The following is a 50869-nucleotide window of genomic DNA, read 5'->3' on the forward strand; positions in this document are numbered from 1 at the left end:
ATCTCTTAGGTGCCGATGGTCACGCTTTCGGCTACGAAGTTGACGGTCTCGACTATGTGATCCGCGGAGGATTGCCAGAACCGGAGGAGGGCAGCGGCGCGCCTGACGGCTTGCAGATTCTTGCGCTCGGCATGTCGTCTCTCAAGGAAGAGAGCGCGGATATTCCCGCTGACGATCAGTTCCTCTCCGATGCTGATGCCAAATTCGTGGCCAACACGCTGATTGGCGACAATGACGAGGCGGCCGTGGAACGGATAAAGCGCGGCTGCGGCATGATCGTCAATTTCCCGCGCGGCAAGGGCGAGGTTTTTCACGCCGGAAGCTGCGAATGGGTTGCGGCTCTAAAACGCGGCGATCGCATGATCGAGCGTGTAACCGCCAATGTTCTAAACCGATATCTCAAGCGCTGACAGAGTAAAGCAATGCTCAACACAAAAGCACAAAACGAACGTCCGGCATCGCATCTTTTCTACCAGTCGCGCCTGCGCAGGCCCCTGGTGGATCGAGCCGATGGCATCTACATCTGGGATCAGGACGGACGTCGTGTCATCGACGGGTCAAGCGGTGCGATGGTGGTCAATATCGGCCACGGCAATCGCAATGTACTCGATGCCATGAAAGCACAGATGGATCGCGTTACCTTCGCTTATCGCCTCCACTTCGAAAACGAACCGGCCGAAGATCTGGCGCGCATGGCGGCAGAGCGAATGCCGGAGGGGTTGGACAAGATTTTCTTCGTTTCTGGTGGATCGGAAGCGGTGGAATCGTGCATCAAACTCGCCCGCCAATGGGCGGTTGCGACCGGACAGTCCAAGCGCTGGAAAGTGATCTCGCGTTTTCCCTCCTATCATGGCGGTACACTTGGTGCGTTGGCTGTCACCGGCTATGCAGCTTTGAGCGAGCCTTTCGCCCCCATCATGCGCGAGATGCCGAAAGTTCCGGCGCCGACCGCTTATCTCGACCGCGACAATCTCTCGATGGAACAGCGTGGCCAGAAATATGCTGACATGCTGGAGGAGAAAATTCAGCAAGAGGGTGCTGAAAGCGTGCTGGCTTTCATCATGGAGCCGATCGGTGGTGCGTCAACGGGCGCACTGGTCGCGCCCGACAGTTATTATCCGCGTATACGTGAAATCTGTGATCGCTATGGCATCTTGCTCATCCATGATGAGGTAATGAGCGGTGCCGGACGCACCGGTAAGTTTCTGGGCGGTGATCACTGGAACTGCAAACCCGACCTCATCGCGCTTTCAAAGGGCTTTGCCTCCGGCTATTGCCCGCTTGGCGCGATGGCGGCGCCCGGGCGCATCGTGCAGCCTGTTCTGGATGCCGGTGGCTTCCTGCACGGCTTCACCTATGCCGGTAATCCTCTGGCTTGTTCTGCGGGCAAGGCGGTACTTGAAGAAATTGATCGTCTTGATCTGGTCGGCAATGCCGCCCGCATGGGCGAAGCTCTAAAAGGTGAGCTGGAAGGGCTTAAAAAGCGCTTTCCTTTCATCGGCGACGTGCGCGGCAAGGGGTTGCTGCTTGCCGCCGAATTCGTGTCTGACCCCGATACCATGCGGCCGCTGCCGAAGGATCTGAATGCCCATCAGCGCATGGTCGATCTCGCCTATGAACGAGGCTTGATTGTATATTCTCGCCGCACGCGGGGTGGCGTCGAGGGTGATCATTTCCTCGTCTGTCCGCCGATGGTCGTAAGTCGAGAACAGGTCGGAGAAATAACGGCCATTCTCGGCGATACGCTGGAGGCTTTGGCGCGGGAACTCAAGCTTCCCGTGAACGCATAAGGAAACCTGACCATGACAGATAAAAAGAAAACACAGCGCAAGGTGATCATCACCTGCGCAGTGACAGGCTCCGTGCACACTCCAACCATGTCGCCGCACCTACCGGTCACGCCAGAGGAGATCGCCAGCGAAGCCATTGCGGCGGCAGAAGCCGGCGCATCTATCCTGCATCTTCATGCCCGCGATCCTCTTGACGGCAGGCCGTCCGCCAATCCGGATCTGTTCATGCAGTTCCTACCGCGCATCAAGCAATCGACGGCGGCGGTGGTGAATATTTCCACAGGCGGTTCATCATTGATGACGCTGGATGATCGGTTAGCTGCGCCGCTTAAGGCCCAACCGGAAATGTGTTCACTTAATATGGGCTCAATGAATTTCGCGCTGTTTCCAGCCCTCGATAAGCCACGCGAGTGGAAGTACGCGTGGGAACCGGAACTGCTGGAGGCTACCCGAAACTCGATCTTCAAGAACACCTTCGCGGATATGGAAGGTATTCTGACAAGTCTCGGTCAGGGCTGTGGCACGCGTTTTGAGTTTGAATGTTACGATGTCGGACATCTTTACTCATTGGCGCATTTTCGCGACCGTGGATTGGTTACCGGTCACTTGTTCATCCAGTTCGTGTTCGGAATTCTGGGCGGCATCGGTGCAGACCCGGATAACCTTATGCATATGAAGCGGATCGCCGACAAACTTTTCGGTGACGATTATTCATTTTCAGTTCTGGCGGCAGGTCGGCACCAAATACCGATGATTACAATGGCGGCAGCCATGGGCGGCAATGTTCGTGTAGGTCTGGAAGACAGCCTCTATGACGGACGGGGCAAGCTAGCCAGGAGCAATGCCGATCAGGTGCGGCGTATCCGCAGCATTCTTGATGGGTTGTCGCTGGAGGTTGCCACGCCCGATGAGGCGCGCGATTATCTGGGCTTGAAAGGTGGAGACAGGGTGGCCTTCTGATGCCAAAAACTGCGTTGGACAAAAAGACAGGGTTTGTCATCAGGCTGGCGGAGCCTGCAGATGCCGAACAGATCCACAAGACGATCCGGGTCATGGCTGAGGAGCTTGGTGCTGCAAGCAAAGTCTCCAGTACGGTAGAAGACTTTCGTCGCCACGGCTTTGGTCCCAATGCGGCTTTTACGAGCCTGATCGCCGAGGCGGACGAGGTATTTGCGGGGCTGGCGCTGTTCTTCCCAATTTTCTCGACATGGCTCGGAAAGCCCGGTGTCTTTGTGCAGGACCTCTATGTCGATGAAGAGTTTCGTGGTCGGGGGGTAGGTGAAGTTTTGCTTCGCCACGTTGCCTCCTGGTCGACGGCACGCGGCGGCGTGTATCTTCGGCTGGCGGTGGATCGGGAGAATGTCGACGCGCAACGCTTTTACCAACGGCTGGGAATCGCCTGGATCGAAGCCGACCTCGATCATGGCGCTTATGGCGAGGATTTTGCCCGTCTGGCGGGTAACGATGCATAATAGGGAGCAATTATGAAAGCCTTTTACGCTGTTGAGCAAAAGCGGCACGACCCCAAAGCCTTTCTTTCGAGCGGCGCATCAAAGCCAAATCCCGAGCAGCCGGAGCGCGTTGAACGCCTGCTCGCCGGCGCAAAAGCTGCCGCGTGTGAGATTATGCGTCCGCAAAATCACGGTCTTGGCCCGATTGCTGCCGTGCATACGCCCGAATATCTGGAGTTTCTGCAGCATATCTATCCGCGCTGGCGACGCATTGAGGAGGCTTCGGAAGAGGTCATCCCGAACATTCATCCGCTAGCACGTGACGGCCGTTATCCCGCTTCTGCCGTGGGGCAGGTTGGCTATCATATGGCCGACACAGCCTGCCCGATAGCTGAACACACATGGGAAAGCGTGTGCTGGAGTGCATGGAGCGCGGTCGACGCCGCCGACGCTGTGCTTGCAGGCGAGGTTGCGGCCTATGCACTCTGCCGCCCACCGGGACATCATGCCTTTGTCGATGTTGCAGGTGGTTTTTGTTTCGTCAATAATTCGGCCGTCGCAGCCCAGCGCCTGCGCTCGAAGGCTCAGCGCGTAGCGGTCCTTGATGTCGATCTGCATCACGGCAACGGAACACAAGGCATTTTCTATGCTCGTTCTGATGTACTGACCGTCTCCATCCACGCCGATCCACTGCGCTTCTATCCATTTTTCTGGGGGCATGCTGATGAACGCGGTGAAGGTGCAGGCCTCGGCTGTAACCTCAATCTGCCTTTGCCACGCAAGTCCGGCGATGTCGAGTTCCTTGCGTCACTTGATACGGCTCTCCGCCGCATCGAAGCTTTCGCGCCAGATGCGCTGGTGGTGGCGCTCGGGCTTGATCCATTCGAAGGTGATCCGTTCGGTGGATTGTCTGTTACCACCGGCGGTTTTGAGCGCATTGCGGAAGTAATCGCGAAACTTCATTTGCCAACCGTTATCGTGCAGGAAGGCGGTTATCTATGCGATGCGCTGGGTGATAACCTCACCGCTTTCTTACGCGGCTATCAATCGGTGGCACGATGAGCGGTCTTGTGACTTTTATTGGCGTGGTACATCCGTGGATGTGTGACGTCATGGGACACATGAATGTCCGCCATTACGCTGGCATGTTTGATGACGCGAGCTTTCAGCTCTTGGGCCAAATAGCTGAGAAAATCCCGGATGAGAGTTTCGGATGGGCGGATGTGCGCTCGACAACCGATTATAAAAGGGAGGTGCCAGCTGGGGACCTGCTAACGATCCGCTCACAGGTGTTGAAAATTGGGCGCTCATCAATCACGTTTCGCCAAATCATGGCTGGTTCTCTCGATGGAGAACTGCGCGCTATCAATGAGACAACGTCTGTGTGTTTCGACAAGAATGCGCGTATTTCACTCGAACTTGAGCACGCAATGCGGATAAGAGCAGAAAAATTCTCCTAGAACCCATGGGGTGGCAGCTGCCTCGTGATAGTGCGCCTTCATACTGGTTATCGGGGCAGTGTTGAAACCCAGAAGCGAAAGTCCGGTGAGAATTCGGTAGATCTGCCTAAAAAAGGGGAGATCCAAAGTCATCATTTAAAAGCTACCTGCGAAAGCCTGCTAGCAACTGCATGATGGGCTTGCTCATCTCTTGAGCAAGTCAATCATCTCGCGGTCGCGTGAGAGGGCAATAGAAAACGATCTCGGGATCATCATGATCGAGATTGTCGATCTGCCCGCTCTGCGTGAATCCCATTTTTGCAAACAAAGTTTGCATCGGGATATTCGACTTATTGGTGGAGCTGAAAATTTTCGAGCCTGAGGCAACGGATCGGAGGTGCTCGGTGATCGCGGCGCCTAGTCCTTGCAGACGAAACTTTTGGCTAACCATCACCATCTCAATAAACGAATACCCAAAAAAATGGTTCGTGAGCACACCGTAGGCTGCGACCTGGCCATCTATTTGCGCAACATAGCAGCGTGCAGATTCCAACCAGATACCAATTTGAGCTCTGCGTTCAAAGCTCGCCTCGGCAACTGAATCAATGGCACAAAGAGCCAGATAATCATTGGCAGTCGCTGGCCGTATCTTCATTTCTCTTCCTGTTTGCAATGAGCGCGCTTTGGAGCGCCCATATGATAGATATTTGTTTCGTTCCGATGTCCACAGTGGGTGGAGTGGCCGTCCCCACCTCCTCTGAGACGACTGAACGTTAGTGCTCAAATCTGGGCGCGTAGCGGTTAGTCAACTTCTGGCTCAAAGGTTCATTATTTTACCAGTGGCGAAGAATAGCCTCAATGACATCGTCCACAGACATGCTTGATGTATCGAGCCACAACCCCTGACGAGGCGTTTCTGATCGCAGGGCGTTTGCGAGCACACTTGGGGGGAAGTGCTCGCTGTACCCTGTCTTATGCCGCGCAGCATCTCGCTCTGCCAAGGTGGACACAGTCGGGTCAAGCACAACAATTCGAGGCTGAAGATCACCAAGAGCGCTTGTGACGCGAAGAAAGTCTTCGCCTATCAGAATGTCTTGGTAAACCGTTGCAAAGCCAGCTGCGACGAACCGACGAACAGCGTCTATAGCTATATCCTGCCTCAGATGAAGCTGGGCCAGTGCTTCGGGGTCGAGCACCGGGCCCATCACGGCGCCACCCTTAGCAATCATCCTTAGAAACGCGTCTCCGCTAACATGAGCCGATTTTTCAAAGTGCTGTACAAGGGACTTCGCTACGGTGGATTTGCCAGCGGCCATAGCACCAGTGATGATGTAAAGGGTAGATTTCATAGTTGGTAATTATCCCTTTGATCTGGCTTTGGTCAGGGTCGATAGGTGCCAAGAGAAAACCGTGCGCTGTGTTGCTAGGCGGGCCTCTTGAGTCAACGATCGTTGAGGGAGAAAGCAAGAGCAAAACTTACTTCCTCAATGTCAAGCGCGCAAGGGAAGGGACTAGCCACGCGAAAGCGAACAAGATGCTCGATTTTTTGCGAGCCGCACGCATTTCGCGCGCCATCTTTAAACGCTGCGCCAGGTGGGTGTGGTTCTGTGTGAGGTCCCGGAGCTTAGATCCAGCAAGGCAACTCATCCCCTCGCACGGCCCGACACCGGTAGGGTATTGGCCGTTATTGACCGCCTGAGACGATCAACCGCCGGTGCATTTGGACGGCATGGCTCGGCCAACGGCCCACGATAGGCGCCCCTGCACGATTGTCAGCGTTTGTCGGCCATTAGAATAGGTCGTTCCATCTGGCCCCAGTGAGGGCAAGACCAACGCGGTCGCGCCGTTGACGGATACCGAAGCGCCATCACCCAGAAGGCGTACTACCAGATGCGTTCCGTCCTCGCACGTGTACATGCTGGCCGGATAGGGGTTGCCAGCACCTACTGACGCACCAGACGCAGAATTCGCGAACCCTGCAAACATCAGGACACTAATTGCATAGGCCGACAGATTTCCCAAAGTAATAGGCCTCCAAACTTGCACACTTTAGGCAGAGTACCCGGCACTTTATCCAGGCCCTTGGATCCAGGCCCGTGAAACAGCGCTCGCGCAGATAGCTTACTCAGGATAGGTTTCCACACCTGTGACAGGCATCGGATTTTTGAATAGGATGATGGCCAGCATGTTTCCGGGTTCCGACATCACATCGCTGCGCTGAGCCATTACCTCTCCGGCTACCCCACTTGAATATTCTGCGACCACTTCGCCAAAGCTGTTGCGCTGAATGGCCACGCTTTGTCCGGCTTCAACTTTATCGTTGAGCTTAACCAGATGCTCGACGATTCCACCCGCAGTGGCTAGCACCGGAAACCCACCATTACCGACGAAGACGGTTACGTCTTTGCCAGTACGTCCCATCGCTCCCGTAAGGATGCCGTGGTGTTTGAGAACGTTCATCGTGCCTTCGACGAACAGCGCGATCATCTCGGGGTCCAGCACGCGCGCAGCACCGATCTCCGGACAAAATGCAGGGATTCCAACGTCCAGGAATGCGTTATGCAAGACGGTGGGGTAGGCCTGTTTCGGCATGTCGAGGATCTGAGTGACGGGATAGAGATCCAGCAACTCCTTGACCTCGGGCCTTGCCGTATCGCCGATGTTGAATGCGGCGACCTCTAGCCCAGTCGTCCCGGTATGGAAATCAATCGCGAGGTCTGCATTCGGCCGCAGCAGCCGGTTGAACAGCATCCCGGCATGGCGGGTCGGTGCTGTCAGACCGTTCTCGTTCCCAGGCCATTCCCGGTTCATGTCGATCAGATCTATACCTCGACCTTGGTTTGGCCAGCGGCGTTGCATGCCTTCCAAGGCCGGGCGGGATATATCTGTCACTGCCATCACCGTGCCGGACATCTGCGCGGGATCGAGCTGGTTCATCACGGTCTGGACCGTGTGTATGGAACTCATCTCATCGCCATGCACCCCGCTTGTCAGGACGACGCGCTTGCCCGCCTTAGCCCCTTTCGCGACGATCACCGACACATACCAGTGCTGCCCGGTGGGCGTCTCGACGCCCTGAAAATACAAAAGGTGCTTCTGGCCCGCCGCCAGATCGTTCACGTTGAGTGCGCTGACGACTTTCTTTCCTTGGATTTGATCGCCGGTGTAGATTGTTCCGCCCGGCAGTTCGGTCGTAGCGGTTTGTGCGACTGCTTGATCGGAAGAAAGACCTACGGATGCCGCAGCGCCACCGATAGTCGCGAGGGTGGTTGCGATCAGGAAATCGCGACGATCGAGGCTTGGCTTATCGGTCATGACAGGGTTCTTTCCGATTAGACATATCCAGCTTGGCCAGTGTAGCGCAGTTCTGTGACAACCGAAAGGATGCTTCGTTCAAAGGCCCTTTGTCGGCCAGTCGGCCAATAATGACTTTCGCATTTTTCGACATTGCACAAGCCCACTGACCCATATGGGCGGCGCAATTTAAAGGAGCATCGAATATGCTAAGTCGATCAACGCGTTCATGGCGGCTCATGCTGCGGGACGCGGTAGCCAACGATTGAATGCTTTGCCTGCGCACCCTAAAGTGTCAGACCGCTGGTCGACCCAATTGCGCCCTTAACGGAACGAGACTGAGGTGACGGCGGATCCGAGCCGGATCACAATGAGAAGAGGAGGCTGGAGTGTCTTGGCGCTTCAAGGTTCGGGTCCTTCATAATTTGCTACCAGGGCTCAGTTTCATGACGCCATCACGGGGTCATCGCCAACCACGGCGATGAGGAAATCGAGCACGGCCCTGACGCGCTGCGGGATATTGCGACGAGATGGATAAACGACGCTTATGGGGAGGCGCGTCGGCGGAAAATCCGGCATGAGTTTCGTCAGACGGCCTGCCGTCACGTCAGCTTCAATCATTATATGGGAGAGCACAGCCAGCCCTCCGCCGGCCAGCACCGCGCGATGAACAGCCAAGGCGCTGTTGGCGATCATGCGCGGGGCGATGTGAACCAAAACCTCGTCAGCGCCATTTGAAAACGACCAGGATCTCCCGTTGCCCGCACGTTTATAGAATAGACAGTTGTGATCGGCTACTTGCTCGGGAGTTTGGGGTGGCTCGTGAGCCGCAAGGTAAGATGGGGCTGCGACAAGAGCCGCGGTGGTCCAACCAATGCGCCGGCCCATCAGACTGCTGTCGCCAACGAGGCCAATGCGAACTTCAAGATCGATTGCCTCACCAATCAGATCAGAAGGCTCCTCGCAAAAGATCAACTCGATTGTCAGGCCCGGGTGATTTTGAAGGAGCGTGTGGAGCCGGTCACACACGAAGAGACCAAGCGCTGCCGGCAAGCTTAACCTGACTTTTCCGGACGCCTGACCACCCTCGACTGAACCCGTCGCGCCAATGACATCCACAGCCTCCAGGACTTGCAAAGCCCGTGGGATCAACTGCTCACCTTCAACAGTAAGGGCAAGAGCGTTCGTCGTGCGATGAAGAAGCCGCGTGTTCAAATGTGCTTCAAGCGCGGAGACCTGTCGTGACACCGCCGGCTGGGTCAAGCCAAGGTCGATAGCAGCTGCTGAAAACGAGCCCGTCTCGGCGACGCGCAGGAACGTTTTTAGTGCCGATACGATGTCCATTCCGTATCCCCATACTTTTCGACATAAGTCTTATGTCTTGAGGATATGCTGGAAACGCTTGCCTGTCCAGAAATTAAGGATATTTGTAGTCCATAAGGATACCAGATATCCTTAATAACGGAGGCAGCAATGACACAGCGTTTGAACTACGCACAGCAATCACCCGAACTCTTCAAGAAGTTGATGGATCTCTCCACTGCATTGAACGGTGGTGTGATCGAACAGGCAATTCATGACCTTGTCCATATCAGGGCGTCGCAGATCAATGGCTGCGCCTTTTGTCTGGACATGCATGTGAAGGAAGCCAAGATACATGGTGAGAGTGAACTGCGCCTATACCACGTCGCAATTTGGCGCGAATCTAACCTGTTCATTCCCCGCGAGCGCGCGGCTCTTGCCTGGACAGAGGCCGTCACAAGACTGCCTGAAGGCGGTGTTCCTGACGAACTCTACGAGCGGGTCCGCGGCCAGCTTTCGGAGAAGGAGATTTCCGAATTGACCTTCTCAATCATGACGATCAACGCATGGAACCGTGCCAGCATTGCTTTTAAAGCAGTGCCGGGTTCGGCCGACAAAGCCTACGGCCTCGACAAGGCCGGCTTGAACTAAGTTCTCACTTGGACGGATCAACCAGACAGCGCGGCGTTGCGGCGTCCGCGAATAGAGAAGTCATATGAAAATTGTCATTATTGGCGGGACCGGCCTCATTGGTTCAAAAACAGTTGAGCGTCTGCGGAGCCGCGGTCACGAAGTGATTGCCGCGTCTCCCAACACGGGTATCAACACGATCACCGGAGAGGGGCTTGCGGAAGCGCTCGTTGGTGCCGAGGTGGTTATCGACCTCGCAAATTCGCCATCCTTCGAGGACAAGGCAGTCCTGGATTTCTTCGAGAGATCTGGCAATAATCTCCTGGCTGCAGAGAAGAGGGCGGGGGTAAAACACCACATCGCGCTGTCGGTTGTCGGGACGGAAAAACTGCAAGAAAGCGGGTACTTCCGCGCCAAACTTGTTCAGGAAACCCTGATCAAGGCATCGGGCATGCCCTATACGATCGTGCATTCAACGCAGTTCATGGAGTTCCTCAGCGGTATCGCGCAGTCTGGCACTGTTGGCGACACGGTCCGCCTTTCGCCGGCATATGTCCAGCCGATCGCCTCCGACGATGTAGCCGATGTCATGACCGACATCGCCCTTTCTTTACCCGCGAACGGCACAATCGAGATCGCCGGGCCGGAGCGGTCGAAATTGACCGACCTTGTTGCACGGTACCTCGTTGCCATTGGGGACGCGCGCATAGTCGTGCCGGACACAGAGGCTCGCTACTTCGGCGCGCGGCTCGACGATGGCTCGCTCGTTTCAGACAACAATCCCCGTCTGGGTCGGATCACGTTTGAGCAGTGGTTCCCAACCTCGGCGCGCAAGTAAATCGCATCCCTTGTGTCGCATTTGGCGACACATGTGTCCTTTACAAACAGGATTCTTCGACATGTTCAGATCATTTTTTGCAGCAACCGCCATCTTGGCCATGATGATTGCATCAGTGGCGGCACACGACAGCTCCGGCGGCAAGGCCGCCAAGGTAACCGTGGTATACGAGCATGAACTTCCGAACGTTCCAGGCAAGAGCATCAAGGGAGTTCTGGTCGAATACGACCCTGGCGGGTTTTCCGATGCCCACACCCATCCCGACAGTGCTTTCATTTACGCCACGGTACTGGAAGGCTCAATCCAGAGCCAGGTGAACGACGGCCCGGTGAAGGTCTACAAAGCGGGAGAGAATTTCTCCGAAATGCCGGGCGACCGTCATGCTCTCAGTGCGAATGCCAGCATGAGTGAAAAGGCGAAACTTCTTGCGGTCTTTGTCGTCGACACCGATCAAAAAGAGCTGACCTTCCCGATCAAGAATTAAGCCATCCAGACCGGGCGTATTGAAGAGCGCTCTGTTCTTTCCCTTCCTTGCCCCGGAGAATTGGTCATGCTTGACGATCCCGCTTTTTTGCCGCTGCTTTCGATCAATCTACTCGGCATTGCCGGGATCGTCGTATGGCACCTCCAAGGTCGGAATCGACCCAAAGCAAGGCTGATTTTCCAGATACTCTTCTTCTTGGCCATGACGGCGGTGCTGCGTTTTGGCGGAGTGCTGCCTTATCGAGTGGCGGAGACATATACTAATAATGTCCCTGCGCTGCTCGCCGCTTCTGCTCGTGTTCTCTGGTGGATTCACCTTGCCTGGTCGCTAATCGGAGTCGTTCGGATCATTGTGCTCGACCGCCGGCCGACACAGGCGCGGCTGCTGCAGGATCTAATGGTTGCGGTGGTTTATATTGGCATTTCGCTGTCGATCCTCGCATTCGTGTTCGGCGCGCCGATTGGTGCACTCGTCGCCACGTCTGGCGTTGTTGCCGTTGTCTTCGGCCTTGCATTGCAGAATACGCTTAGCGATGTCTTTTCCGGCATTGCCTTGACACTTGGAAGGCCGTTTGTGATTGGCGACTGGATTCAGCTCGCCGATGGCACGGAGGGGCGCGTGGTTGAAAACAATTGGCGGTCGACCCAATTGCTGACTGGTGCGCACAATATCGTAGTTCTGCCCAACAGCGTTTTGGCAAAGGTCGGTTTGACAAATCTCACTCGGCCGGATGAGACACACCTGATCTCTCTGACTGTCCGGATCTCTTCCAGTCACGAACCGGGTTTCGTCGAGGGGGTCATGCGGTCAGTCTTTGAACCCTGCGCAAGCATCGTCCGGCAAGCCCCGGCTATTGTTGCCCTCAAGTCTATAGACGCCGCAGCAATTGAGCTTGAGTTGCAGTTCCGTGTTGCAGATCCCTCGCACAGGATCCCGGCGAGAAATGAATTGATTGATAGTCTCTACCGACGATGCAGGGAGAGCGGCGTTTCACTGGCGATGCCGCTGCAAAGCTATCGCTACACGCTCCCCCTTGAAGGTAAAGATGCTAATGAAAAATCTCGATAGTGGTCATTCAACCGGCGCGGTCTAATACCCACTCGAAGGACTTTTCCCAGATTTCAGGCGGGATTTCTTTCGACAATGTCTCGGTAAGGTCGGAAAGCCGCACACCGCGGAGTGTGCGGCGCCAAGCTTCATCGGCCTCCCACATAACTCGCGCCACCGCGCAGGGCTTGGACTCGCAGTAGTCCTTTGGTCGGCAGGGATTGTTGGCACGTATATTGTTGCACACGAAGGTGCGTGATTTCCCCTCAACCGCTTCCACGATATCGAGAAACGTCAGTTCAGTCGCAGCGCGTGCCAGGCGATATCCGCCCGATGGACCTAATGTTGTGTGGACCAGACCTGCTTGGGATAGGCTCTGCAGCGCTTTTGATAAATATTCCTTCGGAAGACCATGAAATTCGGCCAAGGACTTTGTTGAGAGATATCGCCCCTCAGGGAGACCTGCGAGAATGGCGCAACAGTGAAGTGCCCATTCGACTTGGCTTTTCAGGATCATGATATCATTCCGCGACAAAGGCTGAACGCCTATTAAGGATAAACGTTATCCCTATTCTCGGACTTTGTAAACAGCCACTCTCAAGGTCCGATATAAACGTTCTGTGACGACCTACTGGGACTTTGCGCAACTATTTCAGGTTCGTCGCTCACTCTCTTTAATTAACATGGTGCTCTGGGATCGCCACTTGTTGGTCATCGACACGCTAAGTCAATGCCCTTAACGGCAAATGCGTTAGGCTTTCGAACTAAATGCGTCAAGGAAGGGTGGAGTAGCCCATTGGGTAACGACCGTCTTGATGGCTTGCGCGCGCTATCTCAGGTCGATGTCGGTGGGCTCTCACACGCGCATTGGATGCCGACGGAGAAGTGATGGCCTGATTGTCGATGAGGGGGGGTCAACACACCCGAGTGCAAGGCATATGTTTGAAGTTTGATTGGCGATCGCAAAGGTTCTGTTTGCACTCTATGCATGTTCCTGACTAAGGAGGTAAACGCGCATATTGGTGCGACAGACCAAAGTTGATCCGATGGGAGATTGCGGCAAATGTTAAGTTCTGTGAGAAAAGCTGTCACCATCATTGAAGCCTTTGCAGACGGCCAACGAGAATGGACCGTTACTGAACTCAGCCGCGAGCTGGACTTGCCACAACCATCATTGCATCACTTTCTTTCGACATTTCGAAACGTTGGCTGGGTCGTGCAGGATCCGATCAGCAAGCGTTACCGCCTTGGCATCAAACTATGGGAAATTGGCTGTGCTGCTGTTAATTTCCGCGAAAACGCCGAAAGCGCGCGCCCTTTCCTGCATGCTCTAATGGAAGCATGCGGGGAAACGGTTCATCTTGGAATGATATCGCCCGAAGATCCTTCAATCGTTGTCTATATTGATCGGGTTGATAGTGCCGAACCTGTGCGAATTGTAACTGCTCTTGGCAGCCGGGCGCCGTCACATTCTTCTGCAATGGGAAAGGCAATTCTTGCCCATAATGAACGCTTTGAAAGCACAGTTGTGGCAAAACCTCTCGCGCCAGTAACGAGCCATACAATTACCGATCCCGTGTTATTGAAGAAAGATTTTGCAGAAACCAGACAGCGCGGCTATTCGATTGGAAAAGGCGAGTTCATTGGTGAAATGATTGGAATAGCGGTCCCAGTCCGCGACCGGTTTGGCGAGGTGACACTTGGTATCGGGCTCTGGGCGCCAGCGCAGAAAATGACTGTCCCTTATATCGAAAGAATCGGCCCACTCATGTTGGAAACCGCGCAAAAGGTTTCACAGCAGTTGGGTTATCTCGGCGGTCGGGGATGAGAAAATCTACCTAATTCGTCTAGAATAATTGAAAATCCATTCGTTGAACGCGGGCCGGTTCACGTTATTCTATATATGAAATGAGATTTCATAATATGAAATAACGCGGGAGATCGGCTTGAGTGTCGAAATTGTAGGTTACGTTCCACATACCCGAGCTACGGAAACCTCAGGGCTATGGTGGTCCTCGGACTTCGATGTCGACTACATCGAAGAAACGGCCTTGGCGCATGAGGAAGCGGGTTTCGATCGTGTTCTGGTTGGAACGCACTCCTGGTCGCCTGACCCTTGGATGATCGCTTCTCACATTCTGGGTATTACGAAAAAGCTCAAGGTTCTGGTCGCCCATCGCCCCGGCCCGGTGGAGCCGACGCTTGCGGCAAGGCAGGCGATTACGCTCGACAGAATTGCAGGTGGGGGGCGTCTGGGTCTGCATATCATTACCGGCGCACCAGGCGGCGAGTTGCAGCGCGATGGAGACACGCTTGCCGATGAGCTTCGCTATGATCGGACGGCGGAATATATCGATGTTTTACGCAAGACGTGGGAATCTGATCAGCCTTTCGATCATTCGGGTAGGTTTTACACGGTCAAACAAGGTTTTAGTTCGGTGCGACCTGTTACGCAGCCGATGGTCAGTTTTGCAGGGTCATCGGCCGGAGCTCTGGCAGCGGGACCCGGGCGGGCGGACTATTATATGGTCTGGGGTGAGCCGCTGGCTGCGTCCGAAGCAACCTTTCGGGAGCTTCATGGACTTGCCAATGAGCGTGGCCGTCCGTTGACGATCAGTGTTTCACTGCGGGCAATCGTGGCGGAGACTGAGGCCACGGCATGGCAAAAGGCTGAAGACGTCTATAATCGTGCGGCAAGCCAGCTTGCAACGGTCGGCAGGGCTGACGGAAATCTGAAGCAGATGGAGCAAAAAGCCGATTCTTTTGGTGCATTGAAGCTCGATACTATTGCGCGGCAGAAAGACGTTCATGATGAGCGCCTCTGGCTCGGGTTCACCCGCCTGGTGGGACGCGGTGGGTCAACTGCGACCCTCGTCGGAACGCTTGATCAGGTAACCGATTCCTATTTGCGTTATTACCAGCTTGGTGCTGGAGCCTTCTATTTGCGGGGATGGGATATCGCCGCTGACGCCCGCGAATACGGGCGCGAACTGATCCCAACATTGCGTAGTAAAATGGCGGAATATCAAGCGCGTAGCAAGATGCCACATCAGGCCGCAGAATAACGAAACCCCAGATTGTCCGAGATCATGTCAAACACCGTACAAAAGACCTCGCGTCGCTCCGGTCTAATCCTTGGCTTGAGCGTTACATCCAATGGTTCACATACCTCCGGTTGGCGCTATCCGGGCGCCCCAGCGGATTCGTCATTGGATATAGATTTCTGGCAGGACCTCGCGCGACGCGCGGAAGCTGCGAAAATCCACTTCGTCTTCTTCGCCGATGGCGCTGCTGTCCGGCAGGGCGGCGATCAACCAGAAGCTCTTCGCTACATCGGTAAAGTTGATCAGTTCGAACCTTTAACGCTGATCTCAGCACTATCGACAGGCACCAAGCATATCGGGTTTATCGCCACGGCTTCAACCACTTATAATGAGCCTTACACGGTTGCCCGCAAATATGCGTCAATCGACTATATCAGCAAGGGGCGTGTGGGCTGGAATGTGGTGACTTCGTGGAGCGAGGCAGAAGCGAAGAACTTCAATCTCGACCATTCGCTTGAGCATGGCCTGCGCTATCGTCGCGCCAGTGAGTTTGTCGATGTCGTCTTCAAACTATGGAACAGTTGGGAGGACGGCGCCTTCCTGCGCGATCAGGCATCGGGAGAATATCTTGACCCTTCAAAACTTCACATTCCAAACCATAAGGGCGAGTTCTTTTCGGTCAAAGGGCCACTCAATGTTGCCCGTCCCATTCAGGGTTTTCCGGTAATCGCTCAGGCAGGGTCATCGGAGCCTGGCCAGCAACTTGCGGCACGGACGGCTGATCTCGTTTATACGGCGCAGCAGAGTTTCGACAGTTCGCGTCATTTCTACGAAGGTTTGAAGGCACGCCTTGGTGCGGTGGGTAGAGATCCCGATTCAGTGAAAGTCTTGCCGGGAATCCTGCCAATCATCGGTCGTACGCGCGCGCAAGCAGAAGAGCGGCACCAGAAATTGCGATCGCTGATCCATCCGGCGGTGGTTTATGCGATGTTGGAGCCGAAATTCGGTGACATGTCGGGCTACCCACTAGATGGGCCAATCCCCGACCTTCCAGAAACAAACGGTATCAAATCCATCAAGGCGCAGCTTGATGCAGCACGCGCCAAGGGCCTCACCATCCGGGAATTATATGAGACATCCGGCGCGGGCGGTCACAGGCAGATTGTTGGAACCGCGGAGGAAATTGCGGATCTTATCGAGGAATGGTTTGTGGGAGAGGCATGTGACGGTTTCAACATCATGCCGCCTTATTTCATCGAAGGCCTGCAAGATATTTTCGATCTCCTGATCCCTGAATTGCAGCGCCGCGGTCTGTTCCACTCCGATTATGAGGGGCAGAGCCTGCGCGAAAATCTTGGTCTGGAACGGCCTTCCCACCCCTCTTCAAACACGCGTGCCATCACGGCTGCAGAATAGTCAGGAAATATTGATCATGGCATCAATCAATCGCAGAACCTTGGTCTTTACGGCCGTTCTGATGGCAAGCTCGACACTTTTAAGCACTGGTTCCCGGGCCGATGAAACCCTCGTTGTTGTGGGGCAGGGTGGCTCTTATCAGGAGGCGCAGCGCAAGGCTTTTTTTGAGCCGTTCACCAAGGAAACCGGCATAAGGATTGTAGAACAGTCCCCATCTGACCCTGCAAAGTTTCAAGCGATGGTGGAAAGCGGAAACGTCGAATGGGACGTTGTTGATGTCGATCAGGAATTCGTCTATCGCGGTTCGACACTCAATCTTTTTGAAAAGTTCGACCACGCGGCGGCTGGCATCAAGAGCGAGGATTTCGACGCGAGCCTAATCAGTGATTACTCGGTACCTAGTATCGTTTGGTCAACGACGCTAAACTACAATTCGGAATCAATCGATCCGGAAAAGTCAGCAAAATCCTGGCAGGAATTTTGGGATGTTGACAAATTCCCCGGCGACCGCACGCTAAACAAGCGGCCCATTAATACGCTGGAAATTGCGCTTTTGGCCGATGGTGTTGCGCCAGACAAGCTATATCCGCTTGATGTGGATAGAGCTTTCGCCAGCCTCGACAAAATCAAGCCGCATATTCAGGTTTGGTGGGAAACGGCAGGTAAGGCCGAGCAACTGCTTGTTGATGGCGAAGTCGCTTATTCAGCCGCCGGCAATGCCCGCGTGCAAAAGGCCAAGCGCGATGGTGCCGCCGTGGATGTGAACTGGGGACAAGCGCTTCAGACCTCGCAATCTTGGGTGATCCCGCGCGGCTCGCAGCACAAGGATGCAGCTGTAAAATTCATCGCCTTCGTCTCGCAACCAGAACGCCAGGCCGAGCTTTCAAAGCTGATCGATTACGGACCAAGCAACAAGCGAGCTTTCGAATTTATTTCTGATGATGCGCAATTGCCTACCTCACCGCAATTGCAGGCACAAGCTGTGAAAACGGACCCACAATGGTGGTCCCAAAACTTTGAAAAAGTCAGCGAACGTTTCAATCAATGGCTGCTTAAGTAAATGGTCTAGTAGGAGGGCGATGCCCTCCTACTCAATCCCTTGGAAATATGGACGACAGTCGTGCCCCCCTTCGACGACACCAATATTATTCAGATCAGACAGCTGAATAAAAGCTACGGTTCAACCTCAATTTTGCGCGATGTCGATCTCGATGTCCGGCAGGGTGAGTTCCTGACTCTGCTCGGGCCGAGCGGATCAGGCAAAACCACCATGCTCAACATTATAGCCGGTATCGTGCAGAGCGACTCCGGTACCATTATGCTGCGTGGCCAAGATATTTCACATCTTCCGCCTGAAAAGCGGGATATAGCGGTGGTTTTCCAGAATTACGCACTTTTTCCGCATATGACCGTCGCACAGAATGTCGCCTTTCCGTTGAAGATGCGTGGCGTCGGGCGCGATGAATGCAAGAGGCGTGTTGAAGAAGCGCTTTCCATTGTCAAGCTCGAGAGCTTCGCCGCCCGCTATCCATCGGAGCTTTCAGGCGGACAGCAGCAGCGCGTTGCTTTGGCGAGAGCGCAGGTATTTGGCCCCGCGATCATGTTGATGGATGAACCACTAAGCGCGCTCGACAAGCGGCTGCGTGAACATATGAAGACCGAACTCAAACTCATGCAGCAAAGGCTCGGACTGACCGTCATCTATGTTACGCATGATCAGAGCGAGGCGCTAGCCTTGTCCGATCGGATTGCGGTGATGGAAGAGGGGCGGATTTCGCAATTGTCCTCGCCACAGGATGTTTACGAGCATCCGGCAAATCGCTTCGTTGCCGAATTTATTGGTGAGGCCAATCTCATGCCAATGGCGCTTTTCGGGAAAAATTGTTCAGGTACCATGCTGGTCCGCCCGGAATATATCCGCGCCGGGGAACGAGCATTGCAGTGCGATTACCGGATCGAGGCTCAGGTACAGGCGATTATATATGAAGGCACGCATTATATTGTCTCTTTGCAAGCGCAGGGAAACGCGATTGCAGCAAGGCTCGAAAAAGCGGACGTGCCCGATTGTCTCGATATCGGCCAAACGCTTCAGCTTGGCTGGGCCGAGCGCAACGCACATGAGCTGCCGCAATGAGCAATCTTTTTGCGGCCTGTCTTTCAAAGACGGCAAGGGGCGGTGAACAAACCCTGCTTCAATATCTTAAGACACGCAAGGCCGCAGGCTATGCCTTTCTTCTGTGCGTTCCGGCACTTTTTCTGCTGATCTTCATATATTTCGGCCCGATCGTGCAGACCCTTTTGCGCAGTTTCGCGTCGCAGGAGGCGTGGTACGAGAACTATGTGCGCCTGTTTTCCACGCAGATCTACTGGCAATCCTTTGTCATTACTTTCCGCATTTCGGCTCTAGTCACGCTAATTTGTCTCATCCTTGGCTATCCGGTCGCCATATGGCTAACGCGATTGGTTACCAAACGCCGGACCATCGCCTTTGCGTTCATTCTGATCCCATTGTGGACCAGTGCACTTGTGAGAACTTACGCTTGGACAGTCATTTTACAAAAACGTGGTGTTATTAATGCATTGCTTATAAATCTCGGTTTTATCGAGAAACCGTTGACGCTCTCCTATACAACGATGGGTACGATCATCGGCAATGTGCATATTCTGCTTCCGGCAATGATCCTGACACTTTATGCCGTATTATCACGCATAGACGTTTCGCTGGTGACTGCAGCCCGTTCGCTTGGTGCGCGGCCCATTCCGGCATTCGTACGCATTTATCTGCCTTTGTCGTTTCCGGCCATTGTTGCAGGAAGCACGCTCACCTTCGTGGCGTCGCTCGGTTCTTATATCATTCCGGCTTTGCTTGGCGGGCGCGAAGACCTGTTTGTTGCGCAACTCATCGATCAACAGGTCAGTAAATTACTCAATGTCGGATTTGCTTCGGCAATTTCGATGGTTCTTTTGCTCGCGTGCCTCGTTCTATGTGTGGCCTATGCCAGATTCATTGAAACTGGCGACCGGCGCAACGGAGTGGGCGGTGTCGCCTCGGTTGGGACATCAGGCTGGGCTCTTGTCATTTATTCGTTGCTGGTGCTCTTGTTTCTGGTCTTGCCGACTTTTGTCCTTGTTCCACTTTCATTCAGTTCGGCACGTTATCTAACCTTTCCACCTCCGGGCTATTCGCTGCAATGGTATCAGGCCTATCTTGGCAGTCCCGCCTGGGTCGAAGCGACTTTGCGCAGTTTGCGCATTGCGTGCGCCGCAGCGCTCGGAGCGGCTGTTCTGGGGACGCTTGCAGCACTGGGTATGAGCCGTATGAGCAGGCTCGCGCGTTATCTTATGACGGGGCTTATGCTGTCGCCGCTGTTGATACCGAATATTATTTTTGCACTTGGGCTTTACCAGCTTTATTCGGCACTCGGTCTCATCGGCACTGAAATGGGGCTGGCGTTGGCGCATATGGTATTGGGCCTACCCTACGTAGTCATTACGGTTAGTGCGGCTCTCTCTGCTCGCGATCACCATCTGGCATCGGCTGGTCGTAGTCTGGGGGCAGGGCCAATGAATGTGTTCCGGTTCATTCAGTTTCCGTTGCTTCGCAATGCTATTTTGGCCGGTGGATTTCTGGCATTCATCGCGTCCTTTGACGAGGTTTTGATTGCGATTTTTGTTTCTGGTTCGCGCACCGCAACCTTGCCAAAAATGATGTGGGACGGTGTTACGACGGAAGTCAATCCAACCATATCCGCTGTTTCGGTTATCGTTATTTCGGTTTCGCTTTTTGTGATCATGTTTATGAATTTCATACAGACCAGGAACGGCCCGGGGCGATAGGTTTATTGTCACTCCCGAACTGGTGGTGGTCGTTGCGGCAATGAGAACAATCGTCACTAATCTAGTCGCTTCAGTTTTTCAGAGAGGGAATATGACACGTGCGATAGGGTGGCATGACTGGGTTTTGGATCAAAGAAGGGACGATGAAACAGTTAATCGCGCGGACGGTATCGATATTGATGTTCCAACGTTTCTTCCCATGTGTTGGGTATCTTTTTTGGCGGATACCGACGCGATCTTGACTTACATCATATGCTGCAAGTTTGATTGGTGCTGCCGCTTTGCGTTAAGTTGTGTCATGTGATTGAACGTGAATTCACGGAGTATTGCTGCGGTCGCTTCCACTTTACGTGGGTGAGACCGCAGCCTTAGTTCAAGCTACAATACCACCCGCTCGGGGCGCAGCCGTTCACGCGGATACCGGCAAGCCAGCTCGCAGTGTTCAGCTTGCGCGGCGAAGGAGCGAAAATTGAGGTGGTTGGTCATTGAGAACGCGAACGACATCTTCCGCAGCAGTCGTTGCCATGCGTATTCTTGTTTCAAGCACGCTGGTCCCTAGATGCGGCGAGAACGCTGTATTCTCTAGTTTCAGGAGCGGATTATCGGGTGAGACGGGTTCTTCCTCGAAGACATCGAGACCAGCGGCGCCGAGCTTGCCTGTCGAAAGTGCTTCATAAAGCGCTTCCTCGTCGACAATGCCGCCGCGTGCAGAGAGCACGATCACGGCGGTGTCCTTCATTTTTGCGATCGCTTCTCGATTAATCATGCGATGTGTCTGTTCCGTTAATGCACAATTGACAGAAATAAAATCGGCCTGCGCATAAAGCTCATCAAGGGACACGTAAGTCGCGCCAAGTTCTGCTTCGGCGGCCGGTTGACGCATGACGTCGTGGTAGAGCACTTTCATATCGAAACCGCCTGCGCGCTTTGCCATATGTTTGCCGATCTTGCCGAAGCCGATGATACCAATAGTCTTGTAGGAAACGTCATAGCCCATGAAACGTTGTGCTACCCACGTTCCTGCTTCCGTCCATTGCCCCGAGCGAACGAATGCGTCGGCGTGATGGAGCTTTCGAGCTGCGTTGATCATCAAACCGAAGGTGAGATCAGCGATCGTATGGGTGTGGACGGGTGTAACGGTAACCTCCACGCCGCGCTTCTCGGCTTCACCAATATCTATATTGTCGTAGCCAACGCCGCGGCGGGCGGCGATCTTTAGTTTCGGCGCATGGTCGAACGCTTCCTTGTCGAGTATTTCGGTGTGCCAGACGAAGATGACCGCGTCGGCGTCGCTTATCCCGTCGAGAAACTCCTCGCGCGTGAGCGGACGGCTGACACCGCTGCAGACGACCTCGATTCCTGCATTTTCCAGCAGGTCAATGGCCTCTTGCTCGAATGACTGGGTGATGAAGACTTTCATTTAGCATTTCCTTAAGCGGCTGCAGTCTGAATTGTGGTGACGATCACCCCGGTTTCGGGATCACGTCCGCGCACGATGTCGACACCGTGTACCTCGACGATGAAGAGATCGAGCGTTGTTAGAGTGATGGTGCCGGGCTCAATATGGCCGCCGTAGATGACATCGTTCTCGCCGCTTATGACGGCGTGATAGTGTATGTTCAGTCGACCTGGCTGATCGCCTGGCGAGACAAGCCCCTGACCGGTCAGAAGACTGAAGGGGCCCTCCATGAGAAGCTGCGTGGTGTAACCGAGCTTCGGGTCGGGTTTGACGCGGCTTACATAATGGAGAGCCACTTTCTTTAGGCTACCAATGGTGGTCGTTATCTGGCCGCAAGTCACGCCGTGCTTCAGGCAGACTTCTTCGATAGACTGGAGAACGTCGCGATCTGGATGGATGCGCGCTGCGATAACCCTGCCGTTCTGGCCGGCAGCGGAAGAAAAATAAGACGAATTCATCGATAGATCCTTTGGTGTTCTTTTGATCAGATGGCCGCGACTACGGCTTCGATCTCGCGCAGCGAAAGCAGCCGGTAGGGATCGCGCTTGAGAAGGAGGGGCAATTCGTGCATCGTGCGCGCATCGTAGGTCGGGCTTTCGGTGGTCAACCAATAGCGTGTGCTTGGGATCATCGTTACGGCAGGATTGAAAGCCCATGCAATGTCGAAGATTTTCTCCGGCTTATTGGCGATGAAGACGACCTTGCCATGCATTTGCCCACGCATCTGGAACGCGACGGGGACCGCTTCCTCTACTTCCCATCCGCGTTTAGCCATCGCTTTCAAAGCGGCCGAGCGGATTAAGTCGGGATGCACGGACGTCTCCACATTGGCGTGAATATGTACCACATCGCGGTGTTCGTTGAGTTCGCAATATTTTTTGAAAGCCTCAGTTTCGAAATAAGCTTCGAGTTCTGCCTGTTCCTGTTGGGTCAGCGAGGTCTTGAACGGATACTTCTTGTAGAACTCCTCCATGTATCGCTTGCCCCAGTATTCGACATTCTGTTCCCTCTTTGCCGGTCCGATCACCGTATCGGGTGAATATTTCCACAAGAGGTCAAAATGCGGCATGCCTTTGGGTTCGATACCGTGGATCGAACCGGAATCGGCCACTTGGCCAGATGTGAAAATCTCGATCTTGCGATGCACCGGTCGGCCGATCTTTGCGAAATAGCCTTTGACGATTTCTTCGAGACTCATCGGATGTAACTGGGTCTCAATATATACATGCGCATGATAGATAGGCTCGTCGGAAATGCTCAGTACTTCGATCGCCCTGTTCCAGTGAGCTGAACGAAAATAGGCGGCGACGGTCTCAATCAAGTCCTGCTGATCGGGCACAAAATGAGCGCGCGCGACGTTGGTATTCATGGTGTTCTCCTTATGAATAGAAAGATGTGTTTGGAAGGATCAGCCTTGCATTGCCCATCGCCGCACGGTGCGGTCTTCCAGTAACTTGAACAAAACGCCTTCCACGAAGAGGCCGATCAAAATGACGCTGAGCAGCCCGGCAAAAACGGCGGGAATATCGAGCATGTTCTTGTTCTGGAAGATGAACCAGCCGAGACCGCCCTGGCCGGAACTGACGCCGAAGACCATTTCGGCAGCGATCAGCGTGCGCCAGGCGAAGGCCCAGCCGATTTTCAGGCCGGTGACGATGCTTGGGAGGGCCGCAGGGATCAGGATGCGGCTGACGAAGCGCCAACCCTTTAGCCCGTAATTGCGTCCGACCATGCGCAGTGTCCGTGATGTCGACTGGAAGCCAGAAAAGGTGTTGAGTGCAACGGCCCAGAGAACCGAATGAACGAGCACGAAGACGAGGCTGGATGCGCCAAGACCAAACCAGATGAGGGCAAGCGGCAGTAGCGCGATCGCAGGGAGCGGACTGAACATTGCGGTCAGCGTCACCATCAGGTCTTCGCCAATACGCGTGCCGATCGCGACGAGTGTCAGCGCAGCTGCTGCAAGGATGCCAATGGCATAGCCGATGAGCAGTACTTGAAGCGACGCCCACACACGCTGAAGTAGTTCACCGCTTGCAATACCAGTCCACAGTGCAGATACCGTTTCGCTGAATGTTGGAAAGAGTAAAGAGTTTCCAACACTACGCCCATAAATCTCCCAGATCATTGCTAGAACCAGAAGTATAACAAGCTTACGGACTGGGCCGGACGCATAGAGCGTTTCGACGAAGGTCAAACGGCGTTCAACAATGCCGTGAAAATCTGCGTCCGCAACGTCGCGACGAATTTCCGGGCGAAAATTGTGGACGGGGGATGAGCTGACATCAGCCATGGTTTCTTACCTCCGTAGTCGCTTTGTCGGAAAACAGCATTTCGTGAATTTCGCGCTCAAGTGTCGCTGCTTTGGGTGTCCCGAGCTCGGCGCGCGAAAGTCCGTTGAGCTCCGCTTTCACCTGACCGGGATGTGGAGACATCAGCAAAATGCGATTGCCGATCTTGATGGCCTCGGCGATTGAGTGCGTTACAAACAGCACGGTGAATTGCGTTTCGTCCCAAAGTTCGAGCAATTCGTCCTGCATCTTCACGCGTGTCAGCGCGTCGAGCGCTGCGAACGGTTCATCCATCAGCAGAATATCTGGCTCCATCGCCATGCCGCGCGCGATTGCTACGCGCTGTTTCATGCCACCCGACAGCATATGTGGATAATTGTCTGCGAATTTGGTCAGATTGACCTTTTCAAGATAATGCCGAGCTTGTTGTTCAGCCTCCTTGCGATTGCGGAGCTTGCCGGTTTCGAGCAGAGGAAACATCACGTTTTGCACAACCGTCTTCCATGGCAAGAGCTGGTCGAACTCTTGAAATACCATCATGCGGTCTGGACCAGGACTAGTCACCTTGCGCCCGTTCAAGCGGATTTCGCCATGGGAGGGCTTATGAAAGCCGCCGATCGCTTTCAACAGGGTCGACTTGCCGCAACCGGACGGCCCCAGGAGAACGAAGCGGTCGCCTTTATAAACCTGAGCGCTGACCTGATAAGTCGCCATGATGGACAATTGACCGGCGATGTATTGCAAAGTGACATTATCGACATCGAGGATCGGCCGGGAAGGTTGAGCTTCCGCTGCAAATTTGCGTTCAGTTACAGTTATCATGTTCATTGTGGCCTCTACTTTCACAGATCAGGACGCGTGCAGGCTGCGGCCTCAATTGGCGGCGTCAGCGCCCGGGACATTGTGGAGATCGGCGAAGAAAAAGTCCTTCCAACTCTCGGGACTGTGCTTGATCAGGCCGATCTTTGCGATGAAGGCCGCTGTCTGATGAACGCCGAGGGGCAAAGATTGAAAAATATTTCCTTCTTCAGCGAACATCGCTGCGAGTTCATCGACGGTGAATTTCTCTCCGGTCGACTGAAGGTAAAGCTCTGCTGCCTTCTTCGGATCGTCATTGATCATCTGTTGCGCGTCGGCCAGGGCGGCCAGAAACACTTTGATCGCCTCGGGATTGTCATTGTGATAGGTGCTTGTCGTAAAGGCGAGCAGATTGGTGGTGGGACCGGCGACGTCGAGTGTCGTCAACACGGCGTGAAAGTCAGGCTGTTTTAGAAGCTGCTGGTAGTATGGTGGGCCCGCGAACATGGCATCCGTAGGGCCCTTCGGGTTCAACATCGACTGGACGCCGTCCGCAAATCCGAGCTGTACCATCATTGGATCGAATTTCTTCGGATCGCCAAACTCTTTATCCAAGGCCATTTGAAGATAGATGGCTTGGTTGGATATTTTTAGCGACGTCACTGAAATGCGGTTTGTATCCTTGAAATCTTTGAGCGTTTTCACATTAGGATCTTTGGAGACGAGAACGCTCTTCGTGCCACTGACTGCGGCAAGTGCCTTGATGTCACCGCCTGTCCGCGACCACAGCAACAAAGCGTTGGAAACACCGGCGGCGACGATGTCGACATTGCCGGACAGCAAGGCGTCGTTCACGGCACTACCGCTGGGAAAACTTAACATACTCAGTGTAAAATCAGCGTCGGACTCTTTGGCGTGTTTCTCGACCAGCTGAGCTTGTTTCATGATATGGATCGGGGCAAATAGAACGCCGACGCCTCCGGCAATCCGAATTTCTTTGGCTTGTGCGCTGGTTGCCGTCCACGACAAGGTGACGGCCGCCGCAACCGCGACGATATTCTTTATGAACATTTTCATTCGGTCCTCCCAACCGATGTTATCTTCACCCAAGCGGGCGAAAGGCCTCACTTGAATTGTGATGGAGAAAAGCGTATCGCGAAAGAAATGATTACGTCCAATGCATAATATTCCAAAACTAATAACTGGCAGGAATTGGTGCAATGAATGAACGAGATTTGCGGTATCTCATTGCCATCAGTGAATGTGGCAATTTGCGAATGGCCTCGGAACGACTGGGCATTACCCAGCCGGCCTTGACCAAATGCATCAACCGTTTGCAGGAAGAGGCTAACACTGCACTCTTCCAGCGCAAGGGGCGATTGATTGTACCGACGAGCGTGGGCAACGTTTTAATCAGAAGGGCGCGACAGATCGTTCAGTCGATCGACGAAACCCAACGCGAAATTCATGACTACGTCAACGGTATTCGGGGACATGTGCGACTGGGCGTCGTCGCGACCATCACCGAATTTCTGATGCCGGACATTCTTCACGATCTGACGATTAACAGTCCGAACGTCACAATGAAGCTCACCGTAGGTATGACGGATTTCCTGCTCGATGGCTTGCGCAGGGACGAACTCGATATCGTCATCAGTCCGATTTACGAGACTGAGGAATTTGAGTGTCAGCCACTCATGAAGGATCACGTCGTGATCGTTGCCAGCAAGGATCATCCACTGGCAAGCCGCAAGACTGAGCTCAGTGATCTGCAGAATTTCAAATGGATATTGCCGCAATCCAGCGTCGGCCTACGGGTTTGGCTCGAGGAAACCTTCATGCGGTTGTCGTTGCCGCTGCCTCAGGTGCAGGTTGAGATCAGCTCACTCCCACTGATGCCGAAACTTATTGCCCGCACCCAGTTGCTGAGCTTTACCTCTCGCCAGAATTTGTCGCGCACGACTGGAGGAGCGCATCTGATTGAACTTCCCTTTCCCGAGCTCACTTGGCAACGGAATTTTGGAATATTCACAAGAAAGGATAGCTATATTCCCGTGGCGAGCCAGATGCTCGTCGACCAGATTGTAGAGGCAATGGCTGAACAGTTATAATACCGACTTCGTCAAATGAGCTATTACGCGTGTCGATTAATTCCTAATAGTTATTAGTTTTGAAACTTTATGCATTGGACCGTGATCTTTTTACGGTGTCAACTTCTCCGACATGACAACGTAGGAGGAGAAAAATCATGGGACTTCAGGTCCTGATGACCGCGAAAACGCTGGCGAAGCCCGGGATAGACATTTTAGAGGAGGCTGGTTGTTCAGTGTCGTTTCTAATTGACGACACCGAGGATGAGCTTTCCGAAATCTTGCGCTCTAGACCAATCGATGCGGTGATTTCTCGAACACTCCCACTAACCCGAGAAATGATTGAGGACGCGTCCGCGCTCCGCATAATTGCGCGTCATGGTGTCGGTTACAACAATGTTGATGTCGATGCCGCCACGCAACGGGGTATACCTGTCCTGGTTGCTGACAACGCCAACGGCCAATCTGTCGCGGAACACACTTTGGCACTGCTGCTCGCGGTCGCGCGCCGCATTCCAATTCTCGATGCGAAAACAAGGGCCGGCGCCTGGCCACGCTCCACCACGGGTCTGCAGCTATCTGGCAGGACGGTCGGCATCGTCGCCTTCGGCGCAATCGGCCAGACTGTGGCCCGTATCCTGAAGGCTGTTGGAATGCACGTCGTCGCTTTCGACCCCCATGTTGGTAGCAGAGCGGCTCACGATGTCGAATGGGCTGAATCCCTCGATGCACTTCTTTCGCGATGTGACGTAGTCAGTCTTCATTGCCCGCTGACCGAAGAGACCGCTGGAATGATCAACACCGAGCGGCTGCTTGCCATGAAGAAAGGCGCAATCCTCATAAATACAGCGCGCGGTGGTCTCATCGTTGAAGAAGCGTTGGCGCAGGCCGTCGGGTCAGGTCATCTGGCCGGAGCGGGGATCGATACATTCACCCACGAACCCCTGTCTGCCGATCATCCGTTTAAAACTCTCGATGGCATCGTCTTGTCACCGCATATGGGCGGGAGCACTGATATGGCACTCGATAGCGTTGCGGTCAGCGCTGCACAAAATGTGGTCGATATGCTGATCAAGAGCAAAATCGAGGAGCGGCTTCTCGTCAATTCTGCCGTGCTTCACCGTCCGTCCACTTTTGTAGCTTGAGGTATCATGAACACGTCTTTCAATCCGAAGCCCTTGCAATCCACGTGGCCGACTGGCTTCACGGTCAATCCACGCGTCTCAACCCTTTCACGCGATTTGATTGAAGCTTATCGTACTGTACCCGTTCCTCACGCCAGCGACAGTATGGGTCGTCATACCGGCGCCAGGGAGCTCCGCGCTTATCACGGCGATGAAGCGGTAACGATGGTAGGTCCCGCTATAACAGTCAAAATCAGGCCCGGCGACAATCTCATGGTGCATTTGGCAATGATGATGGCGGAACCGGGAGATATTATCGTCATCGATGGCGGTGGCGATCTTTCGACAGCGGTTATAGGCGGCTTAATGCGAACCACGGCAATAGCACGCAAGATTGGTGGATTCGTTATCGATGGAGCCTTGAGGGATGTTGCTGAATGGAAGCAGGGGGGAATGCCGGCTTTTGCAAAGGGCAACGTGCATCGCGGCCCAAGTAAGGACGGTCCCGGCGAGGTGAATGTTCCGATCGCATGCGCGGGTCTACAGGTGATGCCCGGCGATCTTATTTTAGGTGATGCGGATGGCGTCGTCGCCATACCTGCAGATCAGGTCGATGCACTGCTGATAAAATGCCGAGCACATGCAGAACGAGAACGATCAATCAATGAGAGGAATGCAACCGGACAGCTTGACTGGCCGCGTTTCAATGACTTGCTGAAAGGGAAGGGTTGCCCTGATCTCGACCAGTCAAAGCTGCCGTCGTGACGCGGACAGAGTATATCTGATAAGCCCACCACACTTGACGCACCAGTTTCGCAATTGCGCAGTTTTGTGTTCGCTCGCGGGTGGTCTTTTCGATCTGAAAAAGACAATTTGCACTAAAGGAATGATAACGCTTTGAAAGCGAAAATCGTCAATGCGGTGTCACATGCCGGCGTGGGTCAGCCATGCATGTAGATCATAGCTGAGATGTGCAAAAAACAGATGCAAAATGATTATTATTTGGGCATAAGACCATCAGCTGTGACGCGCGTTCCTCCCATTTCCGCGTCCAGCTGTTCCCCTCTGAAGGTTTAACCTTCTAAATTTAAAGGGCCTCGGTTTCCGATGGCCCTCTTTTTTTGACCTCCATCGCGGTGCAATTTGCTATTCATACATCCTTGGCCGTAAATGGGGTCGGAACAGCAATGGAGCAGAAAACCTACATAGGTAGCGGACGTTCTTACAGGTTCGTGCAAACGTATGGCTTCTTTGTCATCGGATCGGATGATCGAGCTTCTTCGATAAGCCAATTGGCAAAAAGTTGCACCGGCCCCTCACTCAAACGGATCGGCTCCGGCAAGACGATGCAGAAGGTCTTGGAGATCGACCGGCCGTCCGGCCAGGGCGCGACCAGGCGACCTTCCGCCAACTCGGTTTCAATATAGAGGCGCGGGACGAGCGCGACGCCGATACCGGCCAACGCAGCTTCGATTTGCATCGAGTGAAGATCGTAACGCGCGCCAACTGCTGGATTGGTGAGCGCGATCCCCGTTTCCTGTGCGTAGCGTTGCCAGGCATCCGGGTTTTGCCGTCGATGAAGGCGAGGCAATTCATCAAGGGATGCTAAGCCTTTGCTTCTGCTAACAAGAGCTGGGTGGCAGACTGGCACCAGCGTCTCACGCAACAGGCGCTGCGTTCTCATCCCAGTCCAAGCGGGGTGCTCGAAATGGATTGCGGCATCAAACCCGCTTCCCGCAAGCACAAAAGGCTCCAACCGTTCTGCAAGATGCACAGTGATGTTCGGGTGCATTTCGCGAAACCGTACCAATCGTGGAATAAGCCAGCGCGTTGCAAAGGTCGGGATGGTTGCGATGTCGAGGCTCGCGCCGTCGCGTGGCTGTCCTATCAGATATTGGCTGTCTCGTTCCAACCTGTCCAGCGTCTCACGAACCTGAAGCGCATAACGCTCTCCGTTCGGCAGTAACCGAACGCGATTGCCGACCCGCTGGAACAGTGTGACACCGAGGAATGTTTCTAGCCGGCCGATCTGGCGGCTGATCGCACCTTCGGTGAGGGCCAGTTCGTCAGCGGCACGAGCGAAGCTGCCATGACGAGCCGAAGCCTCAAACGCAATGAGTGCGGAATTGCTGGGAATCTTGCGGCGCATGAGGGCTCCCGACATGACGGTTCAGCATTCTGTCACCGCCACCTTGATATTAGATCACTGAAGCATGACCCATTGTCGATATAACAGCGATCCTGTTCGGATTATAGTGATGAAATATCAATGAATAACAAGACTGGAAGCAGCAGTTTTCCGGCAAAAGGCGATGCGATAATGATCTATACGGTGGAATGTAGCTTTGCCGATCCGGCCAGCGAAGAAGAATGGAACGACTTTTACAGCAAGGAGAAGCTGCCAGCCCTCATTTCGGTGAGCGGTTTCCAAACCTCGCAGCGTTTCAAAGCGCTAAGCGGTGGCTGTCCTGTCTATCTTGCCCTTCATTCGATTGAGGGCCTCGATATTTTGACGGGCGACGAATATCGCCGGAAGGGCGGTGGTAATTTCGCGCGCTGGCAGCGGCACATCACCGATTGGCACCGGAACCTCTATGGCGGCGTCGAGCGCGCGCCAGCCATTGGTGAGGGCGAATATCTGGCGATGAGCGCAGAAGGCCCCGAACCTTTGATCCGGCTGGGTCTCACTCCGTATGCGATGCGTGCAGTCGCTATGGAGAAGTTTCCGGAATACCGCTGGCTTGCCAAGGTGGAGCACAGCGTTGCGCCTGGCATCGAGCATCTGCCGCAAGGCGTTCATGCCTATGCCCCTATAACAGCGCAGTTGACGAATGACCGCAACGCCGCTTTGGCAAAGGCGGGCTAGCACCGATGCCCAATGTCACAATCTTCATTCCCGCAGACAGGATGCCGCCGGACGAAACCCTTGCAGACCTCACGGAGCAATGCACCGAACTTTGTACCGGCATTCTCCGAGCCGCATTGGAGAATGTGCATATCATCTATGTCCCTGTCCGGCACGGTCGAGGGCGCCCGGCCTTCGCAGAAATCCAATACCGACTTGGGCCATTTCGGACGTCCTTAGTCATGGCGCAGTTCATAAAACGGCTGGACGACGCCATACGACGTAACACTGATCTCACCGCGCGCATCCGCTGCTTTGGCTATGAAGCGTCGAGCATCCACGCGCGAAATTAGCCGGTGCCTGGAGAAGAACCATGTCTAGTCTTACATTACCCAACCAACAGGTTGGTGAAATAACGATCACCGCCGTGAGCGACGGCTATCTCCAGGCCAGTTTCGATTTGCTTGCGAATATTGATCCGGGCGATGCCTCCCGCATGCAGCGAAAAGCAGGGATAGCGGATCGCAACTCGATCCATATTAATTGCTATCTGGTGCGCGGAGGTGGCCGCACGGTTCTGATCGACGCGGGTGCTGGCGGCTTCAAGCAATGGGGCGGCCGATTGAAGGCCAATTTGCTGCTCGCGGGCATCCAGCCCTCAGAGATCGACGCGATCCTGTTGACGCATGCCCATCCCGATCATATCGGGGGTCTGATGGACGCGTCAGAAGGAGCCGTCTTTGCAAACGCGGAGCTTGTCGTCCACCATCGGGAAGTCGCCTTTTGGCAGGATGACGGGAATCTGAATCGTGCTCCGGAGCGCGTCCGTGGCAATTTTCTCGCGGCCCGTCAGGCATTCGACGGATATCGCGAGCGGCTGCGCACCTTCGATGCCGGTGAGGTGCTTCCCGGCATGACGGCGGTGCCGCTTCCGGGCCACACCGCCGGACACACTGGCTATCGTTTAGAATCTGGTTGTCAGAACTTGCTTGTCTGGGGAGATATTGTTCATTTTCCGGATATTCAGATTCCGCGCCCTGTCGTGTCAATTGCGTTCGACCAGGATGCACACCTCGCTGCTGAGACACGAACGAGGCTGCTGGACTTTGCCAGTTCGGAACATCTGCTGATTGCGGGAATGCACCTTGGCGAACTCGGTTTCGCGCGGATCGAACGAACCGGTAAAAACTACAGCGTTGCGTATGAGCAGCTTCATAAAGAATGATTTGAGTTCTGTTACAACAAACCCGGCTTTGCTGCGACGCAGCGAAGCCGGTCGCAAAAATCCCAAAATAGCCGCCAAATCATATAAATACTTTTGTACAAACCTATAGCCTATACATTCCCTGCCGCTCAGGGGTGAGTTCCAGAAGAAACCCAAGACGCACCCGTCCGCAACTTTGCTCATCAGGCAAAACTGTTATTCCTTTGGCGTGTTTTCATGATTGAGTGGCAAAGCCTAACCTTTATCCGGAAATTGCTTGCTTAATGACACCAATCAACCGATGCTCACAGCACGCACCTAGAGCCGGGTAAGCTCTGCCGCATGCTGAGGAGAAAGAAAAATGTCAAAACTACTGACTGAGGTCGGGGGAATATTAAACCGACTCGCCGAATCTTCACCAAGAGATATTCAGCTTGTTGCAGAGCGTTTTCACGACCATGCGATCGAAGATCGGATGACTGGATCAGATTTAAGAGCGCTTCTGGTCGAACTTGGATATGCCAGTGTGTCTGATTTTTGTGGCGCTGCCGGTATTCCGCTACATGTAGCCAAACGCTGGGAACGTTTTGGCGTTTCTTCCGAGATGCGTGCCGTCTTGCTGATGATGCAGGCCCAGCGGCAACGGTTTGAAAAGGCGACCCAGGAGTTTGAGGCAATTACCCATGTGGGACTCGTCGATTTTTTACGTAGTCGCAAAGTCTAGCCATATTCCTTCAGGCAATTGGCCGGACATGTGAGGTATGGCCGTTAGTCTTCAAGGAGGGCTGCGGCCGTCTGACTGTCAGTAATAAGCACGCTGGCGGGTACGATTTTAAGTGCGGCTTTCATTGCAGCGACCTTGGACTTCCCCCCCGCAGCAAGAACGACCCGTGCAATGGCTGCCACCGTGTCCAGCTCGATCGACATCACGCGCTGGTTGATCTCATGATCGACGAGCTGCCCATTTTCATCCACAAAGTAACACAGGATATTGGCTACCGCACCAGATGCGCGCAGTGGCTTGATGAGTTCGGACGGCACGATGCCATGTCGGAAGATTGTTGCGTCTTCAGACACTTCACCGACGGTTAGAAGGGCTATATCCGCTCGGGCAGCGCGCTGTTCGAGACTGCGAAGTTCAGTTTGTCGCCAGAGCAGGTCGCGAAGGCCATGTTCGTCTACGATCACTGGCGCAGTGATCTGATAACTGTCGACCTCGTACACTTCCGCGACCCTCGCTGCAACCACGGATGGATTGATCCATCTCGAATGCGGAAGGCTTCCGACGAGGGCTACGACGGATGCGTTGTTAAGTTTGCGGTGTTCAAGGAATTGGACGCTGGCATAAAGCGTTGCGCCGCCCCCGATGGCGAGCGTCATTCCGTCCTGCATTTCTTGGTCGAGATAAGAGGCGACAGCATTTCCGAGCGCTTTTTCCAAATTCTCGCCATTTTCTGGTGTGGGTACGACAATCGCTGAGGCCAGTCCCCACTTTTCTTCGAGCCGACGCTCAAGCTCGATTTGTTGCGCCGTCGCTGCATTGATACGCGTCACAACGATGCCTTCCGTTGTAGCAGCCGCAAGCGTACGCATGACCTTGACCCGACTGACGCCGAGCTTCTCAGCAATTTGCTCCTGCGTCATGCCCTCGACATAGTAGAGCCAGACTGTTTTTACTTTGAGATCGGAGGACCTCAGTGGCCAGTTCTTTTCTGCCATTTTCACTTCAGCTCCCCGGTTTCTTTCGCTCCAAACGATCTATAGCAAAAACTGGCCCCCTGTCGTCAACTGTTCAAATGTATTTGACAAAGAACAAATGAACATTAATATGGGTGGCGAGGACGTGAACAATGTCCCGTTAAAGGGAGGAACAGGAACGCCGTCTGACGGCCGTTTCTATGGGAGGATAAAATGAAGAAAATAACCTTGGGGATGAGTATCCTCACGGCCGGTTTTGCAGGTCTCATGTTGGCGGGGACGGCTTTCGCTGGAACGCTTACGCTTTATACGTCGCAACCTGACGCAGATGCAGCGCGGACTGTTGAGGAATTCCGAAAGCTAAATCCAGATGTAGATGTTCAGGTCTATCGTTCTGGAACAAGCGATATCATGAGCAAACTCGCCGCTGAATTCTCAGCTGGCGCGCCACAGGCAGATGTGCTCCTGATTGCCGACGCTGTTAGCATGGAAAGTTTGAAAGCCGATAAACGGTTGATGCAGTTTTCTGAAGCCAGCGTCGAAGGCTTCGAACCTGGTTCATTTGACCCAGAGAAGTATTATTTCGGCAGCAAGTTAATTACCACTGGGATCGCATATAATTCTGCCGCAACTGAGAAGCCGCAACATTGGGCGGATCTTGAGAAGCCCGAATACAAGGGCATGGTTGTCATGCCGAGCCCGCTATATTCAGGGGCCGCAGCATTCCTCTTAAGTGGGTTTGTTGCCAGTGATGGTCTCGGTTGGAAGTTTTTCGACGCCCTTAAGGCTAACGAAGTCGTCAGTGTGCGAGGTAATGGCGCGGTCCTCAAATCTATTGCCAGTGGCGAGAAGCCCTACGGAATTCTTGTTGACTTCATGGCACTCAACGCGAAAGCGAAAGGCTCTCCGGTAGAGTTTGTCTTTCCCGAAGAGGGTGTCCCTGCGGTAACCGAACCCGTTGCAATCATGTCATCAAGCAAAAATGCTGAGGATGCCAAGAAGTTCATCCGCTTCATCCTGTCTGATGCGGGCCAGGAACTTGCGCTTATACAGGGCTATCTCCCAGCCAAAGCCTCTGTTGGCAAACCGGCATGGTTGCCGGATGGACTGAATGTAAAAATTATGCCGATAGACACGCAGAAGGTCCTCAAGAATACGGACGCGGACAAATCGCGCTTCACAGAAATGTTTGGCGGCTAGGACCGAGAGACATATGCAGAAAATAGCTGAGACCAGCGGTCAGGGCCGGGACAAGGCTCTGATCGCAGTGACGATTATTGTCGTTTCTTTGCTTTCGCTTCTCCCGATGGGGCGACTACTTTTTGAGGTTGCAGTTCCCGCACAGGGTACAGCAATTGAAGCGATGGGACGAGTTTTCAACTCTCCAGCCACATGGACCGCGACCTGGAATTCGCTCTATGTCGGCATTTTCGGTACCCTTGTCGCTGTTGTCTTGGGAACATCTGTCGCTTTGCTTGTGAGCCTGACCGATATTCGCGGACGTGCGGTCTTCATATTTCTATATGTAACGCCGCTTTTGATTGCGCCGCAGGTGACGGCGCTTGCTTGGCTCCAGCTGTTTGGCCCGGCCAGTCCTTTTCTAAAAATGATCGGCATGGCTCCGCCACTTGGATCGCGTAATCCCCTTTATTCATCCACTGGTATTATTGCCCTTCTTGGTGTGCAATACGGACCGCTCGTGTTTCTCATCGTACGGGCGGGGCTGCGTAAGCTGCCACGTGAGCTTATTGAAGCGGCGTTGAGTAGTGGGGCAAAGAAGATGACCGTCCTTAGGACTGTCATCATTCCTTTGATGGTGCCGTCGATCATTGGAGCCACTGCACTCACATTTGTGTCTTGTGTCGGCAATTTTGGTATCCCCGCGTTTCTTGGCATTCCTGCAAATTATCTTGTGCTTCCCACATTGATCTACCAGCGGCTTAGCGGTGGTGGGCCTGCCGTTTTGAGCGATGTTGCAACCTTGTCGACCCTGATCGGCATTATTGCGATTGCTGGGATCGTTGCGCAGGAATATGTCTCGCGTTGGCGTGATTACCGCATTGCTTCGACATCGCTTCCAGCCAGCCCATTCGAGCTGGGAGGCTGGCGTATATGGATTGAAGTTGTGATGTTGTTGCTCGTCGTGGCTGTGCTCGGGTTGCCGATCTTTGGACTCGCTCTCACATCGCTGGTGAGCGCTTACGGTACACCGTTGACTTGGCAGACGGTAACGCTGTCGAACTATAAGTTCATACTCTTCGAACACGCGGCAACAAAGCGGGCATTTCTGAATAGCTTTGGCCTCTCTCTTGCGGCTTCGTTCTTTGCTGTGCTGATTGCTGTTCCGTTGGCCTACATCACGACGTGGCGTAAAAGGTGGTGGACCAGACTGTTCAATCTGACCGCGGAGCTGCCTTACGCTTTGCCAGGTGTGGTTATGGCAATTGCCTCGCTATTGCTGTTTTTGAAGCCGTTGCCGCTGTTTGGCTTTCACATCTACAATACGGTCTGGATCATTCTTTACGCCTATCTCGCCCGGTTTTTCGTCCTTGCTTTACGACCTACCGTGAGCGGACTTCATCAGATCGACCGGTCTTTGGAAGAAGCAGCGCAGGTGGCGGGTGCCAGTCTATTCATGCGCTTGCGAACAATCATCTTTCCTCTTGTCGCGCCTGCGACGTTGGCGGGTGGCGTTCTCATCTTTTTGACTGCGTTTAGTGAACTGACGGTCTCCGCTTTATTATGGGCGTCCGGTTCTGAAACGATTGGTGTCGTCATCTTTTCGTTCGAACAGGGGGGCGATTCCACATATGCCGCTGCCACGTCGATTGTAACGATATTGGTCACGATTTTTCTCATGCTGTCGACGAACCTATTCGCGCGGCGTCTGCCTGATGGAGTATTGCCATGGCGGGACTGAATATTAAGAATGTCACAAAGAACTTTGGAAACTTCGATGCGCTTTCCGATGTGACGCTTGAAATTAAGAATGGTGAATTCGTCGCTGTTCTGGGACCTTCGGGTTGCGGAAAAACCACGTTGTTGCGTGCGATTGCAGGATTTGAGAAAATCACCAGCGGCTCAATTCTTGTTGGCGATAAGGTCATGTCTGGAAATGACATGCATGTCGCGCCTGAAAACCGTCGGGTTGGCATTGTCTTTCAGAACTATGCACTTTGGCCACATATGACGGTGGCCGAAAATGTCGGTTACAGTCTTCGCGTCGCGCGAGTTGCAAAGCCTGAACTTGACCGCCGTGTAACAGAAGCGCTTGCCCTGGTTGATTTGACAGGTCTTGGTGACAGGCGGCCCGCTAATCTATCGGGTGGTCAGCGTCAACGCGTGGCGCTGGCACGATGTTTGGTTGCAGCACCTTCCTTGGTCTTGTTTGACGAACCGTTGGCAAATTTGGATGTGCATTTGCGCGCGTCGATGGAGGATGAGTTTGCGTCGTTCCACAAGCGGACAGGAACGACGATCGTCTATATCACCCATGATCAAGCTGAAGCCATGGCATTGGCCGACCGGATTGCAGTTATGGACAAAGGTAAGCTCATTCAGTTTGCGACCCCGCGTGAGCTTTATGAACGACCCCAGAATGAAATGGTTGCCTCGTTCATTGCCAATGGCATGGTGCTACCGGCTCAAGTTGTCAGTGCTGAAAGTGATGGCCACTGTGCGGTCGAAGTGTTTGGGCAAAAGGCGGTCATGCGCTGTGCTGCGGGGCAGACAACGAGTGAGAATGCGAAAATCTGTATACGGTCACAGAATATAGAGCTGCGCCAAGACAAAGGTATTGAACTCAAAGTGCGGCGACGGATCTACAGGGGAGGCGGTGCTCGTATTGAAGCATATCCGGTCAGTCATCCGGCAACGGAATTGACATTCGATCTTGCAGATGTTGCCGGCGCACAGGAAGGCGAAACGATCCATATCGGCATCAATTCGGGCTGGGTCATTCCACAAGGGGCGACGAGATAATGCTTATCGATCTCTATGGGGGGTTTGGAGAAAAGGGCCGAACCAGCGTTGGTATCAGCAGTGGTTCCCGTCTTCTCTTCGATGCGGGTATCAAGGTGGGCGCCAAAGGGCGGGGCTACTACCCTGCAATTGCTGAACACGACGTTGCGAGACTGGACGCCGTATTCATTTCCCACGCTCATGAAGACCATATAGGAGCTTTGAGCTGGCTTCGTGCGTCAGGTTTTCAAGGTACGTTCTACATGACGCGCGAAACATTCGATGACGCCGAAGGCATGCTTCGCCAATATGCCGATCCCTCTCATCAGCAGACGCATCCCCTCAAAGGAGCAGCCATCGAAATCTTCAAGCCAGGAGAAACCATCCAGATTGGTGGGAGTGAAGTTTCTTCGGGTCGGTCTGGACATGTTGCAGGTGGAGTCTGGTTTTCAATCACAACGGCGTCAAAGCGTGCTGTCTATTGTGCGGATGTTGTTCCAAACAGTGAAGTGTTTGTGATGGATCCGCTGCCTCAATGTGACATTGTGATTTTGGACGCTTCTTACGGCGGCGACCCGATCTCCGCCAAGGATCGCATTGGACAGATTGCAGACTTCATCAAGGATCACAGCGGTAAGCTGGTGATCCCGGTGCCGTTATCCGGAAAACCTTTGGAACTTATGGCGATCTTGCCTGGGCCTTTCGCAATCCATCAAGACATGCGTGCGTCGCTGATGGCGCAGATTGAAGTTCATGATGCAGTTTCAATTGAAACTGCGCGAAACTTACGTGCGAAACTTGCTGGCGCAGCCGACTGGCATGAAGGAACCCTTTTACCGGACTGTCCGTTGATGACATTCGACGGCATGGGCAGTGCGGGTCCATCCATAGAATCCTTGCGGCAAGCTGTGAGCGAAGGTGCGCCTGTACTTCTAACCGGTCACGTACCGGACAACACCCCGGCGCAGGCGATGCTCGAAAAAAAGCTTGCAACGTGGATCCGCCTTCCCACCCATCCAACCCTATCCGAAAACTTCGAGCTTTGGCGGGATGCCGGCAAGCCCCTTGCGCTTGGTCATTCCTGTACGCCCGACAAACTTGAAGAACTAAAGCCTTATCTAACGACCCTCGTTACCACTGCAATGTCGGGTTCGCAGCTATCGATCTGAATGGAGATGAAATGAGAATTCTTGTCGCAAATGATGACGGATTTGATGCACCAGGGCTTGCTCGGCTCATTAGTGTCGCTGAACACCTCAGTGACGATGTATGGGTTGTGGCACCTGACGGTAAGCGGACCGCCGCGGGAGCATCCATTACAATCGGGCGACCGCTTATGATGGTTGAGCGCGCAGAGCGCCGATACGCTTGCTCAGGCACGCCAGCAGATTGTATCGTTACTGCAATGAGCTGGCTCTTTGACGGACAGAAGACACCCGATCTTGTTCTGTCCGGCATCAATGATGGTCGCAATGTCGCTGAGGATCTTGCCTATTCTGGGACCTTGGGCATCGCGCGTGAGGCCACTTTTTGGGGTATTCCGGCGATCGGGTTTTCCCGCGTTAAACAGGCTTTGGAAAAAGAAAGCGACATCAAATGGCTTGCAGATTTCGTTCGCCGGATAATTGAGCAGCGTGAAGCGACTTTTCTGGAAGGGCATTGGTTGAGCGTAAATCTGCCTGAGGTGCTGCCGGCACAGATCGTACAGCCAAGTATCGGTCGTGATAAAATTGGGACGCGCGCAGAAGTGCTTTCGAACGCTGGACCGAACACCGAAATCATAATCCCACGCGGCCGAGCCCATGCGGCGCATGCCGGTGACGACAACGACCTGATCGACCGGGGGAATGTTTGCATTAACCGTTTGAACTGGTTCGGCGAGACAATGCTTGATCCCCAAAATCTGGCTGGCATCAAGCAAGATTGAGTGTTCGAACCCAGGCGAATTTTGAGCGAACAGTCTGAATGACAAGGGCTGTCGGAGCTGGTTTATGGAATCCACGATTATCATCATTAACTTGTGCGGTGCGGTTGCACTTTTACTGTTCGGTCTTGCGCAGGTTAAGGATGGTGTCCAGCGTGCTTTTGGGGCCAATCTGCGTGCAGGTCTTGCGAGAGGAACAAGCACCGGACCCCGCTCGTTTGTAGCGGGTTTTGTCGCAACCATCGGCCTTCAAAGTTCCACAGCGACTGCGCTCATGGTTGCATCGTTCGTGGAACGTGAATTTATTCAGCAAAATATGGCTCAGATTGTTCTTCTGGGAGCGAATGTCGGGACGGCTGTCACGGCTTGGATCGTCGCGACAGGTATAGAATGGCTATCGCCTCTCCTCATCCTCACTGGCATGATCATGTCGAAGAAGGGGACTGGCAACCGCCGCGGCATTGGAGCCATGCTCACAGGTATCGGATTGATGCTGCTTTCACTGCATCTGCTTAGTATCGCTACCGAACCCGTTCGCCACTCTCCGGCCGTGGCAAGTTTCGTCGCCATGCTAGACAATGCCTGGCCTGTCGCGCTTCTTTTCGCCGCCGCGATCGCATTTATTTCTTCGTCAAGTCTTGCAGCCGTTGTGCTCATCCTTTCTCTTGCTGCAACCGGTGTTTTGCCGCCCGCTCTGATCATTGTTCTTGTGCTCGGCGCTAACCTTGGTGGTGCCGTGCCGCCTGTTCTTGCTTCAATGGGAGCTGGGGCTTCTGCAAAACGGGTTACACTGGGAAATCTGATTGTTCGGGCCGCCGGGTGTTTGATAGCCCTTCCATTTGCTCAGTACGGGGCAGATCTTGCCGCAGCCGCGTCATTTTCTCCAGCAAAACTTCCGGTGGATGCGCATTTGGCGTTCAATATTGCGCTGGCGGTTTTGGCGTGGCCTTTGTCGAGCCTAGTGTCAAAGCTAATGGTGAGGCTTGTTCCAGAGCCACAACAGAATGAAACAGCCCCAAGCTTTCTTGATGTTCAGGAACTCTCCACTCCGGTTATCGCGCTGGCGAGCGCAACGCGCGAGGTTCTGAGTATAGGAGATTTGATTGAACGTATGCTGATGCGGCTATCATCGGCATTTCATAGCAATGATCCTTCGGCTGCTGCTGCAATTTCAGCGCTCGAACAGCGTGTTGATTTTCTACATCAGGAAGTGAAGGTCTATTTATCGCAGCTCGGCCGTCAGAAACTAAGCGAGGAAAATGACCGAAGGTCAGTTGAGATCATCGATTACGCGGTCAATCTTGAACATATTGGCGACATTATCGAGAAGAGTCTGGTGCCAGCTTTGGCCAAGAAGGCCGCACTTGGTCTTAAATTCTCAGAGGATGGTTTTGGCGAACTTTCGCGGCTTTTCGAGTTGACGATTGACAATCTTCGTGCGGCTCAGACCATTATTGCAACGAGGGATTTTGATCTCGCAAAGCGTCTGATGGAGATTAAGATTGAAGTGCGGCGGATGGAGAAGTTTTCTTCAGAACAGCATCTTGCGAGACTTCGTGATGGAAAAGTCGAAAGTCTTCGGTCAAGTTCTATCCATTTGGACATGTTGCGCGATTTAAAACGCATCAACGCGCATGTTGTATCGGTTGCGCACCCGATATTAGACGAGGCGGGACTGTTGAGCGACAGTCGGGTTGTTTCTGCCTGAAAGATGTTTTTATATCCATAAATGGTTTCGGGGCTCTGCTACTCGATCGTGTTCCTCGGTATGATCGCATTTGCTAGGATACCATTTAACTCAGGGGCGTTGCGTAGCGACCTAGAATTGAGCGCCTGACAGTTTGGTATGGGATGTTGAAGGTTTACTGATGATTGAGACGGAGCGGTTGATCTTAAGAAAGCCTGTAGCAGGTGACTTTGAACCTTTTTATGAAATGTTCAAAGAGCCTGTTGTGACCGCTCATATTGGTGGCGTCCTAACACGAACCGAGGCATGGGCCAGGTTTCTGCGAGACATTGGCCACTGGACATTGGAAGGCTTCGGTCAATTCATAATCATCGAGAAATCGACCTCTTCCTTTGTTGGGAAAATGGGATTTGCCAAGTTCGAAAGAGATTTAGGGCGATGCGCCAGCACATCAATCGAGTGTACATGGACATTAACGGCCGCGTTTCATGGCAGGGGATATGCAAGGGAGGCGGCGATCTCTGCGCACCGGTGGTTTGACGAACATCACATCAATCCAACGGCTTGCCTGATCGGAGAAGCGAACATTCCGTCCCTCAAACTAGCTGGTGCGCTTGGCTATGAAGAGATTGATCGTCTGCGGCGCCCTGCGGGCGAGGCGATCGTGCTAGAGAGAAAGATCAGGCAACGCTCTGCTACGGCTAAGTGAAATTTTTGCTCGATAAAATGATTTTCCAGCCATCTGGAGGAAAAATCCGTTTGGCGCGGAGTTCCATGTCTCAGAAGCCACGATGCGGCGCTGTTTGCGTAATTCATGAATGCTTTTGCCGCTAGCCATAATAACAGGAGCCACTCTTTTGGTGCCGGAGGCGGACTAGTGGCAGGATCGCATCTGACACGGCGATTATCGCCGTTTGAACTGACGGGGCGTTGAAGTTGGCTGTCCAGACAAGGCAGGATTAACTTGCCGGGCAATAATTGCGATCCCTTAAAGTGCAACTTAGCGGTATATTGCGCTTATGCGTTTAGAGGCGTGCGAGCACGCGTTCATATCCCAGAAAGACTTGAAATTGCCTATGTGCTGCCGAAAAAGACGAATGCCCTATATCCTCTTGTTATCATCAAAATTTACAGATTGAATGCCCACTGACTCCATCGACATTGCTCGCATTCTCAACCGATTAACATTGCATGGTGACCAATTGTGAAAATTCTTCTTTCGCCCCAACTTACAATCTGTGGGATCCACGAACTGGTGATGCACAGTGACAAAAGCGTTACGCATGTCCTTTCTATAATAGACCCAGAGCGACCGGACCTGACTGAGTTTTCCGACTTTGGCGCGCATGAGCGCACGACTTTGCGTTTTCATGATATAATTGCGGATATTGAGGGACAAATTTTACCCTCGCAGGAGCATACCGAAGCAATTCTGAATTTTGGTCACGCTTTCCAGTCTCGAAAGGATGGTGATACCGAAGCTCATATTCTAGTGCATTGCCATATGGGTGTGTCGCGATCGACAGCAGCAATGCTCACTCTCATGGCACAAGCTGCTTCTGATGAACCGGCGGAAGTTCTTTTCCAGCGCCTCGCTAAGGTCCGGCCGCAGGCATGGCCGAATTCGCGCATGGTTGCCTTTGCCGACGAGCAGCTGGGACGAGGGGGCGAACTCAGCCGCGAGCTCGGTTATCACTATGGACGTCAGCTCACCAGTCGGCGTGAGATAAAGGACTGGATGATATCCCTTGGTCGCGGTGCAGAGGTGGAAATGGCAAAATTCAACTAAAGGACACATCCGGGCTTTTTGCTCGAACTTCACGCTACTTACGTGTTGCGCAAGGCAGTTCGGAGGATATGACTTCCGTCCGTGGAGGCGGCTTACTTAAATTTTCAACGCCTCGTTGCACGCTTCTGTCAGAATTTGTGCACTGGATTTTAAGTTGAGAGTTGCGTTTCGATCAATGCTCTCGCGGCTTGTCCCGCAGTTTCGAGATAGGATGGGTCGCGGTGTAGCATCACAAGTGCAAAACCGCCATTCATGAGCAGAACAATTTGTCTGGCTAGCGCCTGGGGACAGCTCGACACATTCCCTGACGCATATTCCTCTGCAAGCCAGGCTTCGATTTTCTTCTTATGAAGCCTGGCGGCTTCGAGAGCTGGATGACCGGGCAAGTTAGCGAGTTCCGCGGCTGTGCGCAAAAACCCACATCCGCGCCAATTTCGGCTTCCTGTCGATTTAGCCAGATTGTTGAATAAGGCTTGTGTCTTCTCAGAAATATTGCCGTGCATATCGCGAAACCAGCGCTTGAAAAGCAATTGGTTCGGCAAATCTCTTCCATCGAGATATGCGGCGATCAAATCGTCTTTGCTTTCGAAATGATAGTAGAGGGTGCGCTTGGTGACGCCAGCCTTTTCAGCCACTGCATCAAGGCTGACGGCACGCACGCCATCCATAGAGAACAGCTTCGCAGCAGCGTTGATGATACGGTCCCGAGTCGGAGGTGTCGGCGCTTTCATGGAAACAATGTATACCGACCAGTGAATATACACAAGCCGCAAGTTGAGGCAGCTTATGCTCAGTAAGGCTTCAAAAAAAGGAACTGAAATGAGCAGCACAATATTAGTCGATCGCGATGGTCCAATCACAACGCTCACGCTTAATCGTCCCGAAAAGCTGAACGCGTTGAACTATGAACTGATCGATCGCCTCCTTGCACTACTTGACGAAATTGAAGTCGACGACGGCGTTCGCGTTGTTATTTTGACGGGTGCCGGTGAGCGAGCTTTCTCCGCAGGCGGTGACATTCATCAATTCTCAAAGAGTGTGGCAGAGGGGCCGGATGCTGCCCTGCAGGCTTTCGTTCATCGAGGTCAACGGCTGACTGCAAGGCTTGAGGCCTTTCGAAAGCCAATAGTTGCTGCCGTCAACGGTCTTGCTTATGGTGGTGGCTGCGAAATCACTGAGGCTGTGCCACTGGCCATCGCCAGCGAAAGAGCCACTTTCGCGAAGCCTGAGATTAATCTAGGAATGCCACCCACCTTTGGCGGTACGCAGCGTTTGCCGCGTTTGGCAGGGCGAAAACGTGCGCTTGAACTTTTACTGACTGGCGACACGTTTTCCAGTCAACGCGCCATGGAATTGGGCTTGGTCAACCAGGTTGTCGAGCATTGCGACCTGTTACCTGCTGCACATCGATTGGCAGGACGAATTATCCGTCATTCTTCGTTGGCCGTCGCAAGTATTCTCTCCGCTGTCACACGTGGCATCAACCAAAGCATAAGTGAAGGCCTTTTGATTGAAGCAGAGCAGTTCGCTCGGATGGTTCCCACGGAGGATCTTCGCGAAGGGCTGGAAGCATGGATTGACCGTCGCACGCCATGCTACTTGGGGCGATGGCCCCGACCATAGCGACTGTGGTGTCGGCGAAAGAAGGAAGAATATCGAGCGGGTCGCACATGACCCGCCCTTTTTTCGTATTCTCTCTCAGTGCAACCGAAGGTCTTTAGTTAGCGCGAGCAGAAGCTTTTTTGAGAAGAAAGGTGGATATCTTTTCGGAAAACATACGGCGCTTACCGCCAATCAGAATGCATTATGGACTCTCATGGTCCTGCTGCGCAGCTGGCATAACTTGATCAACAAGCGCTTCCGCACATGCTAACCGTCGCCATCTTCCATGGGGCTGTTTATTGAAGCCCCGCTCAATATGCCGCATTCGAGGAGGGCGCGCGTCCTTCACCCCGACTACAGCACAACCCATGCAGCGATGATTTGCAGGAGAAGGGCCTACACCATCTGCGCGTCTCCCGAGATGCCCGTTATCTAGTTTCAAAAACAGAATGTGAGCGGTGACGTAGTCGATCAGGACGAGGTTGCATTTTCGACGTCAGATCGTCGGCATCGGCAAAGATTTGTCGTAGAAACTTGTAGCGGTGAGGGAGAAAAGCGCGACAGGAACTGGCGGCGAACCACTTTTGGTTTGGAGGCGCAAACTACCTGGTGCCCTCAGGTTAGAGCGTTCTTTTCTAAGTCAGTCTTCATTTCGCACTGAAACCACTCACAAATTTCGTGTGTGAGTGAGGGAAAAGGCCTCGATTTGGGGACGATCAAGCGATGGATTCGTCCGGTCGAGCGTTGTTTCTTCGATGCTCTAACCAGGGTCTTTTCATTCAAAGCACTGGCGATCACACTAATCCATCCCAATGCTATTCCCTTGCCTTGCGTCGCAGCTTGTAAGATCACCGCATAATCTGAAAATTCGTTCCAGATGCCTGCATTCGCCGCTGTGTGAGCATCCAAGAATGGCTGCCATTGGGTGCGGTGGTGATCAGTCAAATGTAAAAATAGGTGACGTGAAACATCTTCATCATCAATACTTCCGTGACTTGCAAGATACTGGGGACTGCAAACTGGCATGATGATCTCAGGTGCAAAATCCCATATGTCATATCGAGGGTCGTTGTCTTCAACAATTCTCGTGGCAATATCCACGTCGCCCGTCACTTCACGCATGACCCCTGAGATGAGTTCAAAACGCAAGTCTACGTTTGGAAAGGCTGCATTGAAATCGCCAAGTCTGGGGATGAGCCAATGGGTAGCAAAAGAGCTCGACATGGACATTGTGATCGAACGCTTGCCTGCCTTTTCACGAACATCTCTTATTACTTTGCTGACGGCAGTCATGCTCTCTCTGACTGAAACGACCAACTGCTCACCTTCGAGCGTGACGATCAGCCCTTTTGAGTGACGGTCAAACAAACGGAAGCCTAACTCGTTCTCCAACTGTGAAATACATCGGCTGATCGAGGGTTGGGTCACGTTGAATTCAGCCGCCGCACCCGTGAAACTTCCATGACGTGCAGCGGCTTCAAAAACCAGAAGGGACCGCGGTGAAGGAATGAGGCGTGAAAGTTGTTCTGTCATACGCTCAGCGTATAGCACCATACGTTTTTTGAACCTACAAATAATTCTGTTTCTGCAGGCTAATAGCGGAAGGCAAGCTCCACTGGAGGTATTTACCCAACAGCAGGTCAAAACGGTTGCGAAACCGTCGAGATCCCACCGGAGTTGCTAGTAACCTGTAATGGAGCAGCTTCGTGAGTGTGATATCGATTGCTAAACCTGGAAATGAGAAAACAGTGAGCGGTGATCCGCTTTTGCAACCATTTCAGCTGAAGCACTTGCTGTTGAAGAACCGGATAATCAGCACCTCTCATGCTTCCATGCTCGATGATGGTGGTATGCCGCTTGAGCGCTACCAGCTTTATCATGAAGAGAAGGCTAAGGGCGGCCTGGCAATGACAATGATCGGTGGCTCCGCCATGTCGTCACGGGATTCAAGCTGGGGCGGTGGACAACTCAATTTGAGCTCCGACGCCATTGTTCCACATCTGACTGCCATGGCAGAGCGTATTCATAAGCACGACTGCGCGATCATCTCGCAAGTTTCCCATCTCGGCAGGCGCGCAACCGCCTTTTCAAGTTCGTGGCTGCCGGTGGTTGCTCCATCACGCGTGCGCGAGACGCGCAACCGAAATTTTCCGCGTGAAATGGATCGTTATGACATTGCGCGGATCGTAACCGACTATGCGAAGGCAGCGCGCCGTTGCTTGGAGGCTGGACTTGACGGGATTGAAACCGTCACTGGTGGACATTTGATCGGGCAATTTCTTTCTCCTCTGACCAACAGACGCACGGATGAATTTGGAGGCAATTTGCGCAATCGAGCGCGATTTGGCCTTATGGTGCATGAAGCCATCCGCAAGGAAGTCGGGGATCAGTTCATCGTCGGGATCAGGTTGGTCATTGACGAGGGTGGAGACGGTGGTTTGAGTGCGGAAGAATGTGCCGAGATTGCCGAGATTTTCCAATCTGAAGGGACAATCGACTACTTCAATAGCATATATGGGCGTATGGATTCCGATCTACTCCTTTCGGAACATAATATGCCGGGGCTCTTTCAAAAAAGTGCGCCGTTTCTCAAAGAGGTTGAAGCTTTTCGTCGGACAGTCAAGCTTCCACTTATCCACGCAGCTGGTGTGCGGGATGTAGCGACAGCTCGACATGCAATTCGTGAAAACATTGTCGATCTTATTGGAATGACGCGGGCGCATATCGCCGATCCACAGATCGTCAATAAAATTATGCGAGGAGATGAGGAGCGTATCCGCCCTTGTGTCGGCGCATCCTATTGTCTCTATAAAAAAGTGCATTGCGTTCATAATCCATCGAGCGGCCGCGAGACCGTGTTGCCACATCAACTGACAAAAGCAGAAAACTGCCGGAAAGTCGTTGTGGTTGGTGGTGGGCCTGCCGGTCTGGAAGCCGCTCGTGTGAGTGCGGAACGTGGGCATCATGTTGTTCTTTTTGAAGCAGCAGCTGAGTTGGGCGGTCAAATACGCATTGCCGCTACCCCGAAGCAACGCCGCGATCTCCAGGGAATCGTCGATTGGCGCGTGCAGGAAATTGAACGGCTGGGTGTCGATGTCCGTTTGAACGCATATGTTGACGAAACTGATGTTCTTAGTGAACAGCCCGATGTGGTCATTGTGGCAACCGGCGGGCTTCCGGATCTGGAATTTATTGAGGGTGGCGAACTGTGCACCAGTGTTTGGGATATTCTCACCAATGCTGTGCCCGCTCATGAAGATATCCTGATCTTCGACGGAACGGGCCGCCAGAGCGCAGCGTCTTGCGCTTTGGAACTCACGACAAGAGGCAAGAAAATTCACTACTCGATGCTGGACGAAATGTTGGCTTTTGAAATGTCTTACACCGACAAATCTGGCTTCCGAAAAAAATTCGCCGAATTAAACATTCCAAGAACCGTTGATGTCCGTCTTATCAAGGTCGAGAGGACAGACAATGGGTTGCAGGCGTATTTCCAGAATGAGCTGACGGGTGAGATCACGACACGAGTGGCGAGCCAAGTCGTTGTCGATAACGGCACAATCCCACTCGCCGATATCTTTTTTGCCTTAAGAGAGAATGCAGCCAATCTTGGTGAAACACATTTCGAACTGCCTGAAGCCACAGATCTGGCCGCTGCACGGAGTGGCTTTGAAATTCATCGCATCGGCGACGCTATCGCCAGTCGAGACATTTACTCGGCCATTCAGGATGCGTTCCGCCTTTGCAGCATAATCTGATAACAAAACCAAAGAGGGTGAACTGGAAATGTCCAAAATCAACATCTGTTACAAAAACCTCAGTGAAACAGAAAAGTTAACACTTGATCAGAACCTCCGCTCGGGCGCATCGCGTCGCGATGTGCTTAAGATGCTGCTAGCGGCGGGTATGACGGTGAGCGGCGCGGGCGCAATCGCGACCCAAGCGACGGAAGCATTTGCGCAGACTGCAAAGAAAGGTGGCAAAATACGCGTTGCGACTTATGCCAGCAGCACCGCAGATACACTTGATCCGGCACGCGCGATATTCAATATCGACTATATTCGCGTCAACAGCATCTATAATGGTCTCACTCGGCTTGATGATACGCTCACGCCACAAATGGAACTGGCAGAGGCGTTCGAGACAGACGATGCCAAGCGCTGGATCATCAAGTTGCGCAAGAATGTCGTTTTCCACGATGGTTCCCCGTTCGGTGCCGACGATGTCGTCTTCACGCTTTTGCGTCATAAGGACCCGGCAACCGGATCCAGCGCTAAAGCGATTGCCTCTCAAATCGATACGGTCAAAAAGACCGGTGATCATGAGGTTACGATCGAATTGACCGGTGCAAATGCCGATCTTCCGGCTCTGATGGGAACGCCGGCGTTCCTAATCGTAAAAAATGGCACCAGTAACTTCAATCAGGGTGTTGGAACTGGCGCATTTAAAATCACGGAATTCAGCCCTGGCACTCGATCACGCATGAAAGCAAATGAAAACTATTGGAAGCAAGGGGGCGGACCTTATCTCGATGAGATTGAGATCTTTGCTATCCAAGAGGAGACAGCGCGGCTCAATGCATTACTAGCGGGTGACGTCGACATTATTGCAAACGTTAATCCCCGGGCGGCTACCCAAATCACTGATGCGGGTCACCAGTTGCTGCGCACCGTTGCCGGCCAATATACCAATCTGATTATTCGTCTCGATCAGGATCCGGGCAACAACGGAAAATTTGTCCAGGCAATCAAACATCTGATCAACCGAGACCTCGTGAGCAAGGCGGTTTTTCGAGGTTTTGCGCAACTGGGGAACGACCAGCCGATCCCGCCGTCGAGCCGCTTTTACCGCCAAGACCTCGCACCAACGCCATACGATCCAGAGAAAGCCAAGTCGTTGCTCGCAGAGGCGGGTCTCATCGGCAAGACAATTCCAATTGTTGCTTCAAGTGCTGCACAGCAATCTGTCGAGATCGCAATGGTCTTGCAGCAGGCAGCGTCAGAGATTGGTCTAAATTTCGACGTCCAGCGCGTTCCGGCTGATGGTTACTGGTCGAACTATTGGCTCAAAGCGCCAATATGTTTCGGCAATATCAATCCGCGTCCAACGCCTGATGCGATGTTCTCTCAATTCTACAAATCCGACGCAAGCTGGAATGAGAGTAAATTTCAGAACGAGAAATTCGATGCGCTGCTCTCCGAAGCCCGTGGTCTTACCGACGACGCAAAGCGGATGGAGATTTACAGCGAACTACAGGGGATCGTGAGTGCCGATGCTGGCACAATCATTCCAACGTTTTATGATGGACTTGATGCTTATAGTGGAAAGGTCAAAGGTATCCGCCCATTGCCGAGCGGAAATCTGATGGGCAATTCCTTTGCCGAATATGTGTGGCTGGAAGCCTGACCTTTGGTCATGTAATCCTGCTTTTGTGGTTTGGGCAGAACATTTGTTTTGCCCAAACTGGCTGTTTCACCCGAGAATGGGGCCGCGCATGACCATAAAGTCACCATTGTTGAACCTTGTTGCCAAGCGCCTTGTTGTTGCGGTCGTTACGCTTTTGATTGTTGCGTTTACGATCTTCTTTGCAACCGCGATGCTGCCTGGAGATGTGGCAGAGATCCTGCTTGGGCAGGCAGCAACCCCTGAAGCGGTTGCCGGACTTCGTCAGGCGATGAACCTCGACCAGCCGGCTTTTGTGCGCTTTTTGTATTGGCTTGGAAACTTGCTTCGCGGTGATCTTGGTGTCTCTTATGTCAATAATGTCCCGATTGCAGATTTGCTGGGTAACCGGCTGGTGAATTCGCTGAAGCTTGCCGGTGTGAC

General features: G+C 53.4%; 50 protein-coding genes and 1 pseudogene (1 of these 51 only partly in view). 35 read left to right on the forward strand and 16 right to left on the reverse strand.

The genetic code is table 11. The features are described 5' to 3' along the window. The 6 genes in view from QSJ70_RS21605 to QSJ70_RS21630 are tightly spaced (at most 12 nt apart) and all read left to right on the forward strand, a layout consistent with a single transcriptional unit that may run on beyond the window. A protein-coding gene (locus QSJ70_RS21605) for a N,N-dimethylformamidase beta subunit family domain-containing protein (protein WP_285539479.1) crosses the window boundary here: on the forward strand, nt 1–410 show its end. It extends 1231 nt beyond the left edge of the window; only the last 410 of its 1641 coding nucleotides appear in the window; its start codon lies beyond the left edge, outside the window; it ends in the stop codon at nt 408–410. Between the two features lie 12 nt (nt 411–422). Further along, nucleotides 423–1790, forward strand: coding sequence for an aminotransferase family protein (locus QSJ70_RS21610; RefSeq protein ID WP_215779316.1), 1368 nt, complete (start codon nt 423–425; stop codon nt 1788–1790). A gap of 12 nt (nt 1791–1802) precedes the next feature. Next, on the forward strand, nt 1803–2750 hold the full coding sequence (gene kce / locus QSJ70_RS21615; protein WP_215779315.1) for a 3,5-dioxohexanoate:acetyl-CoA acetone transferase: 948 nt from the start codon (nt 1803–1805) through the stop codon (nt 2748–2750). Beyond that, nucleotides 2750–3262: a GNAT family N-acetyltransferase gene (locus tag QSJ70_RS21620; protein ID WP_285539483.1), complete on the forward strand. Its 513-nt coding sequence runs from the start codon at nt 2750–2752 to the stop codon at nt 3260–3262. The genes kce and QSJ70_RS21620 overlap by 1 nt, the downstream gene beginning before the upstream one ends. Nucleotides 3263–3274: 12 nt before the next feature. Further along, nucleotides 3275–4303 carry a histone deacetylase family protein gene (locus QSJ70_RS21625; RefSeq protein ID WP_215779311.1) on the forward strand — a complete coding sequence of 343 codons (1029 nt, stop codon included), beginning with the start codon at nt 3275–3277 and terminating at the stop codon, nt 4301–4303. Further along, complete coding sequence (locus QSJ70_RS21630) at nt 4300–4701, forward strand: acyl-CoA thioesterase (RefSeq protein ID WP_285539486.1); 402 nt, start codon at nt 4300–4302, stop codon at nt 4699–4701. The genes QSJ70_RS21625 and QSJ70_RS21630 overlap by 4 nt, the downstream gene beginning before the upstream one ends. 199 nt (nt 4702–4900) lie before the next feature. Here the strand turns inward: QSJ70_RS21630 and QSJ70_RS21635 are convergent, their stop codons facing one another. The 5 genes from QSJ70_RS21635 to QSJ70_RS21655 form a co-directional block, all read right to left on the reverse strand. After that, nucleotides 4901–5353 (reverse strand): GNAT family N-acetyltransferase, encoded by a 453-nt coding sequence (locus QSJ70_RS21635; protein ID WP_285539488.1) that lies wholly within the window; start codon nt 5351–5353, stop codon nt 4901–4903. Between the two features lie 160 nt (nt 5354–5513). Beyond that, complete coding sequence (locus QSJ70_RS21640) at nt 5514–6029, reverse strand: AAA family ATPase (RefSeq protein ID WP_285539490.1); 516 nt, start codon at nt 6027–6029, stop codon at nt 5514–5516. Between the two features lie 355 nt (nt 6030–6384). Further along, entirely contained in the window at nt 6385–6702 is a 318-nt protein-coding gene (locus QSJ70_RS21645; protein WP_215779304.1) for a hypothetical protein, read from the reverse strand. Nucleotides 6703–6801: 99 nt separating this feature from the next. Beyond that, nucleotides 6802–7995, reverse strand: coding sequence for a M14 family metallopeptidase (locus QSJ70_RS21650; RefSeq protein WP_285539491.1), 1194 nt, complete (start codon nt 7993–7995; stop codon nt 6802–6804). A gap of 423 nt (nt 7996–8418) precedes the next feature. Beyond that, nucleotides 8419–9318, reverse strand: a complete 900-nt coding sequence (locus tag QSJ70_RS21655; RefSeq protein WP_285539493.1) for a LysR family transcriptional regulator — start codon at nt 9316–9318, stop codon at nt 8419–8421. Nucleotides 9319–9447: 129 nt separating this feature from the next. On the opposite strand from QSJ70_RS21655, the gene QSJ70_RS21660 reads away from it, so the two are divergent. From QSJ70_RS21660 to QSJ70_RS21675, 4 genes are all read left to right on the forward strand, one after another. Next, a complete protein-coding gene (locus tag QSJ70_RS21660) occupies nt 9448–9927 on the forward strand; it encodes a carboxymuconolactone decarboxylase family protein (RefSeq protein WP_285539495.1) in 480 nt (159 codons plus the stop codon). A gap of 64 nt (nt 9928–9991) precedes the next feature. Next, nucleotides 9992–10744: an SDR family oxidoreductase gene (locus QSJ70_RS21665; protein ID WP_285539497.1), complete on the forward strand. Its 753-nt coding sequence runs from the start codon at nt 9992–9994 to the stop codon at nt 10742–10744. 61 nt (nt 10745–10805) lie between these two features. After that, nucleotides 10806–11228: a cupin domain-containing protein gene (locus tag QSJ70_RS21670; RefSeq protein ID WP_285539498.1), complete on the forward strand. Its 423-nt coding sequence runs from the start codon at nt 10806–10808 to the stop codon at nt 11226–11228. A 66-nt stretch (nt 11229–11294) separates the two neighbouring features. Continuing rightward, nucleotides 11295–12296, forward strand: a complete 1002-nt coding sequence (locus tag QSJ70_RS21675; RefSeq protein ID WP_285539499.1) for a mechanosensitive ion channel family protein — start codon at nt 11295–11297, stop codon at nt 12294–12296. Between the two features lie 7 nt (nt 12297–12303). Here QSJ70_RS21675 and QSJ70_RS21680 read toward each other — a convergent pair whose 3' ends face one another. Next, nucleotides 12304–12792, reverse strand: coding sequence for an RrF2 family transcriptional regulator (locus QSJ70_RS21680; protein WP_285539501.1), 489 nt, complete (start codon nt 12790–12792; stop codon nt 12304–12306). 546 nt (nt 12793–13338) lie between these two features. Between QSJ70_RS21680 and QSJ70_RS21685 the strand changes: the two genes are divergently transcribed. The 6 genes from QSJ70_RS21685 (at nt 13339) to QSJ70_RS21710 (ending at nt 20572) form a co-directional block, all read left to right on the forward strand. Next, on the forward strand, nt 13339–14103 hold the full coding sequence (locus QSJ70_RS21685) for an IclR family transcriptional regulator (protein WP_285539503.1): 765 nt from the start codon (nt 13339–13341) through the stop codon (nt 14101–14103). 118 nt (nt 14104–14221) lie between these two features. Then, nucleotides 14222–15340 (forward strand): LLM class flavin-dependent oxidoreductase, encoded by a 1119-nt coding sequence (locus QSJ70_RS21690; RefSeq protein ID WP_285539505.1) that lies wholly within the window; start codon nt 14222–14224, stop codon nt 15338–15340. A gap of 24 nt (nt 15341–15364) precedes the next feature. Beyond that, a complete protein-coding gene (locus tag QSJ70_RS21695; protein WP_285539507.1) occupies nt 15365–16735 on the forward strand; it encodes an LLM class flavin-dependent oxidoreductase in 1371 nt (456 codons plus the stop codon). A gap of 16 nt (nt 16736–16751) precedes the next feature. After that, nucleotides 16752–17795 carry an ABC transporter substrate-binding protein gene (locus QSJ70_RS21700; RefSeq protein ID WP_285539509.1) on the forward strand — a complete coding sequence of 348 codons (1044 nt, stop codon included), beginning with the start codon at nt 16752–16754 and terminating at the stop codon, nt 17793–17795. Nucleotides 17796–17855: 60 nt separating this feature from the next. After that, nucleotides 17856–18869 (forward strand): ABC transporter ATP-binding protein, encoded by a 1014-nt coding sequence (locus tag QSJ70_RS21705; RefSeq protein ID WP_285539512.1) that lies wholly within the window; start codon nt 17856–17858, stop codon nt 18867–18869. Beyond that, nucleotides 18866–20572 carry an ABC transporter permease subunit gene (locus QSJ70_RS21710; protein ID WP_285539514.1) on the forward strand — a complete coding sequence of 569 codons (1707 nt, stop codon included), beginning with the start codon at nt 18866–18868 and terminating at the stop codon, nt 20570–20572. Before QSJ70_RS21705 ends, QSJ70_RS21710 begins: the two co-directional genes overlap by 4 nt. Nucleotides 20573–21014: 442 nt before the next feature. Here the strand turns inward: QSJ70_RS21710 and QSJ70_RS21715 are convergent, their stop codons facing one another. Genes QSJ70_RS21715 through QSJ70_RS21740 form a run of 6 tightly spaced genes read right to left on the reverse strand, consistent with a single transcriptional unit; the run spans nt 21015 to nt 26197 of the window. Continuing rightward, nucleotides 21015–21992 (reverse strand): 2-hydroxyacid dehydrogenase, encoded by a 978-nt coding sequence (locus tag QSJ70_RS21715; protein WP_285539517.1) that lies wholly within the window; start codon nt 21990–21992, stop codon nt 21015–21017. Nucleotides 21993–22003: 11 nt separating this feature from the next. Beyond that, nucleotides 22004–22489: a PPC domain-containing DNA-binding protein gene (locus QSJ70_RS21720; protein ID WP_285539518.1), complete on the reverse strand. Its 486-nt coding sequence runs from the start codon at nt 22487–22489 to the stop codon at nt 22004–22006. Between the two features lie 26 nt (nt 22490–22515). Next, nucleotides 22516–23400 carry a hypothetical protein gene (locus tag QSJ70_RS21725; protein ID WP_285539520.1) on the reverse strand — a complete coding sequence of 295 codons (885 nt, stop codon included), beginning with the start codon at nt 23398–23400 and terminating at the stop codon, nt 22516–22518. A gap of 39 nt (nt 23401–23439) precedes the next feature. Next, nucleotides 23440–24324 carry an ABC transporter permease gene (locus QSJ70_RS21730; protein ID WP_285539522.1) on the reverse strand — a complete coding sequence of 295 codons (885 nt, stop codon included), beginning with the start codon at nt 24322–24324 and terminating at the stop codon, nt 23440–23442. Next, nucleotides 24317–25150: an ABC transporter ATP-binding protein gene (locus QSJ70_RS21735; protein ID WP_285539524.1), complete on the reverse strand. Its 834-nt coding sequence runs from the start codon at nt 25148–25150 to the stop codon at nt 24317–24319. Before QSJ70_RS21735 ends, QSJ70_RS21730 begins: the two co-directional genes overlap by 8 nt. A 45-nt stretch (nt 25151–25195) precedes the next feature. Next, nucleotides 25196–26197, reverse strand: a complete 1002-nt coding sequence (locus QSJ70_RS21740; protein ID WP_285539526.1) for an ABC transporter substrate-binding protein — start codon at nt 26195–26197, stop codon at nt 25196–25198. A gap of 143 nt (nt 26198–26340) precedes the next feature. Between QSJ70_RS21740 and QSJ70_RS21745 the strand changes: the two genes are divergently transcribed. From QSJ70_RS21745 to QSJ70_RS21755, 3 genes are all read left to right on the forward strand, one after another. Continuing rightward, nucleotides 26341–27231: a LysR family transcriptional regulator gene (locus tag QSJ70_RS21745; RefSeq protein ID WP_285539528.1), complete on the forward strand. Its 891-nt coding sequence runs from the start codon at nt 26341–26343 to the stop codon at nt 27229–27231. Between the two features lie 137 nt (nt 27232–27368). Continuing rightward, a complete protein-coding gene (locus QSJ70_RS21750) occupies nt 27369–28355 on the forward strand; it encodes a hydroxyacid dehydrogenase (protein WP_285539530.1) in 987 nt (328 codons plus the stop codon). Between the two features lie 6 nt (nt 28356–28361). Further along, nucleotides 28362–29099 (forward strand): RraA family protein, encoded by a 738-nt coding sequence (locus QSJ70_RS21755; RefSeq protein ID WP_285539532.1) that lies wholly within the window; start codon nt 28362–28364, stop codon nt 29097–29099. Between the two features lie 457 nt (nt 29100–29556). On the opposite strand, the gene QSJ70_RS21760 is transcribed toward QSJ70_RS21755, so the two are convergent. Beyond that, on the reverse strand, nt 29557–30483 hold the full coding sequence (locus QSJ70_RS21760) for a LysR substrate-binding domain-containing protein (RefSeq protein WP_285539534.1): 927 nt from the start codon (nt 30481–30483) through the stop codon (nt 29557–29559). 120 nt (nt 30484–30603) lie between these two features. On the opposite strand from QSJ70_RS21760, the gene QSJ70_RS21765 reads away from it, so the two are divergent. From QSJ70_RS21765 to QSJ70_RS21780, 4 genes are all read left to right on the forward strand, one after another. Next, nucleotides 30604–31200: a sugar ABC transporter gene (locus tag QSJ70_RS21765; RefSeq protein WP_285539536.1), complete on the forward strand. Its 597-nt coding sequence runs from the start codon at nt 30604–30606 to the stop codon at nt 31198–31200. A gap of 5 nt (nt 31201–31205) precedes the next feature. Further along, entirely contained in the window at nt 31206–31532 is a 327-nt protein-coding gene (locus tag QSJ70_RS21770; protein ID WP_285539538.1) for a hypothetical protein, read from the forward strand. A gap of 20 nt (nt 31533–31552) precedes the next feature. Further along, complete coding sequence (locus tag QSJ70_RS21775) at nt 31553–32404, forward strand: MBL fold metallo-hydrolase (protein WP_285539539.1); 852 nt, start codon at nt 31553–31555, stop codon at nt 32402–32404. Nucleotides 32405–32744: 340 nt separating this feature from the next. Continuing rightward, nucleotides 32745–33107 (forward strand): hypothetical protein, encoded by a 363-nt coding sequence (locus tag QSJ70_RS21780; RefSeq protein WP_285539541.1) that lies wholly within the window; start codon nt 32745–32747, stop codon nt 33105–33107. Nucleotides 33108–33151: 44 nt separating this feature from the next. Here QSJ70_RS21780 and QSJ70_RS21785 read toward each other — a convergent pair whose 3' ends face one another. Beyond that, a complete protein-coding gene (locus QSJ70_RS21785) occupies nt 33152–34102 on the reverse strand; it encodes a sugar-binding transcriptional regulator (RefSeq protein WP_285539543.1) in 951 nt (316 codons plus the stop codon). A 192-nt stretch (nt 34103–34294) separates the two neighbouring features. Here QSJ70_RS21785 and QSJ70_RS21790 point away from each other — a divergent pair, with 192 nt between their 5' ends. The 8 genes from QSJ70_RS21790 to QSJ70_RS21825 all read left to right on the forward strand — a co-directional run bounded on the left by QSJ70_RS21790 (nt 34295) and on the right by QSJ70_RS21825 (nt 43441). Then, nucleotides 34295–35281, forward strand: coding sequence for an ABC transporter substrate-binding protein (locus QSJ70_RS21790; RefSeq protein ID WP_502871706.1), 987 nt, complete (start codon nt 34295–34297; stop codon nt 35279–35281). A gap of 13 nt (nt 35282–35294) precedes the next feature. Then, nucleotides 35295–37001: an ABC transporter permease gene (locus QSJ70_RS21795; RefSeq protein ID WP_215779279.1), complete on the forward strand. Its 1707-nt coding sequence runs from the start codon at nt 35295–35297 to the stop codon at nt 36999–37001. Continuing rightward, nucleotides 36989–38062, forward strand: a complete 1074-nt coding sequence (locus tag QSJ70_RS21800) for an ABC transporter ATP-binding protein (RefSeq protein ID WP_285539546.1) — start codon at nt 36989–36991, stop codon at nt 38060–38062. Before QSJ70_RS21795 ends, QSJ70_RS21800 begins: the two co-directional genes overlap by 13 nt. Then, entirely contained in the window at nt 38062–39210 is a 1149-nt protein-coding gene (locus QSJ70_RS21805; RefSeq protein ID WP_285539548.1) for an MBL fold metallo-hydrolase, read from the forward strand. The genes QSJ70_RS21800 and QSJ70_RS21805 overlap by 1 nt, the downstream gene beginning before the upstream one ends. A gap of 11 nt (nt 39211–39221) precedes the next feature. Beyond that, a complete protein-coding gene (surE, locus tag QSJ70_RS21810; protein ID WP_285539552.1) occupies nt 39222–39968 on the forward strand; it encodes a 5'/3'-nucleotidase SurE in 747 nt (248 codons plus the stop codon). Nucleotides 39969–40032: 64 nt separating this feature from the next. Continuing rightward, a complete protein-coding gene (locus tag QSJ70_RS21815; protein WP_285539555.1) occupies nt 40033–41673 on the forward strand; it encodes a Na/Pi cotransporter family protein in 1641 nt (546 codons plus the stop codon). A 160-nt stretch (nt 41674–41833) separates the two neighbouring features. Continuing rightward, a complete protein-coding gene (locus tag QSJ70_RS21820; RefSeq protein WP_215779271.1) occupies nt 41834–42361 on the forward strand; it encodes a GNAT family N-acetyltransferase in 528 nt (175 codons plus the stop codon). Between the two features lie 495 nt (nt 42362–42856). Further along, nucleotides 42857–43441 carry a tyrosine phosphatase family protein gene (locus tag QSJ70_RS21825; RefSeq protein WP_215779268.1) on the forward strand — a complete coding sequence of 195 codons (585 nt, stop codon included), beginning with the start codon at nt 42857–42859 and terminating at the stop codon, nt 43439–43441. Nucleotides 43442–43590: 149 nt separating this feature from the next. Here QSJ70_RS21825 and QSJ70_RS21830 read toward each other — a convergent pair whose 3' ends face one another. Continuing rightward, entirely contained in the window at nt 43591–44172 is a 582-nt protein-coding gene (locus QSJ70_RS21830) for a TetR/AcrR family transcriptional regulator (RefSeq protein ID WP_285539559.1), read from the reverse strand. An 88-nt stretch (nt 44173–44260) separates the two neighbouring features. On the opposite strand from QSJ70_RS21830, the gene QSJ70_RS21835 reads away from it, so the two are divergent. Further along, nucleotides 44261–45064: a crotonase/enoyl-CoA hydratase family protein gene (locus QSJ70_RS21835; RefSeq protein WP_285539560.1), complete on the forward strand. Its 804-nt coding sequence runs from the start codon at nt 44261–44263 to the stop codon at nt 45062–45064. A gap of 594 nt (nt 45065–45658) precedes the next feature. Here QSJ70_RS21835 and QSJ70_RS21840 read toward each other — a convergent pair. Further along, nucleotides 45659–46576 carry a LysR substrate-binding domain-containing protein gene (locus tag QSJ70_RS21840; protein ID WP_215779263.1) on the reverse strand — a complete coding sequence of 306 codons (918 nt, stop codon included), beginning with the start codon at nt 46574–46576 and terminating at the stop codon, nt 45659–45661. A gap of 173 nt (nt 46577–46749) precedes the next feature. On the opposite strand from QSJ70_RS21840, the gene QSJ70_RS21845 reads away from it, so the two are divergent. The 3 genes and pseudogenes from QSJ70_RS21845 to QSJ70_RS21855 all read left to right on the forward strand — a co-directional run. Next, nucleotides 46750–48801 (forward strand): oxidoreductase, encoded by a 2052-nt coding sequence (locus QSJ70_RS21845; protein WP_285539562.1) that lies wholly within the window; start codon nt 46750–46752, stop codon nt 48799–48801. Between the two features lie 28 nt (nt 48802–48829). Beyond that, entirely contained in the window at nt 48830–50449 is a 1620-nt protein-coding gene (locus QSJ70_RS21850; protein WP_285539564.1) for an ABC transporter substrate-binding protein, read from the forward strand. 94 nt (nt 50450–50543) lie between these two features. Then, nucleotides 50544–50869 (forward strand): annotated as a pseudogene (locus QSJ70_RS21855) (ABC transporter permease); the annotation flags it as partial.

Source organism: Brucella sp. NBRC 12950 (genome assembly GCF_030268145.1).
GTDB lineage: Bacteria > Pseudomonadota > Alphaproteobacteria > Rhizobiales > Rhizobiaceae > Brucella.

What these genes read in the sequence shown, in the direction of transcription:
- QSJ70_RS21610 (WP_215779316.1), top strand. Translation starts at nt 423, where the DNA reads ATGCTCAACACAAAAGCACAAAACGAACGTCCGGCATCGCATCTTTTC.
- kce (WP_215779315.1), top strand. Translation starts at nt 1,803, where the DNA reads ATGACAGATAAAAAGAAAACACAGCGCAAGGTGATCATCACCTGCGCA.
- QSJ70_RS21620 (WP_285539483.1), top strand. Translation starts at nt 2,750, where the DNA reads ATGCCAAAAACTGCGTTGGACAAAAAGACAGGGTTTGTCATCAGGCTG.
- QSJ70_RS21625 (WP_215779311.1), top strand. Translation starts at nt 3,275, where the DNA reads ATGAAAGCCTTTTACGCTGTTGAGCAAAAGCGGCACGACCCCAAAGCC.
- QSJ70_RS21630 (WP_285539486.1), top strand. Translation starts at nt 4,300, where the DNA reads ATGAGCGGTCTTGTGACTTTTATTGGCGTGGTACATCCGTGGATGTGT.
- QSJ70_RS21640 (WP_285539490.1), bottom strand. Translation starts at nt 6,029, where the DNA reads ATGAAATCTACCCTTTACATCATCACTGGTGCTATGGCCGCTGGCAAA.
- QSJ70_RS21650 (WP_285539491.1), bottom strand. Translation starts at nt 7,995, where the DNA reads ATGACCGATAAGCCAAGCCTCGATCGTCGCGATTTCCTGATCGCAACC.
- QSJ70_RS21655 (WP_285539493.1), bottom strand. Translation starts at nt 9,318, where the DNA reads ATGGACATCGTATCGGCACTAAAAACGTTCCTGCGCGTCGCCGAGACG.
- QSJ70_RS21660 (WP_285539495.1), top strand. Translation starts at nt 9,448, where the DNA reads ATGACACAGCGTTTGAACTACGCACAGCAATCACCCGAACTCTTCAAG.
- QSJ70_RS21665 (WP_285539497.1), top strand. Translation starts at nt 9,992, where the DNA reads ATGAAAATTGTCATTATTGGCGGGACCGGCCTCATTGGTTCAAAAACA.
- QSJ70_RS21670 (WP_285539498.1), top strand. Translation starts at nt 10,806, where the DNA reads ATGTTCAGATCATTTTTTGCAGCAACCGCCATCTTGGCCATGATGATT.
- QSJ70_RS21675 (WP_285539499.1), top strand. Translation starts at nt 11,295, where the DNA reads ATGCTTGACGATCCCGCTTTTTTGCCGCTGCTTTCGATCAATCTACTC.
- QSJ70_RS21680 (WP_285539501.1), bottom strand. Translation starts at nt 12,792, where the DNA reads ATGATCCTGAAAAGCCAAGTCGAATGGGCACTTCACTGTTGCGCCATT.
- QSJ70_RS21685 (WP_285539503.1), top strand. Translation starts at nt 13,339, where the DNA reads ATGTTAAGTTCTGTGAGAAAAGCTGTCACCATCATTGAAGCCTTTGCA.
- QSJ70_RS21695 (WP_285539507.1), top strand. Translation starts at nt 15,365, where the DNA reads ATGTCAAACACCGTACAAAAGACCTCGCGTCGCTCCGGTCTAATCCTT.
- QSJ70_RS21700 (WP_285539509.1), top strand. Translation starts at nt 16,752, where the DNA reads ATGGCATCAATCAATCGCAGAACCTTGGTCTTTACGGCCGTTCTGATG.
- QSJ70_RS21710 (WP_285539514.1), top strand. Translation starts at nt 18,866, where the DNA reads ATGAGCAATCTTTTTGCGGCCTGTCTTTCAAAGACGGCAAGGGGCGGT.
- QSJ70_RS21715 (WP_285539517.1), bottom strand. Translation starts at nt 21,992, where the DNA reads ATGAAAGTCTTCATCACCCAGTCATTCGAGCAAGAGGCCATTGACCTG.
- QSJ70_RS21720 (WP_285539518.1), bottom strand. Translation starts at nt 22,489, where the DNA reads ATGAATTCGTCTTATTTTTCTTCCGCTGCCGGCCAGAACGGCAGGGTT.
- QSJ70_RS21725 (WP_285539520.1), bottom strand. Translation starts at nt 23,400, where the DNA reads ATGAATACCAACGTCGCGCGCGCTCATTTTGTGCCCGATCAGCAGGAC.
- QSJ70_RS21730 (WP_285539522.1), bottom strand. Translation starts at nt 24,324, where the DNA reads ATGGCTGATGTCAGCTCATCCCCCGTCCACAATTTTCGCCCGGAAATT.
- QSJ70_RS21735 (WP_285539524.1), bottom strand. Translation starts at nt 25,150, where the DNA reads ATGAACATGATAACTGTAACTGAACGCAAATTTGCAGCGGAAGCTCAA.
- QSJ70_RS21740 (WP_285539526.1), bottom strand. Translation starts at nt 26,197, where the DNA reads ATGAAAATGTTCATAAAGAATATCGTCGCGGTTGCGGCGGCCGTCACC.
- QSJ70_RS21745 (WP_285539528.1), top strand. Translation starts at nt 26,341, where the DNA reads ATGAATGAACGAGATTTGCGGTATCTCATTGCCATCAGTGAATGTGGC.
- QSJ70_RS21750 (WP_285539530.1), top strand. Translation starts at nt 27,369, where the DNA reads ATGGGACTTCAGGTCCTGATGACCGCGAAAACGCTGGCGAAGCCCGGG.
- QSJ70_RS21755 (WP_285539532.1), top strand. Translation starts at nt 28,362, where the DNA reads ATGAACACGTCTTTCAATCCGAAGCCCTTGCAATCCACGTGGCCGACT.
- QSJ70_RS21760 (WP_285539534.1), bottom strand. Translation starts at nt 30,483, where the DNA reads ATGCGCCGCAAGATTCCCAGCAATTCCGCACTCATTGCGTTTGAGGCT.
- QSJ70_RS21765 (WP_285539536.1), top strand. Translation starts at nt 30,604, where the DNA reads ATGAATAACAAGACTGGAAGCAGCAGTTTTCCGGCAAAAGGCGATGCG.
- QSJ70_RS21770 (WP_285539538.1), top strand. Translation starts at nt 31,206, where the DNA reads ATGCCCAATGTCACAATCTTCATTCCCGCAGACAGGATGCCGCCGGAC.
- QSJ70_RS21775 (WP_285539539.1), top strand. Translation starts at nt 31,553, where the DNA reads ATGTCTAGTCTTACATTACCCAACCAACAGGTTGGTGAAATAACGATC.
- QSJ70_RS21780 (WP_285539541.1), top strand. Translation starts at nt 32,745, where the DNA reads ATGTCAAAACTACTGACTGAGGTCGGGGGAATATTAAACCGACTCGCC.
- QSJ70_RS21785 (WP_285539543.1), bottom strand. Translation starts at nt 34,102, where the DNA reads ATGGCAGAAAAGAACTGGCCACTGAGGTCCTCCGATCTCAAAGTAAAA.
- QSJ70_RS21790 (WP_502871706.1), top strand. Translation starts at nt 34,295, where the DNA reads ATGAAGAAAATAACCTTGGGGATGAGTATCCTCACGGCCGGTTTTGCA.
- QSJ70_RS21795 (WP_215779279.1), top strand. Translation starts at nt 35,295, where the DNA reads ATGCAGAAAATAGCTGAGACCAGCGGTCAGGGCCGGGACAAGGCTCTG.
- QSJ70_RS21800 (WP_285539546.1), top strand. Translation starts at nt 36,989, where the DNA reads ATGGCGGGACTGAATATTAAGAATGTCACAAAGAACTTTGGAAACTTC.
- QSJ70_RS21805 (WP_285539548.1), top strand. Translation starts at nt 38,062, where the DNA reads ATGCTTATCGATCTCTATGGGGGGTTTGGAGAAAAGGGCCGAACCAGC.
- surE (WP_285539552.1), top strand. Translation starts at nt 39,222, where the DNA reads ATGAGAATTCTTGTCGCAAATGATGACGGATTTGATGCACCAGGGCTT.
- QSJ70_RS21815 (WP_285539555.1), top strand. Translation starts at nt 40,033, where the DNA reads ATGGAATCCACGATTATCATCATTAACTTGTGCGGTGCGGTTGCACTT.
- QSJ70_RS21820 (WP_215779271.1), top strand. Translation starts at nt 41,834, where the DNA reads ATGATTGAGACGGAGCGGTTGATCTTAAGAAAGCCTGTAGCAGGTGAC.
- QSJ70_RS21830 (WP_285539559.1), bottom strand. Translation starts at nt 44,172, where the DNA reads ATGAAAGCGCCGACACCTCCGACTCGGGACCGTATCATCAACGCTGCT.
- QSJ70_RS21835 (WP_285539560.1), top strand. Translation starts at nt 44,261, where the DNA reads ATGAGCAGCACAATATTAGTCGATCGCGATGGTCCAATCACAACGCTC.
- QSJ70_RS21840 (WP_215779263.1), bottom strand. Translation starts at nt 46,576, where the DNA reads ATGACAGAACAACTTTCACGCCTCATTCCTTCACCGCGGTCCCTTCTG.
- QSJ70_RS21850 (WP_285539564.1), top strand. Translation starts at nt 48,830, where the DNA reads ATGTCCAAAATCAACATCTGTTACAAAAACCTCAGTGAAACAGAAAAG.